50 protein-coding genes and 1 riboswitch (2 of these 51 cut by a window edge) are annotated in these 57,035 nt (G+C 61.1%); of the genes, 30 read left to right on the plus strand and 20 right to left on the minus strand.

What is annotated here, in order from left to right; genetic code table 11:
* A protein-coding gene (locus tag LNV06_RS19755; protein WP_263540001.1) for a hypothetical protein crosses the window boundary here: on the minus strand, positions 1 to 685 show its 5' portion. Its footprint begins 98 nt before the window's first position; the window shows 685 of its 783 coding nt (coding positions 1–685); its start codon is at positions 683 to 685; its stop codon lies beyond the left edge, outside the window.
* A 357-nt stretch (positions 686 to 1,042) separates the two neighbouring features.
* Here LNV06_RS19755 and LNV06_RS19760 point away from each other — a divergent pair, with 357 nt between their 5' ends.
* The 4 genes from LNV06_RS19760 to LNV06_RS19775 all read left to right on the plus strand — a co-directional run bounded on the left by LNV06_RS19760 (position 1,043) and on the right by LNV06_RS19775 (position 5,267).
* The gene (locus LNV06_RS19760; RefSeq protein WP_263540002.1) at positions 1,043 to 1,405 is read left to right on the plus strand and encodes a hypothetical protein; all 363 of its coding nucleotides are present in this window, start codon (positions 1,043 to 1,045) and stop codon (positions 1,403 to 1,405) included.
* A gap of 472 nt (positions 1,406 to 1,877) precedes the next feature.
* The gene (locus LNV06_RS19765) at positions 1,878 to 3,590 is read left to right on the plus strand and encodes an ORC-CDC6 family AAA ATPase (protein ID WP_263540003.1); all 1,713 of its coding nucleotides are present in this window, start codon (positions 1,878 to 1,880) and stop codon (positions 3,588 to 3,590) included.
* A 732-nt stretch (positions 3,591 to 4,322) separates the two neighbouring features.
* Complete coding sequence (locus LNV06_RS19770; RefSeq protein WP_263540004.1) at positions 4,323 to 4,934, plus strand: hypothetical protein; 612 nt, start codon at positions 4,323 to 4,325, stop codon at positions 4,932 to 4,934.
* Between the two features lie 24 nt (positions 4,935 to 4,958).
* Complete coding sequence (locus LNV06_RS19775; protein WP_263540005.1) at positions 4,959 to 5,267, plus strand: hypothetical protein; 309 nt, start codon at positions 4,959 to 4,961, stop codon at positions 5,265 to 5,267.
* Positions 5,268 to 5,610: 343 nt separating this feature from the next.
* Here the strand turns inward: LNV06_RS19775 and LNV06_RS19780 are convergent, their stop codons facing one another.
* Positions 5,611 to 6,852: a tyrosine-type recombinase/integrase gene (locus LNV06_RS19780; RefSeq protein WP_263540006.1), complete on the minus strand. Its 1,242-nt coding sequence runs from the start codon at positions 6,850 to 6,852 to the stop codon at positions 5,611 to 5,613.
* A 302-nt stretch (positions 6,853 to 7,154) separates the two neighbouring features.
* On the opposite strand from LNV06_RS19780, the gene LNV06_RS19785 reads away from it, so the two are divergent.
* The 3 genes from LNV06_RS19785 to LNV06_RS19795 all read left to right on the plus strand — a co-directional run bounded on the left by LNV06_RS19785 (position 7,155) and on the right by LNV06_RS19795 (position 9,604).
* On the plus strand, positions 7,155 to 7,403 hold the full coding sequence (locus LNV06_RS19785) for a hypothetical protein (RefSeq protein WP_263540007.1): 249 nt from the start codon (positions 7,155 to 7,157) through the stop codon (positions 7,401 to 7,403).
* A gap of 101 nt (positions 7,404 to 7,504) precedes the next feature.
* Positions 7,505 to 8,689 carry a sensor histidine kinase gene (locus LNV06_RS19790; RefSeq protein ID WP_263540008.1) on the plus strand — a complete coding sequence of 395 codons (1,185 nt, stop codon included), beginning with the start codon at positions 7,505 to 7,507 and terminating at the stop codon, positions 8,687 to 8,689.
* Positions 8,690 to 8,740: 51 nt separating this feature from the next.
* A complete protein-coding gene (locus LNV06_RS19795; protein ID WP_263540009.1) occupies positions 8,741 to 9,604 on the plus strand; it encodes a LytR/AlgR family response regulator transcription factor in 864 nt (287 codons plus the stop codon).
* A gap of 53 nt (positions 9,605 to 9,657) precedes the next feature.
* Here the strand turns inward: LNV06_RS19795 and LNV06_RS19800 are convergent, their stop codons facing one another.
* The 7 genes from LNV06_RS19800 to kynB all read right to left on the minus strand — a co-directional run bounded on the left by LNV06_RS19800 (position 9,658) and on the right by kynB (position 18,188).
* Positions 9,658 to 9,843, minus strand: coding sequence for a hypothetical protein (locus LNV06_RS19800; protein ID WP_263540010.1), 186 nt, complete (start codon positions 9,841 to 9,843; stop codon positions 9,658 to 9,660).
* A 145-nt stretch (positions 9,844 to 9,988) separates the two neighbouring features.
* Complete coding sequence (locus LNV06_RS19805; protein ID WP_263540011.1) at positions 9,989 to 11,797, minus strand: aminopeptidase P family protein; 1,809 nt, start codon at positions 11,795 to 11,797, stop codon at positions 9,989 to 9,991.
* A gap of 160 nt (positions 11,798 to 11,957) precedes the next feature.
* The gene (locus LNV06_RS19810) at positions 11,958 to 14,480 is read right to left on the minus strand and encodes a sensor histidine kinase (protein ID WP_263540012.1); all 2,523 of its coding nucleotides are present in this window, start codon (positions 14,478 to 14,480) and stop codon (positions 11,958 to 11,960) included.
* Between the two features lie 4 nt (positions 14,481 to 14,484).
* Positions 14,485 to 15,279, minus strand: a complete 795-nt coding sequence (locus LNV06_RS19815; protein ID WP_263540013.1) for an ABC transporter substrate-binding protein — start codon at positions 15,277 to 15,279, stop codon at positions 14,485 to 14,487.
* A gap of 122 nt (positions 15,280 to 15,401) precedes the next feature.
* The gene (gene kynA, locus LNV06_RS19820) at positions 15,402 to 16,250 is read right to left on the minus strand and encodes a tryptophan 2,3-dioxygenase (protein WP_263540014.1); all 849 of its coding nucleotides are present in this window, start codon (positions 16,248 to 16,250) and stop codon (positions 15,402 to 15,404) included.
* Complete coding sequence (kynU, locus tag LNV06_RS19825; RefSeq protein ID WP_263540015.1) at positions 16,247 to 17,545, minus strand: kynureninase; 1,299 nt, start codon at positions 17,543 to 17,545, stop codon at positions 16,247 to 16,249. The genes kynA and kynU overlap by 4 nt, the downstream gene beginning before the upstream one ends.
* Before the next feature lie 19 nt (positions 17,546 to 17,564).
* Entirely contained in the window at positions 17,565 to 18,188 is a 624-nt protein-coding gene (gene kynB / locus LNV06_RS19830; RefSeq protein WP_263540016.1) for an arylformamidase, read from the minus strand.
* Between the two features lie 221 nt (positions 18,189 to 18,409).
* Between kynB and LNV06_RS19835 the strand changes: the two genes are divergently transcribed.
* From LNV06_RS19835 to LNV06_RS19895, 13 genes are all read left to right on the plus strand, one after another.
* A complete protein-coding gene (locus tag LNV06_RS19835; protein WP_263540017.1) occupies positions 18,410 to 20,761 on the plus strand; it encodes a bifunctional salicylyl-CoA 5-hydroxylase/oxidoreductase in 2,352 nt (783 codons plus the stop codon).
* A 3-nt stretch (positions 20,762 to 20,764) separates the two neighbouring features.
* A complete protein-coding gene (locus LNV06_RS19840; RefSeq protein ID WP_263540018.1) occupies positions 20,765 to 21,532 on the plus strand; it encodes an SDR family NAD(P)-dependent oxidoreductase in 768 nt (255 codons plus the stop codon).
* Positions 21,532 to 22,074, plus strand: a complete 543-nt coding sequence (locus tag LNV06_RS19845; RefSeq protein WP_263540019.1) for a MarR family winged helix-turn-helix transcriptional regulator — start codon at positions 21,532 to 21,534, stop codon at positions 22,072 to 22,074. Before LNV06_RS19840 ends, LNV06_RS19845 begins: the two co-directional genes overlap by 1 nt.
* Positions 22,074 to 22,928 (plus strand): enoyl-CoA hydratase family protein, encoded by an 855-nt coding sequence (locus LNV06_RS19850; RefSeq protein ID WP_263540020.1) that lies wholly within the window; start codon positions 22,074 to 22,076, stop codon positions 22,926 to 22,928. The genes LNV06_RS19845 and LNV06_RS19850 overlap by 1 nt, the downstream gene beginning before the upstream one ends.
* Positions 22,929 to 22,930: 2 nt before the next feature.
* Positions 22,931 to 24,085: an acyl-CoA dehydrogenase family protein gene (locus tag LNV06_RS19855; protein WP_263540021.1), complete on the plus strand. Its 1,155-nt coding sequence runs from the start codon at positions 22,931 to 22,933 to the stop codon at positions 24,083 to 24,085.
* Entirely contained in the window at positions 24,082 to 25,698 is a 1,617-nt protein-coding gene (locus tag LNV06_RS19860; protein WP_263540022.1) for an AMP-binding protein, read from the plus strand. Before LNV06_RS19855 ends, LNV06_RS19860 begins: the two co-directional genes overlap by 4 nt.
* On the plus strand, positions 25,695 to 26,159 hold the full coding sequence (locus tag LNV06_RS19865) for an acyl-CoA thioesterase (protein ID WP_263540023.1): 465 nt from the start codon (positions 25,695 to 25,697) through the stop codon (positions 26,157 to 26,159). Before LNV06_RS19860 ends, LNV06_RS19865 begins: the two co-directional genes overlap by 4 nt.
* On the plus strand, positions 26,156 to 26,569 hold the full coding sequence (locus LNV06_RS19870) for a RidA family protein (protein ID WP_263540024.1): 414 nt from the start codon (positions 26,156 to 26,158) through the stop codon (positions 26,567 to 26,569). Before LNV06_RS19865 ends, LNV06_RS19870 begins: the two co-directional genes overlap by 4 nt.
* A 93-nt stretch (positions 26,570 to 26,662) precedes the next feature.
* Positions 26,663 to 27,838, plus strand: a complete 1,176-nt coding sequence (locus LNV06_RS19875) for an acyl-CoA dehydrogenase (protein WP_263540025.1) — start codon at positions 26,663 to 26,665, stop codon at positions 27,836 to 27,838.
* 124 nt (positions 27,839 to 27,962) lie between these two features.
* Positions 27,963 to 28,517 (plus strand): GrpB family protein, encoded by a 555-nt coding sequence (locus LNV06_RS19880; RefSeq protein WP_263540026.1) that lies wholly within the window; start codon positions 27,963 to 27,965, stop codon positions 28,515 to 28,517.
* Between the two features lie 17 nt (positions 28,518 to 28,534).
* On the plus strand, positions 28,535 to 29,107 hold the full coding sequence (locus LNV06_RS19885) for a dihydrofolate reductase family protein (RefSeq protein WP_263540027.1): 573 nt from the start codon (positions 28,535 to 28,537) through the stop codon (positions 29,105 to 29,107).
* A 30-nt stretch (positions 29,108 to 29,137) separates the two neighbouring features.
* Positions 29,138 to 29,488, plus strand: a complete 351-nt coding sequence (locus LNV06_RS19890; RefSeq protein WP_263540028.1) for a DUF2200 domain-containing protein — start codon at positions 29,138 to 29,140, stop codon at positions 29,486 to 29,488.
* A 163-nt stretch (positions 29,489 to 29,651) separates the two neighbouring features.
* On the plus strand, positions 29,652 to 30,065 hold the full coding sequence (locus LNV06_RS19895) for a hypothetical protein (protein ID WP_263540029.1): 414 nt from the start codon (positions 29,652 to 29,654) through the stop codon (positions 30,063 to 30,065).
* Between the two features lie 66 nt (positions 30,066 to 30,131).
* On the opposite strand, the gene LNV06_RS19900 is transcribed toward LNV06_RS19895, so the two are convergent.
* Positions 30,132 to 30,479, minus strand: a complete 348-nt coding sequence (locus LNV06_RS19900) for a DUF6172 family protein (protein ID WP_263540030.1) — start codon at positions 30,477 to 30,479, stop codon at positions 30,132 to 30,134.
* 617 nt (positions 30,480 to 31,096) lie between these two features.
* On the opposite strand from LNV06_RS19900, the gene LNV06_RS19905 reads away from it, so the two are divergent.
* Both LNV06_RS19905 and LNV06_RS19910 read left to right on the plus strand, forming a co-directional pair.
* Complete coding sequence (locus LNV06_RS19905; RefSeq protein WP_263540031.1) at positions 31,097 to 33,076, plus strand: GGDEF domain-containing protein; 1,980 nt, start codon at positions 31,097 to 31,099, stop codon at positions 33,074 to 33,076.
* A 116-nt stretch (positions 33,077 to 33,192) separates the two neighbouring features.
* On the plus strand, positions 33,193 to 35,226 hold the full coding sequence (locus tag LNV06_RS19910) for a GGDEF domain-containing protein (protein WP_263540032.1): 2,034 nt from the start codon (positions 33,193 to 33,195) through the stop codon (positions 35,224 to 35,226).
* A gap of 32 nt (positions 35,227 to 35,258) precedes the next feature.
* Here LNV06_RS19910 and LNV06_RS19915 read toward each other — a convergent pair whose 3' ends face one another.
* Complete coding sequence (locus LNV06_RS19915; RefSeq protein ID WP_263540033.1) at positions 35,259 to 35,804, minus strand: VOC family protein; 546 nt, start codon at positions 35,802 to 35,804, stop codon at positions 35,259 to 35,261.
* A gap of 26 nt (positions 35,805 to 35,830) precedes the next feature.
* Positions 35,831 to 36,874 (minus strand): 4-hydroxyphenylpyruvate dioxygenase, encoded by a 1,044-nt coding sequence (hppD, locus tag LNV06_RS19920; protein ID WP_263540034.1) that lies wholly within the window; start codon positions 36,872 to 36,874, stop codon positions 35,831 to 35,833.
* Between the two features lie 133 nt (positions 36,875 to 37,007).
* Between hppD and LNV06_RS19925 the strand changes: the two genes are divergently transcribed.
* Positions 37,008 to 37,907: a LysR family transcriptional regulator gene (locus LNV06_RS19925; RefSeq protein WP_263540035.1), complete on the plus strand. Its 900-nt coding sequence runs from the start codon at positions 37,008 to 37,010 to the stop codon at positions 37,905 to 37,907.
* A gap of 80 nt (positions 37,908 to 37,987) precedes the next feature.
* A complete protein-coding gene (locus tag LNV06_RS19930) occupies positions 37,988 to 38,380 on the plus strand; it encodes a VOC family protein (RefSeq protein WP_263540036.1) in 393 nt (130 codons plus the stop codon).
* A gap of 13 nt (positions 38,381 to 38,393) precedes the next feature.
* Here the strand turns inward: LNV06_RS19930 and LNV06_RS19935 are convergent, their stop codons facing one another.
* Complete coding sequence (locus LNV06_RS19935; RefSeq protein WP_263540037.1) at positions 38,394 to 38,834, minus strand: GyrI-like domain-containing protein; 441 nt, start codon at positions 38,832 to 38,834, stop codon at positions 38,394 to 38,396.
* A gap of 338 nt (positions 38,835 to 39,172) precedes the next feature.
* Between LNV06_RS19935 and LNV06_RS19940 the strand changes: the two genes are divergently transcribed.
* The 3 genes from LNV06_RS19940 to LNV06_RS19950 all read left to right on the plus strand — a co-directional run bounded on the left by LNV06_RS19940 (position 39,173) and on the right by LNV06_RS19950 (position 42,417).
* Complete coding sequence (locus LNV06_RS19940) at positions 39,173 to 39,451, plus strand: hypothetical protein (protein WP_263540038.1); 279 nt, start codon at positions 39,173 to 39,175, stop codon at positions 39,449 to 39,451.
* 278 nt (positions 39,452 to 39,729) lie between these two features.
* Positions 39,730 to 41,781 carry a M13 family metallopeptidase gene (locus LNV06_RS19945; RefSeq protein WP_263540039.1) on the plus strand — a complete coding sequence of 684 codons (2,052 nt, stop codon included), beginning with the start codon at positions 39,730 to 39,732 and terminating at the stop codon, positions 41,779 to 41,781.
* 141 nt (positions 41,782 to 41,922) lie between these two features.
* The gene (locus LNV06_RS19950; RefSeq protein ID WP_263540040.1) at positions 41,923 to 42,417 is read left to right on the plus strand and encodes a hypothetical protein; all 495 of its coding nucleotides are present in this window, start codon (positions 41,923 to 41,925) and stop codon (positions 42,415 to 42,417) included.
* 80 nt (positions 42,418 to 42,497) lie between these two features.
* Here the strand turns inward: LNV06_RS19950 and LNV06_RS19955 are convergent, their stop codons facing one another.
* Both LNV06_RS19955 and LNV06_RS19960 read right to left on the minus strand, forming a co-directional pair.
* The gene (locus tag LNV06_RS19955) at positions 42,498 to 43,646 is read right to left on the minus strand and encodes an alpha/beta fold hydrolase (RefSeq protein WP_263540041.1); all 1,149 of its coding nucleotides are present in this window, start codon (positions 43,644 to 43,646) and stop codon (positions 42,498 to 42,500) included.
* Positions 43,647 to 43,802: 156 nt separating this feature from the next.
* Positions 43,803 to 45,086: an MFS transporter gene (locus LNV06_RS19960; protein WP_263540042.1), complete on the minus strand. Its 1,284-nt coding sequence runs from the start codon at positions 45,084 to 45,086 to the stop codon at positions 43,803 to 43,805.
* A 301-nt stretch (positions 45,087 to 45,387) separates the two neighbouring features.
* Here LNV06_RS19960 and LNV06_RS19965 point away from each other — a divergent pair, with 301 nt between their 5' ends.
* The gene (locus LNV06_RS19965; RefSeq protein WP_263540043.1) at positions 45,388 to 46,797 is read left to right on the plus strand and encodes an aminotransferase-like domain-containing protein; all 1,410 of its coding nucleotides are present in this window, start codon (positions 45,388 to 45,390) and stop codon (positions 46,795 to 46,797) included.
* 46 nt (positions 46,798 to 46,843) lie between these two features.
* Here the strand turns inward: LNV06_RS19965 and LNV06_RS19970 are convergent, their stop codons facing one another.
* Both LNV06_RS19970 and malZ read right to left on the minus strand, forming a co-directional pair.
* The gene (locus LNV06_RS19970; protein ID WP_263540044.1) at positions 46,844 to 47,587 is read right to left on the minus strand and encodes a substrate-binding periplasmic protein; all 744 of its coding nucleotides are present in this window, start codon (positions 47,585 to 47,587) and stop codon (positions 46,844 to 46,846) included.
* Between the two features lie 110 nt (positions 47,588 to 47,697).
* Complete coding sequence (gene malZ / locus LNV06_RS19975) at positions 47,698 to 49,527, minus strand: maltodextrin glucosidase (protein WP_263540045.1); 1,830 nt, start codon at positions 49,525 to 49,527, stop codon at positions 47,698 to 47,700.
* Positions 49,528 to 49,802: 275 nt separating this feature from the next.
* A riboswitch (cyclic di-GMP riboswitch) is annotated at positions 49,803 to 49,907 on the plus strand.
* A gap of 264 nt (positions 49,908 to 50,171) precedes the next feature.
* Between malZ and LNV06_RS19980 the strand changes: the two genes are divergently transcribed.
* On the plus strand, positions 50,172 to 52,157 hold the full coding sequence (locus LNV06_RS19980) for a methyl-accepting chemotaxis protein (RefSeq protein ID WP_263540046.1): 1,986 nt from the start codon (positions 50,172 to 50,174) through the stop codon (positions 52,155 to 52,157).
* Positions 52,158 to 52,193: 36 nt separating this feature from the next.
* On the opposite strand, the gene LNV06_RS19985 is transcribed toward LNV06_RS19980, so the two are convergent.
* Complete coding sequence (locus LNV06_RS19985) at positions 52,194 to 53,963, minus strand: LuxR family transcriptional regulator (protein WP_263540047.1); 1,770 nt, start codon at positions 53,961 to 53,963, stop codon at positions 52,194 to 52,196.
* Positions 53,964 to 54,157: 194 nt separating this feature from the next.
* On the opposite strand from LNV06_RS19985, the gene LNV06_RS19990 reads away from it, so the two are divergent.
* Complete coding sequence (locus LNV06_RS19990) at positions 54,158 to 55,576, plus strand: MATE family efflux transporter (RefSeq protein ID WP_263540048.1); 1,419 nt, start codon at positions 54,158 to 54,160, stop codon at positions 55,574 to 55,576.
* Position 55,577: 1 nt separating this feature from the next.
* On the opposite strand, the gene LNV06_RS19995 is transcribed toward LNV06_RS19990, so the two are convergent.
* Positions 55,578 to 56,153, minus strand: a complete 576-nt coding sequence (locus LNV06_RS19995) for a GGDEF domain-containing protein (RefSeq protein ID WP_263540049.1) — start codon at positions 56,151 to 56,153, stop codon at positions 55,578 to 55,580.
* 108 nt (positions 56,154 to 56,261) lie between these two features.
* Positions 56,262 to 57,035 carry the 3' portion of a LysR substrate-binding domain-containing protein gene (locus tag LNV06_RS20000; protein WP_263540050.1) on the minus strand. The gene runs 90 nt beyond the window's last position, so only the last 774 of its 864 coding nucleotides appear in the window; its start codon lies off the right edge, out of view; its stop codon occupies positions 56,262 to 56,264.

The raw sequence follows: 57,035 nt of genomic DNA on the forward strand, positions 1-57,035 counted from the left end.
ACGTAACCGGGATCAGCGAGGCGATGAGTTGCTCGCGCACTTCATTTGAGTAGCTGCCGTGGGTACTGCGAGGCAGGTCCTCGTTCAGTGCAAATCCGAATTCCCATTCGCCACGAAAGCCGAAGATGCCGGCCGCGACAATATCGAACTCGCCCACCTTTAGGAGCGTAGTCTCTACCACCTCACCATTCGCAAGTGGAAGCTTGCGTCGGTCACTGGCATCGCACTGGAATGCACCGCGATAGCTAGTCTCTTTCTTGAATTTCTCGGGCAGCGCCGTGTATCGCTCATCTAGCACCCACTTGAAGATGGCGGCTCCCTTCCGTGGCTTGCCCGCTTTGGTCAAGCCCGGGGATGCCTTGCGGCCGACCTCCTTCTTCGCCATAAGCCGCAGCCAGTTGCCATCGGGCAGGAGCACTTCGACTTGGTTTGTCTGTAGCGATTTGACCTCGATGCGAAATTCCTCGCCCTTGTAGGTCACCACTAGGTCGCCCTTTTTCGTCCGATCGTGGTCGTCGTCTTTCCGGTGCGCCTCGGTCCGGTTGTGATGGTCGAAGAGTTCCTTGAGCTTCCGCTCGGCGATGTAGCCCACGATCATTCCGCGCAGGCTAGGGTTTGTGTTTACAAGGTCGGTGAGGTACTCGGCACTTATGCCCCACACGTCCAATATCGTCTTTGTTGTCAATTCCAATCTCCCCTTGCGTAAAAGGGGGAATGGTAAGTGCTCCGAGCCCACGGGACCGCGTGAGTTCCATGCCAGAGCCTAATGATTTGGCTGAAAAGCCTGCAGTGGCATTGCAGGCTCAGCTCTAGCGTCGTCATTCGCTGGAATCTGTTTCGGCGCAGCCAAAGTATTAGTAAACATGACCCGCCTGATCGGTATCGATAAACTGACTTTGCGGCGCCGTTTGCGCGCCGTGCCGCGCCATACCAGGGCGCCACCAACAGCCGATCCCATCAAGAGCCACGACTGCGCAAGCGGCCGTGGCTCTTTGCATGGTCGGTGCCAATGCAGTGCGGCGCAACCATCAAGGAGCCCTCGATGCACACTGACCCCACTCCCGGCATAACTGAAGCTTTGGACAATGCTGCCGACGCCGAGTTCGGGCCACCCCGGTTCGGGCTTGGCCTGATTGTCGCAACCAACGCCGCCTGCAACTTCTTCAACCGCCACGGCATCAACGCGATGGAGTACCTGCGGCTGCACGTGCGCGGCCAGTGGGGTGACGTGCCGCCCGAGGACGCCCGCGCCAACGATGAAGCCATCAAGAACGGCGGGCGCATTCTGTCCAGCTATCGAATGGAGGGGCGCACGGTTTGGATCATCACGGAGGCCGTGACTGAGTCAGAGGCCGCTGACAACCATAGGGAATCAACCTGCTTGCTGTTTCCAAGCGAGTACTAGCCGACCGTCAACAAGTGACCACTTGTTGGCATTCAAGCTAGAACCGTGCTTCTCCCGGAATCGAGCTTTGTTGACGCGAGATCTCTTTATGCGCATCGAGCGACATGTCTCCACTAGCTAGTCAATAAGAGATAGGTGAGAGGGGCGAGTCAATCGGATGTTTTTCGACCAGCCTAAGTTATGGGGCATCAATTGGCTGGGATTATTTGATCCCGCAGAGGCACTTGGCAGAGTCCGCTAGTGGATGGGGATACGGGGGGGAGTCAGGTGCAAGAGCTTCGTAGATACCCTCGGACATTTTTAGTGAAAAACTTGGCAGCTTACTTATTGAATACCTTCTTCGCACCCCTCCCTGTTTACCGCATGTTGCGCAGACGGCACTCAGGCTCGATTTGCCAATGTTTTTGCACTAGACTAAGCAGGCACTAATCATTAGTGCGATTTTTCTTAAATTAAAATCAAGGGGGGTGTAATGAAAATAAATGATAAATCCGTTCGAGGACTTATTGCTCGACTGGCTGATGTTATTCGCGCGGAGAACATTACTGCATCCAATTATTTGGATTTGTATGCTGGTGATGAAGCTCTAGAGTGTATTGATAATGTAAATAATCAAGCAATATACGGCCGCCGAGGATCGGGAAAAACGCATCTGCTTAAGGCGCTTCAAGAAAAAATAAATGCTGACTTTGAAAATGGGCGAAGACTTTGTGTTTACATTGACGCAAGAAACATCCTGCCGCTAATAAATAGTTCAGTGGCTACTTCTGAAGAGTCTGCGCTTCTTATTTTCCAGGGAATCGTGCAGTCAATGATTGACGCATTCTCTATAAACGTTCGATTGATTTTTGGTCGAGACCAAATCATCCCATTGAATGCGGACCCGTTGGATAGTGATGCGGTCAGGCGGATTGAAGATCAACTGAGAAAAATCAACCTTGAATTTTCTGGACGGTCCCTCAGGCGGCTAGGTAGTATTGCGATTACTGAGGAGAGAAACTCGGGGTCGGAGTTTCAGTTGGAAGTGGCGGCCAATCCGAAAATTTCTGCCGGCGGTAAGTCTTCTGGAAAGCAGACAGAGGTGAAGGCAGACATTCGATATGTCAGTATCCAGGAAATATCATCGTCCTTGCAGGCCTTAATTGAGTGGTTAGACTTAAGCCGTGCGATATGCCTCATTGACGAATGGTCGGAGATTCCATCTGATGTTCAAAAACACTTGGCCGAACTGATTAAAAGGGTGTTCATTTCTAGTAAGTTCAGTTTTAAAATTGGAGCCATTCCAAATCGAACTGATTTAGGGCATAGAACGCCTGGGAAATTTTACGGCCTCGAGGATGGTGGTGATATTTTCGGTTATCAACTGGATAATCGATATGTATTCGAAATCGAAAAAAACAAGACTAGAGATTTCTTCAATGACTTGTTGCATAGGCATCTGTACGCTATCGACCCTGTAGTAGTGGAAGGCATCTTAAAAACAAATAATAAAACAGAGTCTACGTTCATAAATGCTTTTCTGACAAATAAGGCGTTGGGAGAGTTGTGTATTGCGAGCGCCGGCATACCTAGAGATTTTATTAATCTATTTATACACTCTTATGATCAGTTTAAATCCTCTTCATTGCGGCATATTTCTGTAAAGAATGTCCGAATGGCAACCTCGGGTTGGTATGAGACTGACAAGAAGAAGCAAATAGACGAGCACATGTCAGATAAGGTGCTCCTTCAAGCGATTGTTGAAGAAATTGTTATGAAGAAAAAGTCTAGTCACTTCATGCTTAGTGAAAAGCACTCTTCGAATCCTCACATTTTGAGCCTTATTGACTTCCGAGTATTGCATCTGCGGAAAAAAGGATACTCTCATCAAGATATTCCTGGTGAGTCGTTCAATGTTTACTTCATTGACTATGGATGCTACAATCATTTGAATATAACTAGGGCGAATTTGAATCATGCATCTTTGGATAATATATCTGTGCAGGATGATATGCGGCAAATAAGGCGCATAGTTATCTCGGATTCATTTTTGCAGAAATTCCAAATGCACATTGGTGAGGCATTTTCATGTCCGGTTTGCAAGAAACCTGTCGATACTATGCATCCGGCCTATGTTAAGCAGCAACTCTGTAACAATTGCTTCGAGCCTGCCGGTCTTTCTGGTCAATCTCGGTCGACTGTTTAGTTTTCTGTTTTACAAAGTCCCATGCCTGCGGCAGCGAAGTTGCCAATGAAGGCCGCAGAGTAGTCTTGCGAGGGGGGGGGCGAGCGAGGACCGCACGACCTACACGTATCCACAGCCGGAACTCAAAAACCGGCAAGCTTGTATGTGCAGTATTCAGTCGGAACGGTGGATCAGAGTCTGGCTTGCGCAAACATGGTTGAGACGCAGAGCGGGGGGGGCGCGATGCATGAACCCCGTGGATGTCCTCAGACATTTTGGTGCAAAAGTTGGCCCACCCCTCGATTGCGCATTCGGCCCCCAAGCTCGACAGTACTGTTTCGGATGGTCAATAAAAACTAGCTGAGCGCCCCGAGGTTGCCAAATGCCCAAGCCTGACATTTGAGGTCGAGCGTGGCATTAATTCGATTGGTGCAGATTCGGCCGAGCTATAGTCGTTGCCCAGCATTGCACTAAATGGTGACTATCTCTCGCTGCAGGTTGAGTAGAAAGAGCATAAGATTGGTTCAATCTTTTTCGTAATGGTGGAGGGCAAATGCGAGTTAACCTTTAGGGCTCTTTCCTCAAAGATGTAGCTGCTTTTCTGACTTATTTTCATCGTACTATCTCTAGATCTATGCTAGGACCATTTTATGGTCAAGCAAGGTCTATCCTATTTTTTCTAAAAATTAGGGTGGCAATTTTTGACTACTGCCGATAAAACTATTTCTGGATGTGGATTTTAACTTTGTAAACATGACCGCCACTGAATTTTTTTACCGCGATATTTTTCAAGAGTTTCGATTTTTTCTTCTTCTGGAAAATCCGAAATCGACTCGCGAAATTACGGTTTCGATTAAAGAATTTTTCAAAAAACAGTATTCTGATAAATATACCGTCTTATGTAGCCATGACAGTGGAAGTGAATTCTTGCTCGACATTATGGTTGCAGCGTTTGATCCAAAGTCGATCATTGAGAAAAATACGCTCAATGTTTCGTCAGCTGAATTCAGTGTCTTTGTCGGAGTTGAATCTGAGCTTGGCGGCGTTGGCGCATCGTCACCCTATGGTGTAATGAAAAATGTGGTCGAAGATTATCTGAAATTGCTTCTGGTTAACGTTCGTCATCGAGTTATGGTCTTTACCTCTCTTCCTTATCAGGGGGAGGATAATCATGTCGAATCAAGAGTGGAAACCCTCCGGCTGATCTATGAAAGAACCGCCGTAGCTTCTGGAGGGGTGCTCCTTATCCATCTGGTCGGCTCTCAACCAAGATCAACTCAAGTTCAAGCCCAAGTTTCTGCAGCATCAATCCGCGGATTTATTATTTCGCAGGACGGGAAGTCAGTGGTAGAGTTAAGTTCATAAATTTATTGAAGGTAACAAAAGGCCGTGAAGAAGATATCACTCTTAGTTGTTGTTGCTTTATTACTCTCCGCTTGTGGGGGAGTTGAGTCTGAAGCGAAGAAAGCAGTTCTAGGTCGGCTTAAAGACCCTGACTCTGCGAAGTTTGGGAAATTCACCCAAGTCAATGAAAAGACCGCTTGCTTGACTGTGAATGCTCGCAACTCTATGGGGGGCTACACTGGCGATCAGCAGGCGCATCTAATGAAATTTGAGGATAAATGGGATGTCATGACTATTGGCGAAGTGAGTCACGATGAGTGCATTGGCATTATGAAGAAGGCCTCAGAGAAATAATGCGGAATTGCTCAGTCGGGCCGTGCAAAAGGGTGTCGCGTGATAGAACTTTGTGGTGCCGGTAAGTAGTACCTTGTGTCGCTGGAAACTGGCCGCGCCTCGAGCACTTGATATGGTAATTGCAGCGTCATCGACTACCTGAGTTGGGTCGGAATCGAGGTCGGAAAGGGTACAAGCCTGCTGTTGGGAGGTCTGCCGAACTTGTACTAAGTGCATCGCATTCGGCTTACCAGCGCGAATCGGATTGGACGCCTTGGTTGGTCCTGGATATTCAACTGGAAGGCGGTTCGGATTGAGTGGAGCAAAAGTACCTGGGGATGCCCCCAAATGCTTTTGTAGGGATCTAGTCCGGATACCGCACCTTCTCTAGAGCATCCCGTTTGGCCTGTATGCTGCTTCCACCCGAGTACAGGCCATAGGTCATAGTCTTCTTCTCGTGGCCCAGGATGTCAGCGGCGACACCCTCAGGAACTCCAGCCTGCTCCAGTAGTGTGGCGACAGTCTTGCGAATGGAGTGGAAGGAATGGGCCTTGCCAAACTCCAGGGATTCCTTGAGCTTGCCGAACCGCTTTGACAAGGGGTCAGACCTGATGCCGTACTTGCCTGCTGCGGAGGACGGGACCAAATATGTGTCGGTTGCTGCTTCCCCCATCGATGCCACCAAGGGCTTGATCAGGGAATGAATCGGCACCTGTCGAACCCCGGCTCCTGTCTTGGATGCCTTGATGGTGAGCATGCCTCCAGCGCAGTCCGAGACGGTCAGGCTGCAAAGCTCCTCAATGCGGGCACCAGTGTAAGCACCCAGCAGGATCAGGTTGGCGAGGTCTTGATCTCCAGCCTGGGCAGCCGCTTGGATTAGCTTGGAGACCTCTGCAGCGGTGAACGGCTGCCTGCCCACCGTATTGCTGGGGGCGACCTTTCGGGCCAGCTTGAAGGAGCCGGCGAAGGGGTCAGGGGCATCCACCGGGACAGTCTCGGAGTCTCGCAGATATCGCCAGAGGGACCGGCAGCTGCCCGCGATACGCTCCAGGCTTGACTCAGTGGAGCCGCTCTCTAGCAGCTTCTTGGTCCATGCCTTCACGGCTTGTGGCTGGAGGTCTTCAAGGTTGTGGAACTGCTCCAGCATCCCGAGGACATCCCTGTGTTGCTGGTCGATTGTCTTGGGAGCCAATCGGAGGTGTTCCTTCCAGGTCTTCACTAGAGGGGCCAGGGGGGTGGCTTGGTTGGTGGCGACCCGGTACAAAACGCTAGCTTTCTCCCGGTCAGCTAGCTTGGCGCTTGCCTTCTTTGCTTCATCCTGAATAGCAAACTGCACGCCATCATCGCCAGCCTCTTGGGCCTGGATGTAGTTCTTGCGGAGGGCTGACCAGTAGTCATCCTTGGCGTTGGGGAGGGTGCCTCGGGCCTTCTTGATTTCCTCTTTCCAGCCAGCTACCAAGATGGCGGCGCGGAGCTTTGCCGTTGCCCTGTTGCTGGTCTGGGTGGACTGGACAAAGCGGAGCTTTCCAAGGGCCGGCCGGACATCCTTGGGGATGGTTAACACGGCCAGAAAGTTGGTCCCGCGCTTCTCAAGGTGGTCTGACATGCTGTCTTGGTTGTGGCTTGCTGGAGGAGTAACTTTACCACCAAGATTTACCACTTAAACAACGATCTAAGTCGTTGTTTACTATGGAGTAAGTGACTTTTTTAATAAAAAATCGAGAGTCCCCCCCTCTCCTCCAAATCGCAAAGCCCGCTGAGCAAATGCTTAGCGGGCTTTGTCGTTTTTGCGGTGACTCTCGCGTATTGTCTGTCGCAGGGGCCCCATTTGGAGGGGGTATCGCGTCTCTTGCAACTGTTGGACAGTGCTTCTGGCGCGGCGATTTGCCCGCTGCGCGGGAGCAGATCATGTACTTCGACGAGGCCGACACTGGGGACTACCGCATTTATGCGGGCGCCATGGACCGCTTGAATAGCTACGGCTATGTGGCGGCCGTTGTGGTGGTGCGCATCCGGGGCGGCCTGCCGCGCCAGGAAGCATTTCGTGATGAGAGTCTGGCCGGTGGCTTTTGCTGGTCGTCGCCCAAGGAAGCCTTGCAATTTGCCTTGAATGCCGGGCGCGATGTCGTGATGTGTCGCATAGGCGCGCGCGCTTGAAGGCCATGGGGATGCGCTTCAGCCGGGCCAGCAATTGAATCCTGGGGTCGCGAAACTTTGAGCAAGGCTGAGGAAGTGCCGCTTTCTATAGCCAATAAACCGTGACTCGTCGCGCCATTGGCGCCCAAACCTTGCGAGTGCCTGTGCCGGGCGGCTACGCTGCGCACATGCTCAAAGTCACGACTGAAACTTTTACACCGGCTCCGGCATCGCATGTGCCCGTCATCAGCCATGTGCAAGCTTGGCAGGGCTTTATTGCCTATCTGACGCCGCTGCGCTTGATGCTCGCCTTGGGCTTGGCGTCTTTGGGCGCCTTGCTGTTGAGCCCGATTTTTGCAACACCGCTGCCGGTGCTCTTAGGTCGCACTTTATTTGTTGGCCTGCTGGGGTTGTTGGCGTTCTCGGCGGCTGGCCAATGGCCGAGGCGCTTGCCTCAGTGGATGGCGCGTTGGCTGTTGCAGGTGCTGGTGGTGGTGGTGGCCGTGCCGGGCGCGACCTTGGTGGTCTATTTGATCGCGGTGGGCGGTGATATCGAGTCCTTGCTGCGCAGTCCGAATCGCTTGATGGGCTTTATGTGGATCGCGGGTTCGGGTCTGCTGGTGGCGCCCTTGCTGGCCATGGGAGCTTTGTATCGTCAGAGGGATGCCGAGGCTCGCAGCGAGGCTCTGCGTTTTGAGCTGGAGCGCAGTGAGTTGGAACGCCAAGCCTTGGACGGCCGACTGCGTTTGTTGCAGGCGCAGATTGAGCCGCATTTCTTGTTCAACACCTTGGCAAATATCCGCGCCCTCGTTGAAACGGGCTCCCCGCAGGCGGCGCCGGTGTTGCGCAGCTTGATTGCCTATCTGCGGGCGGCCATGCCGCGCTTGCAAGATGAGACGGCCAGTGTTGGTGATGAATTGGCCTTGGTTCGCGCCTACTTGGAGTTGATGCACCTGCGCATGCCGGACCGACTGGAGTTTCGCATCGAGGTGCCCGCCGACTTGCAGGTCTTGAGGTGTCCGCCGATGGCCTTGTTGACCTTGGTCGAGAACGCGGTTCGCCATGGCATCGACCCCAGTGAAGAGGGCGGCTGCATTGTGGTTGCCGGGGCACTGAGCGAGGGCGATCGGGTAGCAAGTCTGTGGGTCAGTGACAGTGGTGTGGGCTTGGCTCAGAGCTCGGGCGCAGGCACGGGCCTGCGCAATCTGCGCGAACGTTTGAAAGTGTTTTACGGGCCCTCGGCGCGCTTGGACTTGACCGAAAATTCCCCTTCCGGGCTTCGCGCCGAAATTCGTTTTGACGTCTAAAACATCGGCTTGATCGCTTTACATGCGTGGGGCCTTGAGCCCCTGGAATTTATGGATTTGATGAACGCCAACCCTGGACGGACTGCTGCGGCGCCCACCGCTCTGATCGCAGATGACGAGCCTTTGCTGCGCGAAAGCCTGGCGCGTGCCTTGGCTGTGGTTTGGCCTGAGCTGAAGCTGCTGGCTCAGGCCAGGAACGGCCGTGAAGCACTGGAGATGTTCGAGCAGTTGCAACCGGATATTGTTTTCTTAGACATTCACATGCCCGGGCTGAGTGGCATCGAAGTCGGGCGTCAGCTGTCGCGGCGGGCTCAAATCGTCTTTGTGACGGCCTATGAGCAATACGCGGTGCAGGCCTTTGAGCAAGGGGCTTTGGATTACTTGATCAAGCCGCTCGAAGATACGCGTCTCAGCGACACGGTGGAGCGCCTGAAAGCCCGCCTGTCAGAGCGGCGCCAACAAGGGACAGGGCCCGCGGACGAGGCAATGGAGGCGGTGCTCAGCAAGTTGCTGGAGCGAATGGGTCAGGTTCAGCTTCAATCCTCACCTCAGGCGCCGCAGGCGATATCAAATACCACGCCTACCAAGCCCTATCTGCAGTGGATTCGAGCCTCGGTGGGAGCCTCTCTCAAGCTGATTCCGGTGGAGGAAATTCTCTATCTGCGCTCCGACGAAAAGTACACCCTGGTCGCTTGGACCGAAGGCGAGGCCTTGATTCGAACGCCGATACGTGAACTTTTGGAGCAGATGGATCCGGCTTTTTTTGTGCAAGTCCATCGCTCGGTGGTGGTGAATCTGCGGGCGATCAGCCATGTCACTCGAGGCCCCAATGAGACGGCAGATGTGCATCTCAAAGGCCGTAGCGAGGTGCTGCCCGTCAGTCGCAGCTATTTGCATTTGTTCCGCCAGATGTGACTTGGCCGCGCACCGCGCGGCCAAGTCTTGGGCTCCTGGTGATGCCTGGGGTTTCAGTGGCTGGGTTGAGCCTGCCCTGTCACCACCACCGGTTCTAGGCGCCACATCACGGGCGTGGCGCCTTCCGGGGTAAAGAACAGGGAATCGAGCAAGCCGACCAGCAGGATCAGCAAGAGTGCGATCAGCAGGGCCGAATGCAGCCCAGTCTCCGAGAAGGTATGGATCTTTTGGCTTGACATGATGGGAGCTCCTGAGAAGGCGCAGCAGAGGTCTGCAGAGAAACTCTATGCGTCGGTGCCGCAATCTTCCAGGTGCATTAGAAAAGAAAAAAGCGCGGATCGACCGCGCTTTTTTTGTTGTGTGGCTTGAACCTTGCCGCCAGGCTCAGATCGGCTGCGTACGTGCTTCCAGCCAAGCCAAGGCATCGCCGCTCAACAGCGGCGCGAGTTTGGTTCGCACCAGCGCGTGGTAGCGGTTCAGCCAGGCGATGTTGTCGGCGCCCAGCAACTCGACGTCGATGCAACGGGTGTCAATCGGGCACAAGGTCAAGGTCTCAAAGGCCAGCATGTCGCCGAACTGCCCTTTCTCGGGCGTTTCGAGCGGCACATTGAGGACCAGGTTCTCGATCCGCACACCCCATTTGCCTGGGCGATAAATGCCGGGCTCAATCGAGGTGATCATGCCGATTTCCATGGCCATATTGGCATCGGGCACGCCCTTGGAGATGTTTTGCGGGCCTTCGTGCACATTCATGAAGTAGCCCACACCATGGCCGGTGCCATGTCCGAAGTCGAGGCCATGCTCCCACATCGGTGCGCGCGCCAGCGCATCCAGCATCGGCCCCAAGGTGCCGCGCGGATAGCAGGCGCGCGACAGGGCCAGCGTGCCTTTCAGCACCAAGGTGTAATCGCGCTTTTGCTCGGCCGAGACTTCGCCAATGGGCCAGACGCGGGTGATGTCGGTAGTGCCGCCCAGGTACTGCGCGCCCGAGTCGATCAGCAGCAGACCGTTGCCTTCGATGACCGCGTGAGATTCCGCCGTGGCCCGGTAGTGCGGCATGGCGCCATTGGCGTTAAATCCAGCAATAGTGGGGAAGCTCAGGCCGACAAAGCCGGGGCGGCGCGCGCGCGCTGCGCTCAAATGCTCATCCACACTCAGTTCGGTCAGGCGCTGTTTGCCCTGGGCTTGCTCAAACCAAGCGTAGAACTCGCACATGGCAGCGCCGTCTTGCGCCATGGCTTCGCGCACAAAGGCGGCTTCCGCCGCGGTCTTGCGGCTCTTGGCCAAGGTGCTGGGGTTGATCGCTTCGATAACGCTGGCATGTGCGGGCACCGCTTCACGCAAGCCGAGCGTGACCCGGCGAGGATCCATCAGCACGCAGGCCTTGGCCGGCAAGGCGGCCAGGGCGGCTGCAGCTTCGCTGTATTTGGCGATCTGCACGCCATCGGCTGCCAAGCGAGCGCTCAACGCGGCGTCAATCTTGCCTTCGGCGACAAAGAGCGTGGCGCTGTCCTGGCTGAGCAGGGTGTGGGCCATGAAAACTGGGTTGTAGCTCACATCGGCGCCGCGCAGATTCAGCAACCAGGCGCTGTCGTCCACGCTCGAGATGAAGTGATGGCTGGCGCCATGGCGGGCCATGGCGGCGCGCACGCCGGCCAGCTTCTCGGCACGCGACACGGTGGCTTGTGGCGGCAAATGCTCGTATATCTTGTCGCTGGGCAGTCCGGGGCGTGTCGGCCAAATCAGCTCGATCAGGTCGATATCGGTGCGCATCGCAATGCCAAAGCGCTGCATGGCCGCACGCAACTGCTGGGCCAGGCCCAAGCCGAGCACTTGGCCATCAATGGCCAAGGTTTGACCAGCTTGCAACTGTGCACCGATCCAGTCGATGTAGTGAGTGGCAGCGGCAGTCGGGATTTTCTCCAGCGCGATGCCGGTGCCGGTGAGCTCGGCCTCGGCTTGCGTCCAATAGCGGCTGTCGGCAAAAACTGCAGCACGGTCCAGCGTCACCACCAAAGTGCCCACTGAACCAGTGAAGCCCGACAGCCATTGCCGCGCTTGCCAGCGTTCGGGCAGGTACTCGGACAAGTGCGGGTCGGCGGAAGGCACCAAGCAGGCGTGCACGCCTTGGGCTTTCATCGTGTCACGCAGTTGTTCAATTCGTAGCGTGATGGTGGAGGTGCGGGAATCCATGGCTTGTCTCCAGCGATCCGGGCTGCGCCGGGTGGGCGCGGTGGTCGCTTGTTTAGGTTGCGTGGGTGGCTTGAATTGCGGTGAGATATCGCCCCGAATTGTAGGGGAGGGGTCTCGATGTGAACGCCGCGCTTGGCCGATCTGCGCCCACACAAGGGCTTCAAGCGGCCGGCAGGCGCAATTCGAACAAGGCGCCACCTTGCGCGTGGTTGTGAGCTGTGACGCTTCCGCCATGCGCAATCATGATGTTGCGGCACACCGCAAGCCCTAGCCCCGTGGCTTCCTTGCCGCTGACAAAGCCCGGCCGGGGCATCGCTGGCGATGTGCCTGAATGAGCACTTCTTGTGGGGGCCGCGGCCTGATGGAAGGGCTCAAAGATTTGATCCAAGTCGGCCACGGGGATGCCGGGGCCTTGGTCATGCACATTGATGCAAAGATCGTCGGCATCCCGAAACAGTTGAATCTTGATGGCGCTGTTGGCTGGCGCGAAGCGAAGTGCGTTGTCCAAGACATTGCGCAGCGCCTGCTGCAGCCGGCTGCCGTCTATTTCGGCCACTAGGTTTGGGGCCTTCACTTGCAAGTCCAACTGGATGTTTTGTCGGTCGGCCGTGGTTTGCAAGTCTTCGACCAGGGTCTTGACCCAAGGCACCAAGTCTTGGCGGCTCAGCTGAAGGCTGCCAACGGTACTTTCCAATTTGGACAAGTCCAGCAAATTGTTGACCAACTCCAGCATGCGCTGGCCAGATGCGTGAATGCGCGCAAACATATCCTGCAAGCGAGACTGTTCGCCGCTGCGGCCAATGCCCAGCTCTGAAAAACCAATGATGCTTTGCAGCGGCGTGCGCAGCTCGTGGCTCATATTGGCGACAAACTCAGTCTTGACCCGGTTGGCATGTTCAGCGGCGTCGCGGGCTTCGGCGATTTGGCGCTCGGCCTCTACGAAACGGCTGATGTCAATGGCGCTGCCCAGCACGCCAGCGGGCTTGCCGCTGGTGTCCAGATAGACCGCCCGATGGGTCAAGAAGTTACGGCCGCGCTCCTGCACCTCGAGGTGCTCGCTGCCACCGCGGCTGAGTAGCAATTCGTCTCGAGCTTCCACCGGCTCGGCCTGGGCGGCCGGGCGGAGCTCGCTGAGCTTGCGTCCCAGGGCGAGGTTCTTTTCCACCCCGGTCATATCGGTCCAGGCTTGATTGACCATGACGAAGCGCAGCGCCAAGTCCTTGGCAAAAATGGGGATGGGACAGACGTCGATCAAACGCGCAGTGAACTCGAGTTGTGCCTGCAAGCGCAGCCTGGCGTCTTCGCGCTCGGTGACGTCGAGCGCGAAGCCGACAAAACCCTGCAGCAGATCATCCTCTCGTTTGACGGGGGTGACGCTGACCTCCAGCACTCGCTTGCGTCCGTTAACAGGGGCCAGACGCAGCGTCACCGGTAGGTTCAAAAAACCTGCCGTGCTGCGGTACAAACCGCGCGCCCGAGCCTGATCCGCGGGGTCCACCAGGCTTTCAAATGGCAGACCGATCAAGGCCTCGGCGTTGCTGTTTCCCAGAAACTCTGGGTGATTGATGAACTGCAGCACGCCCTGAGCATCGGTATGGAACATCAGTTCCTGCACATTGGCAATCAGCAGTCGCTGTTCGCGCTCCTTGGTGGCCAGTTCATTCAAGGCGGCCTCCAGGTCAACGCGCGCCGTGTCGTAGGCGCTCAGCGCTCGCCAAGCCATGGCTCCCAGCGCTCCCATCAAGGCCAGGCCGGCAATCAAGGCAAAGACGACCGCCTGGGCACTTTCATGCATATGACTCCACACGGAGCTTTGCGGCAGTTCGATGATCAGAGCCAGCGCATGGTCGCGTGTCAGCCGGAAGCTGCCCAGGCTGGGCTGTTGGTCCAGACCCATGGCGCGGTAATTGCCGCGCTCATGGGCCGGCAAGAACTGTTTGAAGACGATGTGCTCAAGGGCTCGGCTGCCCGGCCGCAAGGCGAGTGCTTCATTGGCGGTGACCAACTCGCCATTCAAGCTGTACAGTGCCGCGCGGTGCTCGTTGTCGCCCAGTTGCAAGGTGAAGACGTTGGCGAAATAGTCAGGGTTCAGCGTGGCCACCCAATAGCGCGGGCCTTGCGGCGTCGATTCAGCCAAGGTCAGCGGCAGCAAGAATTGTTGAATGGCGCGCTCCAACGCAGGTTTGCCGCGGTTTTGCTGAGTGAGGTCGCTCAACTCACGCCCAGCCAATAAATGGCCTAAGCCATCGGGCAATACGTCCTCCCGGCTTTGTAGCAATTTCAATGGCAGGCGGCGACCAATATTGCTGGCGCTGCTACTGGCCAGGATCTGGCCTTTGCTGTCCAGCAAGGAAAAGCTGCGCACATAGGGCATGGCCGCCAGCGACTGGCTCAGCAGGCTGTTCATGGCCTCGCTGCCCGGGGCCAGTTGTCCGCCCTCCATCGAACGGGGCAGGCTTTGCAAAGTCATGCTGACGGTGGTCAGGGTCAGGCTGAGGTGGCCTTCCAGTGTGCGTGCGTAAAGCTCGTTATGTTCTACTTCTGTGGACAGGCGCTGGCGATATTCAATCCACACAAAGGTGGTTGCCAGCAAGAGCAGCGCTAAGCTCAAGAGGCCCGAACCCCACAGCGCCATGCGGCGATTGATCCAGCCGGGCAGATGGTGAGGGTTGATGGGCGGCATGGCCTCAGTCGCGAATCAAGATGTCGCTCAAGCCGTGGCGCTGCGCGAAGCGAGCCAGTCGGCCATCTTTCTTGGTGCTGGCGACAAAGTTGTTGATGCGCTGCAACCAAGCCTCATCGCCGGGTTTGACGGCGTAGGCATAGGGCAGGATGTGAAACGGCGAAGGGGGTGGCACCAAGCGCGCCCAGTCGGTGTTCTCCAGCAGGCGATGGCTGTAGGGGTAGTCGGTCATGAAGATATCGACGCGCCCCGACTCCAGCTCCTGCTCCCGGGTGGCGGGCGGCTTGATCACCACCATCTCTGCCTGCTTGAGCCAAGCACCGACCACGGGCTCGATAAAGGTGGCCGCTTGCACGGCCACTTTGATGCCAGGCTTGTCGATATCCGACCATGTCTTGATGCTGCGATTCGATCGGGTCGTGATGCCGTAGACGTCACTTTGCAAATAGGGCGAAGAAAAGCGCAACTGCTTTTGCCTCTCGGCGGTGATGCCGATGGCGAACATCGAGACATCGCAGCGGTCTTGCTTCAAGTCTTCCACCAGTTTGGGGAAGCTGGATTCCACATAAACCAGTTTCAAGCCCAGGTCCTTGGCCAAAGCAGCGGACATATCGATGTCAATGCCGCTGAGTTCCTGGGTGCGCGGGCTGCGGTAGCTGACGCCGTAATAGGCGGGCCAAATGCACACCCGCAGGGTTTGGCTGGTCTGAACACGCTGCGAAACCTCTCCGGCAAGACCTGACCCCGCGAACATCCACAAGAACAATACCGAAAGCGGACAGCGCAGCGAACATGGCATGACAAGAATCCCTGAGTTTCTCGGTCCATAGGCTTGGCTCTGCGGCCAAGCTCTGCTGCACCGACTCTATCGCAAAGACCTCCTCAGGCGCAGATTGTTGAGGGACGCTTTCAAAGGGCTTTTTAGAGTTCGGTGCGCAGGGCCCACAGTTCGGGGAAGAGCACCACATCCAACATCTTGCGCAGATAGCCCACGCCCGAGGTGCCGCCGGTGCCGCGCTTGAACCCGATCACCCGCTCCACGGTGGTGACATGGCGGAAGCGCCAGAGGCGGAAGGCATCCTCCAGGTCAACCAGTTCCTCGCCCATTTGATAGAGGTCCCAGTGCTTGCTCGGGTCGCGGTAGACCTCCAGCCAGGCAGCCTTGACGCCTTCATCGGCGTTGCGCGCCTGGGTCCAGTCGCGCTCCAAAGCCTCAGCGGGCACCGCAATGCCGCGCCGAGCCAGCAAGCGCAAGACCTCGTCGTAGAGCGAGGGCGCGCGCCAGGCGGCCTCGACATCGGCCAACAGGTCCGGCCGGTGTGCATGGGGCTTGAGCATGGCCGCATTCTTATTGCCCAGCATGAACTCGATGCGGCGGTACTGCGCGCTCTGGAAGCCACTGCTGTTGGACAGATAGGGGCGGATGGCGGTGTACTCGGGCGGCGTCATCGTGGCCAGCACATCCCAGGCATGTACCAGCTGCTCCATGATGCGCGAGACCCGCGCCAGCATCTTGAAGGCCTCGGGCAGCCGGTCCGCCGCCACGCAGGCCACGGCCGCCTGCATCTCATGCAGCATCAGCTTCATCCACAGCTCCGAGGTCTGGTGCTGCACGATGAAGAGCATCTCGTTGTGCTCGGGCGAGAGCGGATGCTGGGCGCTGAGGATCTGGTCCAGATGCAGATAGTCGCCGTAGCTCATGTCTTTGGAGAAGTCGAGCTGGGCCTTCTCCTCGCGAACGATGGCCTCGGTGTTGTGCGGGCAACTCATGTCACGGCTCCTTGCTTTTGAAACTCAGGGCGCTGCCATTCCTTCAGACTCAGCACCTGATGCAGATGTTCGACGGCATCGAAGACATCGGCGAAACCGATGTAGAGCGGCGTGAAGCCAAAGCGCAGGATGTGCGGCACCTCGGCGAGGCGGCTGGGGTCGCCCGCGCGGAAGTCACCGATCACGCCGCGCGTAATCAAGGCCTGAATGACGGCATAGCCGGCTTCGTGCAGCGGCGCATCCAGACTCAGACAGACCTGGCTGCCGCGCTTGGCCTCGTCGCGTGGCGAGGCCAGGCGCACGCCCAGCTGGGCGCAGCGGGCCTCGGCCAGTTCGATGAAGAGCTCGGTCAGAGCGATCGATTTTTTACGCAGTGCGGCCATGCCGCCGAATGGCTCTGCCGCCAAGACCGTGTCCACGCCGCATTCCAGCGCGGCCAGCGAAAGCATGGCCGGTGTACCGCAGATGTAGCGCTTGATGCCCGCCGCCGGTTGGTAATCGGTGGTGAACTGGAAGGGCGCCGCATGGCCCAGCCAGCCCGAGAGCGGCTGCCAAAAACGTTCGGCATGGCGCGGGTGCGCCCACACAAAGGCCGGCGCGCCGGGGCCGCCATTGAGGTATTTGTAGCCGCAACCGATGGCGAAGTCGGCATTCGCGCCTTTCAGGTCCACCGGCACCGCGCCGGCCGAGTGCGCCAAGTCCCAGATCACCAGGGCGCCGGCCGCGTGGGCGGCGGCGGTCAGCGCCTGCATATCGTGGCGATAGCCGGTGCGGTAGTTCACCTCGGTGAGCATCAGCACGCCCAGCTCGGCGTTCAAGGTCGCGGGGATCTCGTCCACATGGTCGACCAGCTTCAGCGTCCAGCCATGCTGGCGGGCCAAGCTCTCGGCGATGTAGAGATCGGTCGGGAAGTTGCTGCGCTCGGAGACGATCAGCTTGCGCTCAGGTGCCAGCTGCTGGCTGATGCCGATGGCGGCGGACAGCACCTTGTACAAATTCAGCGAGGTGGAATCGGCCACGATCAACTCGCCGGGCGCCGCACCCACCAGTCGCGCAATCTTGTCGCCGATGCGGCTGGGCAGGGCTATCCAGCCGGCGGTGTTCCAGCTCTTGATGAGGTCGTGGCCCCATTCTTTCTGAATCACTTCTTGCACCCGGCCCAGCGTGGCGCGTGGCAGCACGCCTAGCGAATTGCCGTCCAGATAAATCGTGCCGGTCGGCAGATCATATTGATGCTTCAGTTCGCGCAGCGGATCTTCTTGGTCCAGCACATCGCAGTCTTGTCTTGTGGTCATGGGGGGCTCCTGTAGGAATTCAAAGCTCGCGCAGCACGGCGCGAACGGGGGATGCGCAAGCGCCGGCCAGCTTCAGCGGCAGCGCAATCAATTCATAGTCGCCTTCGGCCACCTCGTCCAAAACGAGGTTCTCCAGCACCCGCAAATCCAGGCGCATCAGTTGCTGGTGGCTGTCCAGGCTCTTGCTGCTGCTCGGGTCGACGGAGGGAGTGTCCAGGCCGATGAGCTTCACGCCATTTGAGGCCAGCCAGGCCACGGTTTCGGGGGCGAAGGCGCTGAAGTCGGGGTTCCAAGTGGTGTCGGCGCGCTCGCAGCAGCGCACCAAGATGCGCGCCGGCAGATTGGCGGCGGCGTGGCGCAGATGTTCGATCTGGATCAAGGGGCCGCAGTCGATGGCATGGATCACCCGGCAGTGCCCCAGATAGGGGTCTAACTCCACCTCGGCGCTGCTGGGCGCGCCGTTGGCGTAATGCAGCGGCGCATCGGCATGCGCGCCCACATGGGGCGACATGGTGATAGCACTCAGATTGACCGGGCAGTTCGGCGAGAGCGTGGCCGTCCAGTTCAGGCGGTAGGGTTCGTCGCCCGGAAAGATCGGCGCCTCAGCGCTGACCAGCGGGGAAATATCCCAGAGTTTTTTCATCGGTGTAAGCCTTTCTTGGGCTTGCGTTTGGGCAGCGGGCGAGACCATAACAACGCTTGTGCCTGCGTGGTGTCGGTTAATTCCAACATCGCACAGGCGGCTTGGCAAGCGCTTGTTTTTTGAATTTCGGTTCGGGAATTTCCCGGGGGTGAGTCCTTGGTAATTTGATTGACACCTAAACTATCAAGACCTAAAGTGGCTGCAAACGAGGAGACTCCAGCATGCGCATCACCTGCATTGGCGGCGGCCCGGCCGGCCTGTATTTCGCGCTCTTGATGAAGCAGCAAAACCCTGCGCATCAAGTGACGGTGCTAGAGCGCAACAAGTCCGGCGACACCTTTGGCTGGGGCGTGGTGTTCTCAGACCAGACCCTGGGCGCCATGCGCGAGGCCGATGCGAAGACGGCCGACGCCATCCTCAATGCCTTCAACCATTGGGACGATATCGAGGTCCATATGCAAGGGCGCACGCTGCGCTCGGGCGGCCATGGTTTCTGCGGCATTGGCCGTATGAAGCTCCTGAACATTTTGCAGGCGCGCTGTGTCGAGCTGGGCGTGGACCTGCGCTATGAATGCGATGTGGCGGATGACGAAGGCCTGGACGCCGACATCATCATCGCCTGCGACGGCTTGAACAGCCGCATCCGCAACAAGTACGCGGCGACCTACCAGCCCGACATCGATCTGCGCCAATGCCGCTTTGTCTGGCTGGGCACGACCAAGCTCTTCGACGCCTTTACTTTTGATTTTCAAAAGACCGAGCAGGGCTGGTTCCAAGCCCATGCCTACAAGTTCGACGACACCCATTCCACCTTTATCGTGGAGACGCCCGAGTCGGTGTGGCGGGCCGCCGGCCTGGAGGCCATGAGCAAGGAAGAGGGCATCGCTTTTTGTGAGCACCTCTTCGCCAAGGTTTTGGATGGGCACAAGCTCATCAGCAATGCCGCGCATTTGCGCGGTTCGGCGCAGTGGATTCGCTTCCCGCGCGTGGTCTGCAAAAACTGGGTGCATCACAACGGTCGTGCGCCGGTGGTCTTGATGGGTGACGCTGCCCACACCGCGCATTTCTCCATCGGCTCCGGCACCAAGCTGGCCTTGGAGGACGCCATCGCCCTGGCGCGTGATATCGAGCAGGCCGGCGGCGACTTGGAAGCGGCTCTGGCGGCCTATCAGGCCAGCCGCTCGGTGGAGGTCTTGCGCATTCAGAACGCGGCGCGCAATTCGACTGAATGGTTCGAGAACGTGGAGCGCCATGCACGTCTGGCGCCCGAGCAGTTCGCCTATTCGCTCTTGACCCGCTCGCAGCGCATCTCGCATGAGAACCTGCGCCTGCGCGATTCGGCCTATATGGATCAGTTCGAGACCTGGCTGGCGGCTCGCTCGGGCCTGCCCGCGCAATCCGGCGTGCCGCCGATGTTCACGCCCTTCAAGCTGCGCGAACTGACGCTTAAGAACCGCGTGGTGGTCTCGCCGATGGCTCAGTATTCTTGCGTGGACGGCCTGCCGGGCGACTATCACCTGATGCACCTTGGCGCGCGCGCCGCCGGTGGCGCCAGCCTAGTTTTTGCCGAAATGACTGCGCCCTCGGCCGAGGGGCGCATCACCCCGGGCTGCCCGGGGCTCTACACCGATGAACAAGGCGAGGCCTGGGGCCGCATCGTGGATTTTGTTCACCACCACAGCAGCGCCAAGATCGCCATGCAACTGGGCCATTCCGGCGCCAAGGGTTCAACCCGGCTGGGCTGGGAGGGCATCGATCAGCCGCTGCCCGAGGGCAACTGGCCGCTGATCTCTGCTTCGGCTCAGCAATATCTGGACGGCGTGAGCCAGACCTCGCGGGCCATGAGCCGCGCCGAGATGGACCAGGTGCTGGCGGACTTTTGCGCCGCCACCGAGCGCGCTGCGCGTGCAGGATTCGACTGGTTGGAGCTGCATTGCGCCCACGGCTATTTGCTCTCCAGCTTTCTCTCGCCCTTGACCAATCGGCGCGAGGATGAGTACGGCGGTTCGCTGGAAAACCGCCTGCGCTTCCCTCTAGAGGTCTTCAAGGCCATGCGCGCGCTGTGGCCACAGGAACGGCCGATGTCGGTGCGCATCTCGGCGCATGACTGGGTGGAGGGCGGCAACACGCCCGAGGATGCGGTGCAGATGGCGGCGGCCTTCAAGGCGGCCGGGGCCGATTTGATCGATGTGTCCTCCGGCCAGGTCAGCAAGCAAGAAAGGCCGCGCTATGGCCGCATGTGGCAAACCCCTTTCTCTGAGAGCATTCGCAACCGGGTCGGCATTGCCACCATGGCGGTGGGTGCTATTTCCGAGGCTGACCATGTCAACAGCATCATTGCCGCCGGCCGCGCCGATCTCTGCGCGATTGCCCGCCCGCATCTGGCCAACCCGGCCTGGACGCTGAGCGAGGCCGCGCGCATCGGCTACACCGGGCGGGTGGGGCTGGACTGGCCCAAGCCCTATCTCTCGGGCAAGTCGCAGCTGGAGAAAGAGTTTGAGCGTCAGCGCGCGGCAGCGGCGGCAGCGGCGGGTGCAAGTCAGGATGAGGCCAACAAGGCCTTGGGAGTTTGAGCTGTGAAATCTCTGAATCTGCAAGGCCTGCATGCGGTGGTGACCGGTGGCGGCAGCGGCATTGGCGCTGCGGTGGCCAGCGCGCTCTTGGAGGCCGGTGCTTCGGTGACGGTGATGGGTCGCAATCTGGACCGCTTGCAGGGCCAGGTGGCGGCTTTGATGCCGCTCGGTGTGATCGATTGTTGTGAATTGGATGTGAGCGACGAGGCCAGCGTGAAGGCCGCGTTTGCGGCGCAGGCAAAGGTGGACATCCTGGTCAACAACGCCGGCCAGGCCGAGACGGCGCCGCTCGCCAAAACCTCGCTGGACCTGTGGCAGCGCATGTTGAACGTCAATCTGACCGGTACCTTTTTGTGCTCCCGCGAGGTGCTGGCCGGCATGAGCGAGCGCGGCTTTGGCCGCATCATCAATGTGGCCAGTACCGCGGGCCTGACCGGTTATGCCTATGTGGCCGCTTATTGCGCGGCCAAGCATGGGGTGGTGGGCATGACCCGGGCGTTGGCCCAAGAGGTGGCCAAGAAGGGCATCACGGCCAATGCCGTTTGCCCCGGCTACACCGAGACCGAGATTGTGGACCGTGCGATTGCCAACATCATGGCCAAGACCGGCCGCAGCGCCGAGCAGGCCCGCGCCGAGTTGGCCGCCAGCAACCCGCAGGGGCGCTTGGTGCAGCCCCAGGAAGTGGCCGACGCCGTGCTCTGGTTGGCGCGGCCCGACAGCGCGGCCATGAATGGACAGGCGATCTCGGTCTGCGGCGGGGAGCTCGGCTGATGGGCCTGGACCTGGAGTCCCGCGCCCTGGCGGAGGATCATCAGGCCTTGCGCCTGTGGCTGCGCTTGCTGGCCTGCACCAACCGGGTGGAAGGCGTGATTCGCAAGCGCTTGAGCCAGGACTTCGCCACCACCTTGCCGCGCTTTGATTTGCTGGCCCAGTTGGAGCGCGCGCCGCAGGGTTTGAGCATGCGCGAGCTGTCCAAACGCTTGATGGTGACCGGCGGCAATATCACCGGCATCACCGATCAGTTGGAGGCCGAAGGCCTGGTGCTGCGCGAAGCCCATCCCAGCGACCGGCGTTCTTACACCGTCAAGCTCACCGCGGCCGGCAAGCGCCTGTTCAAGCGCATGGCAGCCACCCATGAGCAATGGGTGATCGAGCTGCTGGAGGGCTGGAGCCCGGACGAGAAGACCCAGGTCTACGGTCTGCTCGCCGGCTTGAAAACTCATTTGAGCGGACTGGAATCCGATCCGCCGGTCAACAAAAAAACGGTCAGGCCGCTTCGCGCGGCCCGCGCATTGAAAAAGGAGCCTCTGTGATGAATCCCCAAGGCATCAGCCCCCATCTGCTGGAGGGCAACCGGCAGAGCCTGCAAGGCTTCGCCCCGCAGCATTTTGGCTGGCAGGTGGACGGGCAGGTCGGCGTCATCACGCTGAACCGCCCGGAGCGCAAGAACCCCTTGACCTTTGAATCCTATGCCGAGCTTCGCGATCTGTTCCGGCGCCTGAGCTATGTGGACGAGGTACGCGCCATCGTGCTGCAGGGCGCCGGCGGCAATTTCTGCTCGGGCGGCGATGTGCATGAAATCATCGGGCCGCTGACGCAGATGTCCATGCCCGATCTCTTGGCCTTCACCCGCATGACGGGCGATCTGGTCAAGGCGATGCGGGCCTGCCCGCAGCCTTTGATTGCGGCGGTAGACGGCGTATGCGCCGGGGCGGGCGCCATCATGGCCATGGCCTCTGATTTGCGTGTGGGCACGGCGCGCTCCAAGACGGCGTTTTTGTTCACCCGCGTCGGCCTGGCCGGTTGCGATATGGGCGCTTGCTCCATCTTGCCGCGCATCATCGGTCAAGGCCGAGCTTCGGATCTGCTCTACAGCGGCCGCAGCCTGGGTGGCGAGGAGGGCCTGAGCTGGGGCTTCTTCAACCGCTTGGCCGAACCCGAGGCGCTGCTCAGCGAGGCGGTGACCTGGGCGCAGCAAATCGCCAGCGGCCCCAGCTTCGCTCATGCGATGACCAAGAAGATGCTGCATCAGGAATGGGCCATGGGCGTGGACGAGGCCATCGAGGCCGAGGCCCAGGCGCAGGCCATTTGCATGATGACGCAGGACTTTCACCGGTCCTACCAGGCCTTTGTGGCCAAGCAGCGCCCCGAGTTCAAGGGAGATTGAACATGAACCCGCTGAAGCATTTGGAATGGCCGTTCTTCGAAGACCGCCACCGTGAGCTGGCGCTGCAGCTGGAGGGCTGGTGCAGCGAGTATCTGCACAGTGGCCATGGCGCCGATGTGGATGCGGACTGCAAGTCCCTGGTCAAGGCCTTGGGGCAGGGCGGCTGGCTGAAGCATGCGATTGCTGGCACGGCCTTGGGCGGCACGGCCGAGGTGATAGACACCCGCGCCATTTGCCTCCTGCGTGAAACACTGGCGCGCTACAACGGGCTGGCGGACTTTGCCTTTGCCATGCAAGGCCTGGGCTCCGGCGCCATCTCTTTGGCCGGCACTGACGCCCAACGTCAGCGTTATCTGCCCCGGGTGGCGCGCGGCGAGGCTCTGGCGGCATTTGCCCTGTCTGAGCCCCAGGCCGGCTCGGATGTGGCGGCCATGCAGTGCAGCGCGGTGCAAGACGGCGACAGCTATGTCTTGAACGGCGTAAAGACCTGGATCTCCAACGGCGGCATTGCCGACTTCTACATCGTCTTTGCGCGCACAGGCGAGGCTCCGGGTTCACGCGGCATTTCGGCCTTCATCGTGGACGCGGATCTGCCCGGCTTTGAAATTGCTGAGCGTATTCATGTCATCGCCCCGCATCCACTGGCCCGGCTGCGCTTCAATAGCTGCCGTGTGCCCAAGAGCCAGATGATTGGCGTGCCCGGAGAGGGCTTCAAGCTGGCGATGCGTACGCTGGACATCTTCCGCACCTCGGTGGCGGCAGCCGCGCTGGGTTTTGCGCGCCGTGCGCTGCAAGAAGGCTTGCAGCAGGCCAAAAGCCGGGCCATGTTTGGCGGCACCTTGGCCGAGCTGCCGCTGACCCAAGCCAAGCTGGCCGATATGGCCTGCAGCGTGGATTCATCGGCCTTGCTGGTCTACCGCGCTGCCTGGCAGCGCGACCAAGGCCAGAACGTGACCCGCGAGGCCGCCATGGCCAAGCTGATGGCGACCGAGGGCGCGCAGCGGGTGATTGACTCGGCGGTGCAGCTTTTCGGCGGCCGTGGCGTGCAAAGCGGCGAGGTGGTGGAGTCGCTCTACCGCGAGATCCGCGCCTTGCGCATCTACGAAGGTGCGAGCGAGGTGCAGCAACTGATCATCGGAAGGGATTTGTTGAAATGATTGCCTCCGCTCATGTCGACACTTTCACCCGCGACCATCTGCCCGCGCCCGAGCTGTGGCCCGAGCTGATCTTTGAGTTGCCGGAGCTGCAGTTCCCCGAGCGGCTCAACTGCGCTACCGAGCTGCTGGACCGCTGGGTCGAGCAAGGGCAGGGCGAGCGCCTTTGCCTACAAGGCGCAGATGGTTTGCGTTGGACTTATGCCGAGCTGCAGCGCCAGGCCAATCGCATCGCCCATGTGCTGGTGCAGGACCTGGGCCTGGTCAGCGGCAACCGCGTCTTGCTGCGCGGCGCCAACACGGCGGAGATGGCCGCCTGCTGGTTTGCGGTGCAAAAAGTCGGGGCGGTGGCGGTGGCCACCATGCCGCTCTTGCGCGCCAAGGAACTGCAACAAGTCATAGCCAAAGCGCAGATCAGCCATGCGCTGTGTGATCAGCGTTTGGCGGAAGAGCTGCAGCTGGCGCAGGCGCAATGCCCGCAGCTGCGCAGCCTTAGCTACTTTCACTCCGAGGCCGAAGACGGCTTGGAGGCGCGTGCGGCGCGTCACAGCGAGGTCTTCGTCAATGCCGACACCGCCGCCGATGACTGCTGCCTGATCGCCTTCACCTCCGGCACCACCGGTGCGCCCAAGGGCACCATGCACTTTCACCGCGATGTGATGGCCATCTGCCGCTGCTGGCCGCCGCAGATGCTGCGCGCGCAGCCCGACGATGTCTTCATTGGCAGCCCGCCGCTGGCCTTCACTTTTGGTTTGGGCGGCTTGCTGCTGTTCCCGATGACTGTGGGCGCCTCCACCGTCTTGTTGGAGAAGGCCTCGCCCGAGGCTTTGTTGCCAGCAATTGCACACTATCGCGCCAGCGTGATGTTCACCGCTCCCACCTCCTACCGGGCCATGGCGCCGCAGGTGGGGGCGCATGATTTGAGCAGCTTGCGCAAATGCGTCAGCGCCGGTGAGGCTTTGCCGGCCGCCACCCGCCAGCTCTGGAAAGAAGCCACCGGCATCGAGTTGATCGACGGCATTGGCGCCACCGAGCTTTTGCACATCTTCATCTCGCACGATGAGGCCCATGCCAAGCCGGGCGCCACCGGCGTGCCGGTGCGCGGCTACCGCGCTTGTGTGCTGGACGAGCAGGGTCAGGTCTTGCCTGCGGGCCAGGTGGGTCGGTTGGCCGTCAAAGGGCCGACCGGCTGCCGCTATCTGGCCGATGAGCGTCAGCGCAACTATGTGCTGAACGGCTGGAACCTGACCGGCGACGCCTATCTGGTCGATGAGCAAGGCTATTTTGTCTACCAGGCCCGCACTGACGACATGATCATCTCCGGCGGCTACAACATCGCCGGGCCCGAGGTCGAGGCGGCGCTGCTGCTCCACCCGGCGGTGGCGGAGTGCGGCGTGATCGGCCAGCCCGATGAGGAGCGTGGCCAGATCGTCAAGGCGGTGGTGGTTTTGCGCGCGGGCTTTGCGGCCGGGCCTGAGCTGCAGCGAGAGCTGCAAGACTTCGTCAAGGCGACGATTGCGCCTTACAAATACCCGCGCGCCATTGAATTCCGCTTCAGTCTGCCGCGCACCGAGACCGGCAAGCTGCAGCGCTTTCGCTTGCGGAGCCCGGCATGAGCGCTGAAGCCGTGAACATGCCCCAGTGGGTCTATCAGCGCGAGGAGTTGGTGCGCTTCGGCCATTGCGACCCAGCCGGCATCGTGTTCTACCCGCGCTACTTTGAGATGCTCAATGCCGTGGTGGAGGACTGGTTCACCCACAGCCTGGGCGTGGACTATGCGCAGCTGCTCGGGCCACGCCGTGTCGGCATGCCGACGGTGCACTTGAGCAGCGAGTTCAAACGCGTCAGCCGCATGGGCGAGCGCCTGAGCCAGCGCGTGGCGATCCGAAAGCTGGGGCGAACTTCTCTGACGCTGACAATTCATTTCGACGGACCGGCGCACAGCGCAGCATTCGATGACGGCCGCGTGGCCTTCGAGCAGATCTTGGTTTGCACCAACCTGGACAGCCACAAAGCCCAGCCTTTTCCGCCCGATTTACGCGCCGCCCTGGAGCGAGCCCAAGGAGTATCCGCATGACGAGCCCCAGCCTCAAACAAGTGTTGCAACCGGCCGACTGGGCCAAGCCCAAGGGCTATGCCAACGGCGTGGCCGCGCAGGGCCGACTGGTGTTTGTGGCCGGCCAAATCGGCTGGAACGGGCAGTGCCAGTTCGAGAGCGATGACTTCATCGACCAAGTGCGGCAGACCTTGCTGAACGTTCGCGCGGTTCTGGCCGAAGCCGGCGCCACGCCCGCCCATATGACCCGCATGACCTGGTATTTGCTGGACAAGCAGGAGTACCAAGCGCGGGGCCGCGAGGTCGGCCAGGTCTACCGCGAGGTGATGGGCGCCGAGTACGGTGTCGCCATGGCGGCGGTGGTGGTGGCCGGTTTGATGGAAGATAGAGCCAAAGTTGAGATTGAAGTGACGGCTGTTGTGCCGCATTGATTGACTCATTCATCCTTTCATCCATTCATTCATCGATGAGGCTTGGCATCCTCATGATTTTTTAGTTGCAAGAGAAGTAATCGAGACACCACCATGAGCAAAGCCAAATTCCACTGGGACGACCCGCTGCTGCTGAACGAGCAACTCAGCGAAGACGAGCGCATGATTCGCGACGCCGCCCAGGCCTATTGCCAGGAGCGCTTGGCGCCACGGGTGCGCGAGGCCTTCAGGCATGAGCGCACCGACCTTGAAATCTTCCGCGAGATGGGCGCCATCGGCCTGCTCGGCCCCACCATTGCGCCGGAGTACGGCGGCCCGGGCCTGAGCTATGTGGCTTATGGCTTGATCGCCCGCGAGGTGGAGCGCATCGACTCGGGCTATCGCTCGATGATGAGCGTGCAAAGCTCGCTGGTGATGGTGCCCATCAATGAATTCGGCAACGAGGCCACCAAGCGCAAGTATTTGCCCAAGCTGGCCAGCGGCGAATGGATCGGCTGCTTCGGCCTGACCGAACCCAACCACGGTTCAGACCCCGGCAGCATGATCACCCGCGCCAAAAAGGTAGACGGCGGCTACAGCCTGAGCGGCGCCAAGATGTGGATCACCAACTCCCCGGTGGCCGATGTGTTTGTGGTCTGGGCCAAGGACGACGGCGGGCAGATCCGCGGCTTTGTGCTGGAAAAGGGCTGGAAGGGCCTGTCGGCCCCGGCCATCCATGGCAAGGTGGGCCTGCGTGCGTCCATCACCGGCGAGATCGTCATGGATGAAGTCTTCTGCCCGGAGGAAAACGCCTTCCCCGAGGTGCGCGGTCTCAAGGGCCCGTTCACCTGCCTGAACAGTGCGCGCTACGGCATTGCTTGGGGCGCCTTGGGCGCGGCCGAAGATTGCTGGCACACCGCGCGCCAGTACACCCTGGACCGCAAGCAGTTCGGCAAGCCCTTGGCTGCCAACCAGTTGGTGCAAAAGAAGCTGGCCGATATGCAGACCGAGATCACCTTGGGCCTGCAAGGCTGCTTGCGCCTGGGTCGCATGAAGGACGAGGGCACAGCCGCCGTGGAAATCACCTCCATCATGAAGCGCAACAGCTGCGGCAAGAGCCTGGAAATTGCTCGCATGGCCCGCGACATGCTGGGCGGCAACGGCATCTCGGACGAATACGGCGTGGCCCGCCATTTGGTCAACCTGGAGGTGGTCAACACCTATGAGGGCACGCACGACATCCACGCCCTGATCTTGGGCCGCGCGATGACGGGGATTGCGGCATTCTGAGCTGAAGGCTTGGGCGGCTAAGGCCGCCTCTTCTACGCTGTGACGCATTGCTGCTCGATCAGCAGCATTGTTGAGTGCCGCTGATCTCAAACCTTAGCTCCTATCAAGCATGCCTCCCAGAACCGTGGCAATCGTCGAATACCAGACCAGTTGGTGCGCTGAGTTTGAAGGCATTGCTGCTCGGCTGAGAGAAGCACTCGGAAGCCAAGCGCTTCGTATCGACCACATCGGCTCCACCGCCGTGCCAGGGCTTGCGGCCAAGGACATCATTGATGTTCAAGTGACGGTAGACCCACTGAACGACGAAATCTCGAGGCAGTTTCTTGCTGCAGGATTCACGGTCCATACAGAGATCACTCGGCGCGACCATCTGCCACCCGGCTTCGAGGCCAGAGATCAAGATTGGACCAAGTTCTTCTTTATGCAGCGCTCTGGAGAGCGTCGGTGCAATATTCATGTGAGGCAGTTGGGTAAACCAAACCAACGGTACGCACTGCTGGTCCGAGACTTTCTTCGAGCCGATGAGCGGGTCGCTGCGGCCTATTGCGAACTGAAGAAGCGGCTCGCTTTGGCGCTTGCCGATGCGGACGCTTATCCTGATGTCAAAGACCCGGTGGCAGACATCATCTACCTTGCAGCCGAGCGATGGGCGCAGGCAAGTGACTGGCGCCAGGCCTAACTCGGAGAATCATCGCCATGGGTCTCTTGACCTTCAGCCTCAATCTCACCCTCGATGCTTGCGTCGACCACCAGGAGGGAATTGCCGACGACGAGACGCATGCCTTCTTTACCCGACTCATGGACGATGCCGGGGCCATGCTGTGGGGCCGGCTTAGCTACGAAATGATGGAGAACTATTGGCCGGCGGTCGCGTGTGGCGATGCCCAGGCGCCATCGGCGATGCGCGAGTGGGCCGTCAAGTTGGAAGCGAAGCCGAAGTTCGTGGTGTCTTCGACGCGAACGGTTTTCCCATGGGCCAACAGCCACCATCTCGCCGGAGACCTGCGCACGAGTGTGCTCAAGCTCAAGGAGTCCACTCCCGCTGGCGTACTCCTCGGAAGCGGCATGCTTGCGAACGAGTTGGACCGCTTGGATCTGATCGACGAATACAAGTTTCTCATTCACCCCAGGATTGCCGGTCATGGCCCGAACTTGTATGAACGTGGGCTGCCCAATACCCGGCGTCTTGACTTGCTGTCAGCGACACCGCTTCGCAACGGCGCTGTGGCGATGCACTATCGGCGCGCGCGTGGCGAATGTGGCCGATAGCCCTCGATACCAACAACAGGAATCAAGCTTGTGGCTAGTCATCCAATCTTTGCGACCCCGTTTTCGAAGGTTTACCCCTTGTATCTGCAGAAGGCGATGCGCAAGGGGCGCAGCAAGGAAGAAGTCGATCGCGTCATCTGCTGGCTCACAGGCTACGAGCTTGTGGATTTGGAGCGGCAAATCGCGTTGCAAGTCGACTTTGAGCAATTCTTCAATCACGCGCCGCAGTTGAATTCGAGCAGTTCGCTCGTCACTGGGGTGGTTTGTGGAGTCAGGGTTGAGGAGCTGGCGGACCCCTTGATGAAGAAGATCCGCATCTTGGACAAGCTCATCGATGAGCTTGCCAAGGGCAAGACGATGGGAAAAGTACTCAGGCAATGAGCGCGATGGGCTGCTACTCTTGCGCCGTCCTTTGAAAGCTCTGTAGCAAAGCTCGCTTTGCCGAAAGACGTTAACGCGGTTCCCCAGCGGAGTCGCCCGTGGATCAAGTCAAATCGCCCAGGCGGCCTTGCGACCGCAATTCAAACCCAAGCTTAGGCCTCAGATGTTCAGCATTCCTACCCTTCGCGGCACCGTGTTCTTCATGGCGGCCTGGAGTGCTTTTTTTGCACTAGCGATTGCGACCGCAGGAATCAATGTCGCAGCAATTGTTTGCGGAGGCTTGCTCGGAGCCTTCGCCGGCGCAATGGAGTCACAGGCGCTTCGAGGCTTGCCGACAGAACTCTCGAATGCATCGGCTGATTTCCAACTGCGCCGCAAGGCCTTCCTGGCGACATGGCCGGGGAAACTGTTTCTCGGGGCTGAGGTGCTGTGTGGCTTGTTGATGCTGGCCGTTGCTTTTCAACAGCAGACTGCCGCTTGGCTGGCACTCTTGGCGGCTTTTGGCTTGGCCCGCCATAGCTTGCTTTTGATGACCCATGTGCTGCCCAGCCAAACGGCTGGGAGCAAGCTTGCCTAAAAAGGTCGTACCTTGAAGGGGCGCCTCTTGATCACCGGGCGGGATCGCTGATCTGAACAGGTCGGATTAAGCGTCGCTCATGCGGTCCGCCTCTGAAGCGCCGCCGTCATCGGGGCCTGCATCGCCGGGCGCACGTGGTTTGCGGATCCCCGGCTTGGCCAGCAATTCCAAATAGAAAGAGTCGGCGTTCTCGGCGGCATAGGCATTGATACGCGCTGTGATGGCGCTGAACTCGATCACCTCGGCGGTGGCCGGGCTGCTGCCAAAGCGACAGTCAAAGTCCCAAAAGTCCACGCCTGCGGGCTTGGCCTTGTTTTGCTCGCGTTTGATGTATTTGCGGATTTCGTGCTTGGTGGCTTCCAGCAGGCGGTCCGGGTGCTTGCCTTCGATCTTGAGTGGGAATGTTTTTTTCATGGATGGCAGACCTTGTTCGGCACGGGTGAAAGAGTCATGGCCGTGCTCAGTGAGGCGCGGCCTTTGCGAGAAGATGAAACGAAAAATAGGCTGCCGGCGGAGGTAGAGGTGGACCTAGCGTCAAGCCTGATTGCGCCAGCGCTCAACTGGGGATTATCGGGTGTTTAGCGCCTCTCAGTTTCAAGGATCAAGAGGGCTTGGCCGTCTGCATATGCGGCGATACTGTGTTGCAATGATTCAGAGGTCTTGGGTCATGGTGCGCTTGAGGGCGCGCCGACCGTGCAGCTGTTCATGGCAGGTCGGGTGGGGGTTCGGGGTTTGTTTTTGGAGTTGGGTCGCGGGATGCGCTGCCCAAGATTGATGCAGACATGAAGCGAATGCCGAGGGCCACTGTCGCGAGTTCCTACGCCAGGTTTGCGCTTGGCGAGTGGCGCAGCGCTTTGTTCCTGCCGCTGCACCTGTTACTGCTGCCGCTGGCCTTGTTGCTGAGCGGATGCAAACCGCAAACCGATAGCGAAACAGCCGCGGCGCCTTCGCCAAGCTCATCCAGCAGCGCGGCAAGCTCCTTTGACACGACTCCAAGGCCTGATGCTTCTGGCGCCACTGAAGATGGCCCTATGTGGCCTCAGTTGGAGCAGATCGAGCGCAGCGCGCACAGCCGGCCGCGTGAAAGCGATGAGGCCTTGCAGGCCTTGGCGAGCCAAGTCAAGCCCGGCAGCGCCGAGTGGGTCGAGTTGCTGTCCTTGCGCGGCAATGCCAATGCTGAATTACGCATCTCGGCGCAAACCAATGCCTTGATTGCCAGCTTGCAGGTGCAAGACACTCTGGCACCGCCGCCCGGCGCTGCGCCCATGTCATCGTCGCAGGCTGAGGCTTCAGCGATGTCTGCCCGTTTGGCGGTGGCTTTGATGCAGGCGCAGGTCTTGCAGCGCGATGGCAAGAACGACCTGGCGGTTCAACGCCTGGAACTCTTGCGCAGCCTGCCTGAGTCTCAAACCAGCTGGCGTTTGCGCCTGCGCAGCTACGGCTTGTTGGCCTCGATGCTGGCCGACTCCGGCAATGTGGAAGCGGCGATTGATGCCGGCTTGCAAAGCCTCAAGCTGGCTCAGCAGAGCCAGCGGACTTGGCGCCAAGCGCACAGTCTGGCGACACTGGCCTATGTTTATCTGCGCGCTCAGCAGCCGGAATTGGCACTCAAATCCAGCGAGGAGGCGATGGTGAAGGCTTTGTTGGACCCCGACCCCATGCTGATGTACCGGGTCTGCAATGCTCGCGCCATTGTGTTGGCCGAGTTGGGACAGGCAAAACAGGCTGAGGCGGCCAGCCAGCAAACGCTGAACTACGCCCGTGAGACCGGTTCGGGCACCTTGCTGGCCTTGGCGCTGGGCAACCATGCGGACTATTTGATGCGCCAGGGCAAGTACAACCAGTCGATGCGTTTGTCTCAAGAGGGGCTGGTGCTCGCGCAGGAGTCCGGCGATCAGCTCAGCGAGGCCTTGGCGCGGTTGAACATCGGCTTGTCCAAGATTGCGCTCAAGCAGGTAGACGAAGGCCGCCGTGAGGTGATCAAGGCCATTGCCATGGACGAGGCCCAAGGGCAAAAGGCGGCGGTGGCCGAAGATTGGCATGAGCTGGGGGTTTACCTTGAGCGTGCCGGTGAATGGGCCGATGCGGTGGATGCCTACCACCGCCACCGGGTGCTCAGCGACCAGCAGCTGCGTGAAGACAGCCGCAAAGCGGTGTTGGAATTGCAGGCGCGTTTTGACGATGAACGCCAGGCCAAGGAGATCACCTTGCTGGACCGCAGCAACAAGCTCAAGGCCGAGCAACTGCTGGCGCGCGATTTGCAACTGCGCTTGTGGCTGGCGGTGGCGGCCTGCGTGGTCTTGCTCGGCGTCTTGTTGACCCTGGCCTATCAACGCATTCGCGTCAGCAACCAAGCCTTGGCTCGCAGCAATGCCGATTTGCGCCGCCAAGGCGAGCGCGACCCTTTGACGGGCCTGGCCAACCGGCGCCACTTTCAGACCGCCATCAAGCGCTTGGCTGAACAGGGCAAGCTGCAGGGCACGGTGTTTCTGATCGACATCGACCATTTCAAACGCATCAATGATGTGCATGGGCACGCCGCCGGCGATGCGGTTTTGGTCGAGGTGGCCCAGCGCCTGGGCGCCACCCTGCGAGAAGAAGACTTGGTGGTGCGCTGGGGCGGTGAAGAATTTTTGATCGTGGTGGATGACCGTCAGGTTGCCACGGCCACCGCCTTGGCGCAGCGCTTGCTGGACCAGATCGCGCTGATGCCGGTCAGCTACGGGGCGCAGCAAATTCATGTCAGCGCCTCCATCGGTTTTGCCAGCTTTCCGCTGGCGCCCCATGCCTTGTCGGTGAACTGGGAGCGCGCCATCGATCTGGTGGACACGGTGATGTATATGGCCAAAGCGCATGGTCGAAACCGGGCCTTCGGCATCGAGGCCATGGCGGTCGAAGACGAGGCCGGCTTGGCCGCAATGGCCGGCCGCATGGAGTCGGCCTGGCATGAGGGCACAGTGAAGTTGCAGGCCTTGCATGGGCCGCATCGCTTCGAGGAGGGCAAGGCATGAGATGGGGCAGGTATGAGGCCAAAGCGGCGGCGGGGCTGGCCTGTTTTTTCAGCTTGTCCGCGTGGTCCCGTTGGTGCCGTTTTCCCCGTTTGTGCGCACGGCTTGTTCTGCTCAGCTTGATCAGTCTGCTCGGGGGCGCGCAGCTGGCACTCGCTCAAGCCCCAAGCGCCGAGCCGCGGCCGGCTTTGAATCTGGCATTGGACGCCGAGCTGAGCCGCTTGTTGCGCATCGGTTTTGACAAGCCAGAAAAAGCCATGCAGGGCTTGCAGGAGTTGCGCCGGGCAGCAATTACGGCCCGTCAAGAAGGGCAGTTGCGCTTGGCTGAAGCTCGCTTGCAAGTGCTGGCCGGCGATTTGGACGGGGCAAAGGCGACCGCCGCGTTGCTGGAGCGGGATGCCGCGGTGCCCATCGAAGCGGTCAAGCTTTTGCATGCGGAGATCATGGAGCGTGCCGGCCAAACCGGCGATGCCGCTGAACTGGCGCACCAGGCCCTGCAGGGCTTGGAGTCCACCTGCCCAACTCCGGCTAGCAGTGGCAGTAGCGGCAGCCCGCCGCCGCGCTCAATCGAGGGCTGTGACTTCCGTTTGGCCTGGTCGGCGCTGCGCGTGCTGGGCCGCAGCCAGCTCAAGGAAGGGCGTCTGCCGGTGGCGCTGGCCACGGCGCAGCGCGGCTTGGAGCTGGCCGAAGCCGGCGGTGACAGCTTGTTGAGTGCTTTGAGCCTGGGCCAAATGGCCTTGCTGGAAATGCGCCAACAGCAAGCCGAGCGAGCCACGGCCAATTTGGCGCTGGCCGTCAAGAAGGCGCAAGGCGACAGCTTGACCCTGGCCCAGCTGAAAAACTTTGAAGCCAATCTGGCGGCGTCCCGCGGTGACAGTCGAGGCCAGTTGAAAGCCTTGGAAGACGGACTGCGTCTGGCTATGGACTTAGGGGCCGGGCGCTTATCGGCCCAGCTGCTGTCGAACACGGCCGACGCTTATCTGCAGCTGCAGCAGCCGGCCAAGGCGCTGGCCCTGGGGCGCCAGGCTTTGGCGGAGTTGCTGCGCTTCAAAGATGTGCGGGTGGAGCGCAGCACCCGCCTGAACATTGCCCTGGCCCTGATTCAGCTGGGGCAGTTTGATGAAGCGCGGCGCGAGCTGGCGCGCGGCAGTGTCTTGCGCGGCGAGCAGCCGGACCAAGGCCTGCGCGCGCAAGAGCTGCAGGAACTGGGCGAGGCCTGGGCCAAGGCCGGCCAAGCCAAGGAAGCGATTGCGCTCTATCACGAGGAACGCAAGCTCAGTGCCGATCTGACGGCACGCAACCGCGAAGCGGCGCTGCAGCTGCTCAAAATCAAGTACGACAGCGACCGCAAGCAGCGCGATTTGGAGCTCTTGCAGCGCGAACGCAGCTTGGTGGACAGCCAACTGCTGAACCGCAAGCTGGCGCAGCAGGTGGGCATTGCTTTGGCGCTGCTGCTGGGCCTGAGTTTGGTCTTGGTGGCGGTGATGGTCAAACGGGTGCGTGCGGCTCAAAAACGGCTGAAGGCCAATGAGCTGCTGCTGCGTGCACAAAGCGAGCGCGACCCACTCACCGACCTGGCCAATCGACGCCACTTGTTGGCGGTGATGGCCATGCAGCCCAAGGCCCAGTTCAGCGGCGCCTTGTTGATGGTGGACATCGACCACTTCAAGCATGTCAACGACGAGTACGGGCACGGGGTTGGCGACCTGGTGATCTGCGAAGTGGCGCGGCGCATCAGCCATGCGGTGCGTAGTGTGGACCTGGTGGTGCGTTGGGGTGGTGAAGAGTTCTTGGTCTTCGCGCCCGATGTGTCGCAAGAGCAGTTGATGCAATTGGCGCAGCGCATATTGGATGAGGTGGCCTATCTGCCGGTGCAGACCGAAACCGGGCCACTGCGGGTGACGGTGTCGATCGGCTTTGCGCATTTCCCCTTGCCGCCGGCCATGCTAGACCTGCATTGGGAGCAAGCCGTCAACTGGGCCGATATGGCCCTTTACACCGCCAAGTCGCGCGGGCGCAATCGTGCCATGGGCATCGCCACCGTGGCGGCCGGCGACGCCGATGCCTTGATGCAAATCGAGGCGGATTTTGATGCCGCCTGCTCCTCCGAACGGGTCAGCTTGGTGGAAGTGATGGGGCCTTCGGCGCTTTGAGAGCCTAGTCCCGTCTCTTTCAGTTCAAGCGCTTATTTGCTCACTTGGGCGAACTCTTTCTCATGCAGCCAAGCCGCATGCTTTACCGTGCGGCGGGTCTGGCTCCATTCCTCGATCATGGCGGGCGCCAACTCGCGCAGCTTTTCTAACTGACCGGGCTTGACCGTATTGGCTGCTAACTCGATGCGGTGGCCGTTCGGGTCGTGCAAGTAAATGGACTGGAAGATCTCGTGGTTGGTTGGCCCGACGACCTCGATGCCCATGCCCAGCAGCTTGGCGCGGGTGCGCTCCAGCGTGGCTACGTCTTCGACCTGAAAGGCTAGGTGTTGCACCCAGGCGGGGGTGTTCTCATCCCGCCCTTGCGGCGGCGAGTCCGGCAGCTCGAAGAAGGCCAGCACATTGCCTCGACCGGCGTCGAGAAAGATGTGCATATAAGGGTTGGGCTCCTTGGTCGAGGGCACATGGTCCTCGGAGATGGCCAGCAAGAGGTCCATGTCCAGCGCGTCTTTGTAGAACTGGATGGTTTCTTTGACGTCGCGGCAGCGGTAGGCGACGTGGTGAATGCCTTGGGTCAACATGATGGTGGCTCCGTTCTGGTCAAGAGTTAGAGAACGCCGCGGCGCTCTTGGTCTTTTTCCAGCGAGCGAAACAAGGCACCGAAATTGCCTTCGCCAAAGCCCAGGTTGTTGCTGCGCTGGATGATCTCAATAAAGATCGGGCCGATGATGTTTTTGGTGAAGATCTGCAGCAGATAGCCCTGTTCATCGCCATCAACCAGCACTTGGTGGTCTTGGATGCGTTGCTTGTCTTCACGCACGCCGGCGACACGGTCAAACACTTCGGCGTAGTAGTCGTCGTCGATCTCCAAAGTCTCGATGCCGGTGCCTTGCAACTGGTCCAGCGAGCCGAGGATGTCGTTTGTCAAGAAAGCCAGATGCTGCACGCCGGGGCCTTTGTATTCGCGCAGGTACTCGGCGATCTGGTCCTTGTCATCCTTGGGCTGGTTGATCGGGATGCAGAAGCTGCCGTCTGGGGAGCGCAGCGCAAAGCTGGTCAGGCCGGTCTTGGCGCCTTGGATGTCGAAGTAGCGCACTTCCGTGAAGCCGAAGATGCCTTTGTAAAAGGCGGCCCATTGGTCTTGCTCGCCGGGCGGCACATTGTTGGTCAGATGGTCCACCGTCAAGAAGCCCTTGTCCGGCTGGATCAGCGGGGCGTCCAGCGCCACAAAGTCGCGCTCGTAGATGGAGCTGCCGCTGGCACTGGGCTCGATGAAGTAAATGATGCTTTCGCCAATGCCCCAGACGGCCGGGTAGGGGTGGTCTTTCATCGCCTCGTCCACGGCCACCGCACCGCGCGCCACGGCGGCGGCCAGCGCGGCTTGGGCGTTCTCCACCCGCCAGCCCATGGCGCAGATGGAGGGGCCATGCTTGCGGGCGAACTGGGCCGAGTGGCCTTCGCGCTCGCCATTGAGCAGGAAGTGAATGTCGTTTTGGCGGTAGTAGCTGATGGCCTTGCTGGGGTGGCGGCGCAGCTTGGAAAAGCCAAAGTTCCAAAACAAGGCATCCAACTGCTCCAGCGTCGGGCCGCAGAACTCGGTGAACTCAATGCCGGTCAGGCCGATGGGGTTGCTGGCGCTTTGCTGGGTCATGGAAGTGTCTCCGTTGCTGTTGTGTGTGTGTGCGATGCGGTGCCCCGCTGGCACCGAATGAGCCGGATTCTTCTCGTGCTTCAAAATCAATAAAAGCAAAATTCTTTGCTCATCTTGATCAATAATTTTGTTCATGAAATTGGATCTTGAGTCTTTGGCTGCCTTGGACGCCGTCATCCGTCACGGCAGCTTTGCGCGCGCCGCCGAGTCTTTGCACAAGGTGACTTCGGCGGTCAGCTATCAAGTCAAGAAGTTGGAAGAACAACTGGGCCTGACCCTGGTGGACCGCAGCGCCTACCGCGTGCGCCTGACGCCGGCGGGTGAAGCGGTGCTGGCCGAAGGGCGGCGGCTCTTGCGCCAGGCCCACCAGGTAGAAGCCTTGGCGCAGCAGCTGGCTTCGGGCTGGGAGGCCAAGCTCTTGGTGGTGGTGGACGGCATCTTGCCGCTGGCCGATACGCTCAAGGCCCTCAAACAACTGGCCGATGAGGGCGTGCCCACCCGAGTGCAGCTGAAGATCGAATTCCTCGGCGGTGTGCAGTACCGCTTTGAGAAGGAAGAGGCCGATCTGATGCTGGTCAAGGCTTACCAGCCGTCCAGCCAATTGCTGGCGCAGGCGCAAAGCGAGATCGAGTGCGTCTTGTGCGTGGCGCCTGAACATGCGCTGGCAAGCCTGGGCAGGCCTGTGAGCCTGGATGACTTGCAAGCGCATGTGGAACTGAGCGTGCAAGACAGCAGCGACCGCAGTGCCAGCCTGGCCCAGGCTGGCGGGGACCACCATCTGTTCGGCGGCGAGCGGGTGTTTTATTTGTCCGGCTTTGTCGCCAAGCGCCAGGCCTTGCTGATGGGCATGGGCTTTGGCTGGATGCCGCGCTATCTGGTCGATGAGGCCCTGGCTGCGGGGCAGTTGGTCGAGCTGGCTTTTGAGGGCGGCTCACGGTTTCGATTCACGCCCTGGCTGGTGCAGCGGCTGGATCGCCCGCCGGGCCGGGCGGGGCGCCGCTTGATTGAGCTGCTGACCGATGCCCCGGCTTGAGCCATCAAGGCGCTGCAGCGCGGCATCAGCGAAGATCGCTGGGCGATGCTGGGTCCACCGATTTGCCAGGAGTGCCTGACTTGATCTCACATATTCACTTGGGTGTGGGCGACTTTGAGCGAGCCTTCGCTTTTTATTCGGACCTGATGGACGCTTTGGGCCATGTGCTGCGCTTTCGCGAGGATGCCAAGCCCTGGGCCGGCTGGCAGTCGCCGGGGGTGGCACGGCCGCTCTTTTTGATCGGCCATCCCTTCGACGGCGCGCCGGCGGTCGCTGGCAACGGAGCCATGGTGGCGCTATTGGCTACCAGTCGTGCGCAGGTGGACCGCAGCTATGCGCGGGCCATGGCCGCAGGCGCCCATTGCGAGGGCGCACCCGGACTGCGCCCGCACTATCACCCGGACTACTACGGCGCCTACTTCCGCGACCCTGATGGCAACAAGATCTGCGTCTGTTGTCATCAAGCGGAGTGATGAGTGCCTGCGCTCAAGCCTGGATGCCGATGCAGATCTGCGCGTGGGTCAGGCTGAGATAACGTTCAAAATCATGGTCATAGGCTCGGGCCGGCGCATCAGCTTGTGAGAAATAGGCCCAGACCTGGCCCCAGCCGGCGATCAGGGCCGCAGGCATAGCGCCTTGGCAATCAAAGACCAAATAGTCACCGGCGGGCACCTGCACCAGCTCATGCGAGGGCGTCTGGGCCTGATCCAGCTTGACGCCGGCCAGCAGCGAATACTCGGCCAGATGCTGATTCGCATAGTCGTGATAGACGCCAAAGACCTGCGCCTGGGGGCTCAGTAGACCGCTGCTGGCAAAACTCTGCCAGAGAGGGGCGATGCGGGCCGTCAAGGGATTGAACTCATCCGCATTGCTGGTGCGGCAGCTCAGGCCTTGGACTTGAAAAGCTTCGATAGATTCGCGTTGCATGGCTGCTGATGTGTTGTGAAGTTAGGACTGTTTGGGATTCAAGCGTTGCTGGACCGCTGCGCATCATCCAGCAAAGCGCTTGGCTCGCGCTAGCGCGGTGGGTCGCCATTCGCCCACTTTGTTGAGTGCATTGAGTGCATTGAGCCCAATGAACGCCACTTTGTCTGGATTTCCTCACAGGACAATCAGATTTGGAGCCGGCCTAGGGTTGACTCGCTTGTTCGGCGGTCGATAGCGCAGGTACAAGCGAGCCAGGGAGTAAGAAGAAAGCAAACGCGCCCAAGGGCCGCGCCATAGTGCGCAGGCCCGGGATGAAAAGAAGATCGAGGAGACTGGCTTTGAGCGAATTTCAACTGCATCAGCAGCATGCCCAAGCTGCGGTGGCGCGCGCCGTGTCGCGAGCGCTGTTCCTGGTGCCACATTTAGAGCGGGCCGTGGTGGTCACCGAGGCGGACGGTTCGGTGCATGTGCGCGGCGACAGTCGCAAGCTCGAGGCCTCGATTGGCGTGGACTTGCAACCGCAACACATCGGCGCTTTGTGCCAGCGGCTTCAGCAGCTCGGCGTTCGGGTGTTCGCCTCGGAGTCCGAATACGCGCAGGCCTTGGCTCAGATCTAGCGAGATATTGGCCTTGAACCGGCGGCGGCTGCGGCTCGCGTCGGATGAGATGTGATCTCTCAGCCACAGGAAATAGCTGCAGGCCATAACTGCAGCTTGTGTGCCGCATCGCGTGGCCAGCGACAGGGCCCGGCTGAAGCTCGCGTTTGAGAGTTTGGTTTGCGCGAGAAAATTCCAGAGTCCGGCGCGAAACCATAGTCCAAACCATGGAAACTCCCCGGCCAGAAGCGGGCAGCGCGCCCTCAAAAACAAATCTCACCGCCAAAGCTAGGTCCGCCATGCAGTTGAATACAGCCTTTCGATCCTCCACACGCCGCCTGACGGTTTTGCTGCAAGCGGGTCTGCTGGCGACTGCCGCCCAGGCTCAGCTGGCCTCGGGCTTGGATGCCACAGGCTTCGATCCCGCCGTGCGTGCCCAGGATGACTTGTTTCGCGCCGTCAATGGCACGTGGTTGAAGCGTTATGAATTGCCGGCCGACAAGGCCCGCTTCGGCAGCTTCATCCAGCTGCGTGACTTGTCTGACGAACGCGTGCGCGCCATCGTCGAGGACTTGGCCTCGCGCCCGGACAACAAGCGCCCGGTGATTGGCAGCTTGGAGCAAAAAGTGGCCGATTATTACGCGGCCTTTTTGGACACCGCCGCGATCGACCGCGCGGGCTTCGATCCCATCAAACCGGCTTTGGCCCGCATTGAGGCCATCAGCACGCGGGCTGAGCTGGCGCAGTGGCAGGGCGGTGTGCAGGGGCACTTCTCGCTGCCGATCAATCTGAATGTGTCGCCGGATGTGCTGCGGCCTACCGTCAACCGCGTGTCCGCGAATCAAGGTGGCCTGGGCCTGCCTGACCGCGACTACTACTTGAAGAAGGACGATGCGCGCCTGGCCAAGGCGCTGAAGGCCTATGAGCAATACCTGGAGACCTTGGCGCGATTGAGCGGCGAGGCGGAGCCCGCACAGGCGGCTCGCCGCGTCTTGGCTTTGGAAACAGCCATCGCTCACGCGCACTGGGAGCGGGTGTTGCTGCGCAATCCGACCAAACGTAACAACCCCATGAGCGTGGCGGAGCTGCAAGAAAAAGCGCCTGGCTTTGACTGGGCCTTGCTGATGCAGTCCGCCGGCCTGGGCGGGCAGGGGCGCTTGAATGTAGGTCAGCCCAGCACGGCCACGGCGGTGGCGCGTCTGTACGCCGACTTGCCGCTGGCCGATTGGAAGCTCTACTTCAAGCTGCGCACGCTGGACGACGCGGCCCTGAGCCTGCCGCAAGCCTTCCGCGAGGCGCGCTTTGCGCTGCGCGATCAAACGTTGACGGGCATCCAGGTGGAAATGCCGCGCTGGCAGCGCAGCATTGCCGAGCTGAACGGCGCTCTGGGCGAGGGCGTGGGCCAGCTCTATGTGGGCAAGCATTTTTCGCCGGCGCACAAGGCGCGCATGCAAGCGCTGGTCGACAACCTTCTGCTGGCCTACCGCGAATCGATCGAGGGCCTGGACTGGATGAGCCCGGCCACCAAGGCCGAGGCGCAGCTCAAGCTCTCCAAATTCATCAGCAAGATCGGCTACCCCGAGGTCTGGCGTGACTACAGCGAGCTGAAAGTTCTGCGCGCCGACCCTATCGGCAATGCCGAGCGTGCGGCGGCTTTCCGTTGGCAGCGGCAGCTCGTCCGTGTCGGCAAGCCGGTGGACCGCAAGGAATGGAGCATGACGCCGCAAACGGTCAATGCTTCCTACAGTCCGACACTGAATGCCATCACCTTCCCGGCCGCCATTTTGCAACCGCCCTTCTTTGATATGGCAGCGGATGATGCGGTCAATTACGGCGCCATCGGTGCCGTCATCGGCCATGAGATCAGCCATGGCTTTGACGACAGCGGCAGCCAATACGACGGTGACGGTGCCTTGCGCAACTGGTGGGGCGAGGCGGACCGCAAGGCGTTTGAAGGCATCGCTGACAAACTGGTGGCGCAGTACAACGGCTATTCGCCGATTGCTGGCAAAACGGTCAATGGCCGCTTGACGCTGGGCGAGAACATCGCTGATCTGTCTGGCCTGCAAATCGCCTACAAGGCCTATCGCCGCTCTTTGCAGGGCAAGCCTGCAGCCAAGATCGACGGTTTCACCGGGGAGCAGCGCTTCTACTACGGCTTCGCCCAAGTCTGGCGCGGCAAGGCCCGCGATGAATGGGTGCTTCAGCAGCTCTTGTCCGACCCGCATTCACCGTCCGAGTTCCGTGCCAATGGTACGCCGATCAACCACGACGGCTTCCACGAGGCCTTTGGCACCCAGCCGGGCGACAAGATGTTCAAGCCGGCGGCGGAGCGGATTCGGATTTGGTGAGGTGAGGTGAGGTGAGGTGAAACAGGCTGCGGACTTTTGCCCGCCTCCGCGTGCATGGTGCGCGAGGGCTCTAGCCTGTTCGCCAACGCACAGACGCTTGCGGGGGTAGCGCTGAGCATGGCCTTTTAAGGAGCTCAAACCATGATCAGCAATGCCCAAACGCATCCGTCCTTCAATCCGCCTGTTCAAGCACCGTTGCCCGATAGCGATAGCTTGATCGGCCAGTCGGGTTTGATCCGCGGCGCTGACGCTGAGGCATTGGAAACCTCCTTCGGGGTCTTCAATCCGGTCGGCCATGTGATGACCGGTGCTCAGACGCAGGACCAGATCGATGCCTTGATTCAGGCCTTGCATCGCGCCGGTTGGTCGCCTTCGGCGCTGCGGCAATTCTCCCCTCATGAAAGCAGGGCGGAGTTCCAAGCCATGGTCGACAAGGCTGGCCCTCTGGCGGGTTTCGGCTACGAGATCACGCTCTTGCGGCGCTATCTGGCGATGACGGAAGAGGGCTACCGTTGGCTGTTGGTGAAGGCCAAGAATATCGAACATGCAGCCGAGGCGGCCAAGGTCGCCGGTGCTTGTGGCGCCAGCTTGGCGATTTACTACCGCCTGTTCACCGTTGAGGAGCTGGTGCTGTAAACGCTCCGGCCTTGACGCAAAGGCTTGGCTTGGAGGAGGCGCTGAGCAAGCGCCTCACCCCGAAGCCTAAACTTGATGCCTCACACGCGCAGGAAAGTCAGCAGGGCCTCGTTGAAGGCCTGCGCATGCGACACATTGAATCCATGCGGCGCCCCCTGAATCGTCAGCAACTGGCTGTGCGCGATGGCGTGGTGGGTGCGCAAGCCCGAACCTTGAATCGGCACGATGGTGTCTGCATCGCCGTGGATCACCAAGGTGGGCACGGTGACCTTCTTCAGATCTTCGCGAAAGTCTGTGTTGTGAAAGGCATCCATGCAAGCCAGGGCTGCATGTGGCGCTGACTGCTCGCAGAGCGAGACGGCCTTGCGGCGCTCTTGCTCACTGACCTGCAAGACGCCCTTGGCCGAGAAGAAGTCTCGAGTGAAGAGTTCAAAGAAAGACGTGCGGTCCTCCTGCAGCGCCTTTTTCGACTGCTGCGCCTGTGTGGGGGTCAGCGGGCCTTCGGGGTTATCGGCCGACTTCATGAGACAAGGCGGTACCGCCGCGGCGAACACCACGCTGTGCAGCCGAGCTTCGCCGTGGCGAGCGATGTAGCGCGCCACCTCACCCCCGCCCATGGAGAAGCCCACCAGCGTCACGTCTTGCAGATTGCATTGCTGCAGCACCGAGTGCAGGTCATCGGCCAGTGTGTCGTAGCTGTAGCCTGAGGCTGGCTTCTCCGAGCGCCCAAAGCCTCGGCGGTCATAGCTGACGACTCGATATCCCCCGGCGCGCAGCACGGAGACTTGAGCTTCCCAAGCTTGGGCAGACAGAGGCCAGCCATGAATCAGCAGGACCGGCCTGCCGCTGCCTTGCTCGTCTTCAATGTGCAGATGTATGGGCTGCCCCTCAGCGCTTGCGTCGGTGCTGCTCGAGCTCTCTGGACTCATCAAACTCCCAGCCGCCGCACCGCCCAAGGCACCTGCTGCAGCACCCAAGGACGCGCCCAGCAAGACCCCGACTGGGCCACCCACCGCGACGCCAATGGCCGCGCCGGTCGCCGCGCCCGCCACCATGCCGCCGCCCATCAACACCGACTTGCCTTCGCGTTCGGCATCCTCAGGCGTCAGCAGAACCTGCGCCTGGGGATCCGGGTCTTGAGAGGGGACGCCATGACCGGGGACGGCTTGCTCGGCCAGATCTTGGTCTGCGACGGCCGTATTCAGGGGAGGTACGGTGGGAAAGTTCATGGCGCTTGACTCCTCAGTTGGGTATCGGTGCCGGCATAGGCATTGGCCTTGTGGCCAAGGCTTCTTGCCCTTGGGCGAACTTATGCCCGTGCGCCGGATTGCGTCTGTGCGGCGGCGTACATCGGCCTCACCTGCCGGTCTGCCATGCCCAGGGGCTCAGCGCCTCGCAGCAAAGGCCTGGGGATAGTGGCGCCCATACCAATTCTTCACTTGCTCATACTCCAGGCGCAGGAATGGGCGCAGTTCGGGCACGGCCAGCAAGAGCAGGCCGCTAGTCAAAAAACCTGCTGCCATCAGCAGATAGACCGACGCCACGGCACCGTATTGCATCAACACGCCAGCCAAGGTGGGCGCCAAGGCTCCAGCTATATGGGCCACGGCGAGGTGGACTGCGCTCATGCGTGAGCGGAAGTTCTCCGGCATGGCCAATATGCGGTGCGTCTGCCCCACCAGTTGAGTGACCGAGATGCACAAGCCCATCAGGGCGAACAGCAGGACCAAGCCTGGCGCCCAGTCGCACAAGCCAATCGCCGCAAGGGCCAGTCCGCAAACGGCAATCGCGCCAAAGATGGCCCGCACCCGATCCAGGCGATGAATCAGGCGATCGGCCAGGCCCGCGACCCCGAGCAGCAGTCCCAGAGACAGCGCTGCGCTACAAGCGCCGAACCACAGTGCAGAGAGCTGCAGCGATTGCAGGCGCAAGGGCAGCAGCATGCCCGTGGCGGGCAGATAAAACACCATCATCAAGGCGCCCGTGAGCGTCCACCAACGGTCGAGCGGCACGCCCCATTTGGCGCGCAGGCCGGCCATGATGTCCTGGCACCAGCTGGAGCCGGTCCTCGCTGTCACTTGGAAGCGCGGCTGATCGAGACGAAACGCGGCGAGCACCGCGATGCCGAATAGCAGCGTGACCAGGGCCAGTGCCCAGGTCACACCCCCGAGCGCGAGGGCGGCGCCACCCAGGCCGGGCCCCAGCAAGCCGCCGAGTGCCTGCGCGCCACGGCGCAGCCGTATCGCCTCTGGCAGGGACTCGGTCTCGACCAATTCCGGCAAGATGCTGGCCTGTGCCGGCAAAACGATGGCATTGGCCAGCACCGAGAGCAAGCTGCAGGCGCAGATCAGCGCCAAGTGATACACGCCGCTCAAAGAGAGCAGACAAAGCACCAGCGCCTCCAACAACAAGCAGGTTTTGCCCAGCCGAATCAGCCCTCGCTTGGGCCAGCGGTCGCCCAGCGGCGACATCAGCGGCATGGCCACCAGAGAACCGAGGGCTATTGCGCTGCCATAGAGCGTGAGATCGACGGCGCCGCCGCTTTTTGAAATCCACCAGAGCACGCTGGTTTGGGCTGCGGCAGCAGCCAGCAAGCCGAGTAACTCACTCAGCAATAAGAAACGCAGGGATGGCGTACAGGCCTGGATGCGGCGAGAGAACTGCAACATGAAGGGTCTTTGCTTTTGGGGACTAAGGGACTAAGGGCCTAGGTGCACAGGGGCATAGGGGCATAGGGGCATAGGGGCATAGGGGCAGCGCAGTCTAGGAAGGCTGTCTCTTGGCGTTAAGACGCAGCAAGGGCTCAAAGGAATGGATACAGATCGCTGCTGTAGCCATGAGAAATGGCTGGCCTGTATCGATTCACGGACGACGAAGCGGTTATCGTGTCGAGCTTGCGATGCTTGAGGCTCGAAGGAAATTCGGCGCTTTGATCGCTGGCACTTTGACTTTCTGATCTTTTGAGCTTTTGTGAACTCCCGCGCTTATCGCTATCGATCGCTGGCCGCGAAGCTGGCCGAGGACCTCCGGGCCGGGGTCTATCCATCGGGTACTCGGTTGCCCTCGGTGCGTCAGCTGTGCGTCGACCATGGCGCCAGCCTGGCCACCATCGTCCATGCTTTGCATGATCTAGAGGATGCCGGCCTGATCGAGGCCAGGCCACGGCAAGGCTTTTTCGCGAGCAAGGCGAAAAAGGCCGCGACCGCGCCGGCGAGCCGCGTTTCGATGGAGTTGGCCGGGCGGCGCAAACGCTTGATGGCCTTGGCGGCGTCGCAGCCGGACTGTGTTTCGCTCGGGCATTTGGCTTTGCCGGCGTCTTTGCTTCCTATCGCAACACTCAGGCGTTTGATGACACGCGAGTTGCGCGTCGACCCCGCAGCCTTGTCTGGCGGCACGGTCTATGGGACGGAGCAGTTGCGCCAGCAATTGGCCTTGCGCGCGCCGCGAATGGGCTGCCAGTTCAATGCGGAGGACATCGTCGTCACTCAGGGCGAGGGCGAGTCCTTGCAGCTGTGTTTGCGTCTTTTGTCCAAGCCTGGGGATTTGATTGCCGTGAGCAGCCCCGCGCCGCTGCGGGCCCTGGAGCTGATTGCGAGCCTGGGTTTGCGCGCGCTTGAGATTCCTGCAGCGAGTGAGGGGGGCCTGTCCATTCCTGCGCTCAGCCGTGCTTTGGCCGAGCACAAGATCGCCGCATGTCTGATGGAGCCGAGCTTTTACCGCGCCAGCGGTGGCTTGATGAGCGAGGCCCAGAAGCAGTCCTTGATGGACTTGTTGACGCAGCATCACTTGCCGATGATTGAGTGCGACATGATGGGCGAGCTCTACCGTGGGGCGCAGCGCCCGCGGCCCTTGAAGTCACTGGACCGGGAGGATTGGGTGCTGTACTGCGGCAGCTTTGCTTGCATCACCGGCACGGGCTTCAGCTTAGGCTATGTGGTCAGCGGACGCTGGCGCTTGCCCCTGCGAGCAGCGCGCGCGGTGCATGGCGAGTTGATTCCTCGGCTCAGCGATCAAGTTTTGGCCGCCTTCCTCGCCAGCGACGCCTTCGATCTGCATTTGCGCCGCTTGCGTCTGCGTTTAGCGAAGCAGGTCCAAGCCCATGAGGAGGCGGTGTTGGCCCAGTTCCCCGCCGGTACGCGCGTCAGCAGTGGCGAGGGCGGCTATGCGCTGTGGGTGGAGTTGCCGGGCCACCTGGATGCCTGCACCCTGCTGGAGCGCGCGCGGCAGCAGGGCTACAACTTTGTGCCTGGTGCGGTGTTCAGTTTGGGCACTCAGTTTGACCACTGCCTGCGGCTGACGGCGGCCCATCCGCTGGACGCGGCACGCATGCAAGGACTTCGAACGCTGGGACAGTTGGCGCGGGAGCTTGCCGCGACTTGAACGAAGTGCCTTGCTGGTACTTGGCATCAGGCAATTGCAGCTGAATTTACTGATAGCTGCGCAAGATGCGATCAATCTGCCCGGACTTTTGCAGCGCATCCATGCCACGCTGCAGGCGACGCAAGACCTCGGCGCTCAGGTCTTTGCGGGCGTAAATTACATAACTTTTTTCGTTGACGGCAAAGGGCGTGTCGAATTGGCTGTTGTCCAGACCCGGTTGCTTGAGCGCATAGGCCAGCAGATAGTCGGAAGAAATCACCGCATCGAGACGGTCCAGGGCCAGCATGCGCACCCCTTGGAAGGGGTCGGCCATGCCGTACTTGCGGATGCTGTCGTCGTTGTTGATGCTTTCGTCATAGAAGGCGCCGCGGGCCACCCCCAGCAGCTTGCCTTTGAGCTGGGCCACACTGCGGATCTCAGTGGACTTCTTGGCGATAACCACAAACTTGAAGCTATGCATGGGTCGAACCCGCGTGGCCAGGGTCTCCAACTCCGGCCCTTCAATGCCCACGACCAAGTCGGTGCTGCCGTCCTTCAGCCCCAGGGCCAGGCGTACATACAAGGCCGAGCTGAAGTCCATGGGCAGCTCGGCCTGGCGCGCCAAGGTTTGCATGATCTCGTGATGCATGCCCGGGCGCTGCTGTGGGTCGCCGTGCAAGGTGTAGGGGGCCACATCGTTGAGCAGCACGCGCAAGGGCGGGTTCTGCGCAGCTGAGATCGGCTGGGCTTGGGCCTCAAGTGATTGAAGACCGGCCAGTGTCAGCACCGCCAGGCTACAAAGCTGGCGCAAGCTTGGAAAGCGTCGAGGCGGTAGTGCTGACAGAGAAGTAACACTCGGCATGGTGCCAGTTTAACGAGCGCTTTAACCCCTATCGACGCGAGGCCGAGGCGCGAGTCCAACTACACGCTGAGCAAGACTGCGCTGCTTCGGGCCGGCAGTTCTAGCTGCACATGGCCATCGCTGAGGCTGAATTCCTGGCCCCAGGCCGCTTGCCATTGCTTGACCGGCACCGGCAGCTTCCATACCGGCAAACGCAGCGAAACAGGCGCAGCGCCGCGGTTCACCACGATGAGGCTGGCCTCCCAATCGCTGTGGCGGGCGTAGGCGATGCAGTCGCCTTCGGCGAACAGGGTTTGCACCGCGCCGTGGCGCCATTCGCCGCGGCTTTGGCGCAGGCGGATCAGGGCTTGGTAATGGGCAAACAGCGGCTGGTTCCATTGCTCGCGGTCCCAGATGAAGGGGCGACGGCAGTCCGGGTCCGGCCCGCCGGCCAGGCCGATTTCGTCACCGTAATAGATGCAAGGCGTGCCGGGGCGGCTGAACAGCAGGGTGGCGGCCAGCTTCATGGCGGCCGTGTCTTCGTTCAGCAGCGTAAAGAAGCGGGTGGTGTCGTGGCTGTCCAGCAGGTTCAGCTGGGCTAACTGGTTATCAAAAGGAATGCAGGCTTGGGCGCGGTCCAGCCAAGCAGTGAAGGCCGTGGTCGAGAGCTTGATCGGCTGGTAGGCCACATCCTGGCCGGCCAGCCAGGATCGCACCGGATGGGCGAAGCCGTAGTAGTTCATCGCGCCGTCTTCCTGATCACCCTGCAGCCAGCGGGTGGCCTCGGAGAAATGCTCGCCCAGCACATAGGCTTGCGCGTTCTCGGACTTGATGGCTTGGCGGAATTCTTTGAGATAGAAGCTGTTGTTCGTGGCGCCCGAGCCTTCGCCCAACATATGGATGACGTCGAGCCGCCAACCGTCGATGTTGTAGGGCGCTTGCAGCCAGCGGCGCAGCACTGAGTCAGGCGCGGCATAGACGGCGTCTTGCACGCCTTGGGTCGCGAAGTTCAGCACCGGCAGCGAGTCAAAACCCTTCCAGCCAAAGTGATAGCCCTGCGCATCAAAGAGGTAGAAGCTGCGGTAGGGCGAGTCCTTTGAGGCCTTGGCTTCTTTGAACCAGCGGTGGTTGACGCCGGTGTGGTTGACCACGCCGTCCAGCAGCAAACGCATGCCGCGTTGGTGCAGGGCGGCGCTGAGTTCCTCCAGCGCCGCATTGCCGCCCAGGTGCTCGTCGACCACGGTGTAATCGTCGCTGTCGTACTTGTGATTGCTGCCGGAGGCAAAGATGGGGTTCAGGTATACCGCGCTGACGCCCAAGTCATTTTGCAAATAGTCGAGCTTGGCAGTGACGCCGGCCAAGTCACCCCCATAAAAGCTGTTGGCTGCATTGTTCAAATCCACCGGGGCCTGCTGCTGCGGCCATTCGGGCTGCACCACCACGCGACCCGCTTGGCCGGGCAAGGCTTGGCCCGCGCGATCGGCGGCCGGCTTGCCTGCATAAAAGCGATCCGGAAAGATTTGGTAGAAGACTTGATCGCGCACCCAGGCTGGCGGCATTTGGCTGGGGTGAATGCGAAAGTGCCGATCCTCCGGCGGCAGGTGTTCATGGGCACCGTCGGCGGCCAGCCAGTACTGCGTGCCGTCGGCCAGCACCTTGAAGGCATAGAGGGTCAAGGGGTTGCCGCTGTCCCAGGGCAAAAATGCCTCCCAGCGATGCAACTCGGCGCAGCGGCCGGCGTAGTGCATGAGGATCAACTGCTCCTCATTGTCTGGCTGGCTGCGCAGATAGACGCTGTCGAACTGCTCGCGCTCGCTCAGCAGGCTGAGCCGGCAACCACCGGCCTCGAGTTGCAGCCAGGGCGCAATCGGGGGATGCAAGAGCAGGGGAGCGGCAGCAAGAACAGACATGGGAGCGGGCATGAGAGCAGACATGGTTGCTTCGTCTCTGGAGGAGCCGGAAGGACTCTGTAGGAATGCGGCGGATTGTCCGGAGCATAGGGCCTCTTCAGCGTCAGCCCCGGGGGTGGATTGCGCTGGTGTAGCCCAGGCTTGCCTGTCCTTGGGCGTGTTTGAACCCGTGAGGGAATTCACACTTGCTCGTCAAAACTAGGGTTTTCCCTTGACTGATTGATACCAGTCAAAGACACTTCAATACCAGTTGCGAACCAGTCAATGGAAGCGCAAGGGTTTATCGGCACACCCGCTTGAAAGACGGGGTCGCAAAGCTTCCGGTCTACCGTGCCGGCGAATCTCAAATTCGCAGGCACCAAGATAGCGGGGTTGCCAAGCCAGTCCACAGTCACCGCAGCTCTTGTTTGCGGGATAGTCAGGACAGGTTTGTCTGGCAGAACTGTGTTGGCGCGATGCCGCCACCGACCTCGCTGCTGCGGCTCTCTTCTCGTTTTTCATTTCTCGGGGCGTGCCTTTGGGTCCACGTTAATTGGCCACTTGTCGGTCTCACCCTGCACGCCCGGCGGCTTTTTATTGGCCGCGGCTTGCCCATGTCTGCGCGCTTGTCGCAAGACATGCTTTGCCAGAGAAATGTCTTGAAGATGAATGATTTGTTCGCCGCCCATTCCACCCCTATCGCAGCTCCTTTGAGCTCACCGGTGCCTGCCAGCCTTGCGCGTCGCGTTGCCTTGGCCGGTGGCTTCGGTGTGGCCGCCTTGATTGGCTTGAGCTGCCTGGGCCTGAGCCTACAAAGCACCCAGGTGGAGCGCGAACGTGCCGCGCAACTGGCCGCCAGCGAGGCCGTCGCCGTGGCCCGCATGGCCGACTCCTTTGACAGCAGCGCCCGCCTGATGGTGGATCGCTTCTACAACACCTTCGCCACCGACTTCAAAGGCAGCTTCAGCCTGCAAGATGGTGGCGCAGAGCTGCTGTTCGAGGGTCAAAAAATGGCCGGCAACTTCGAGGCTGTGGACCGCTTCAGCCGCAACACCGGCGGCGCCGCCACGCTCTTCATGCGCAAGGGCGATGACTTTTTGCGCATCAGCACCTCGCTGAAAAAAGAGAACGGCGAACGCGCCGTCGGTACGCTCTTGGGCACCGCCCACCCGGCCTACCGCAAGATGATGGAAGGCCAGCCCTATGTGGGCAAGGCGGTGCTGTTTGGCAAGCCTTTCATGAACCATTACCAACCGATCAAGGACCCCAGCGGTGCGGTCATTGGCATCTTGTTTGTCGGCTTTGACACCAGCGAGTTCCAGCAGTCGCTGAGCAAGCTGAGCGAAAGCGTCAAGCTCTTTGATACCGGTGGCGTCTATGTGGTGGACCCGACCGGCGCCAAGGGCCGCCCCTTGTTCAAGCTGCACCCCAGCCAGGCCGGCAAGCCGGTGGCCGAGGTGGACGCCGCCGCCGAGACCTTCTTGAGCGAACTGTTTCAGCGTGTGGAAAAGGGCGATCAGGCCGCGGCCACTCGCGCGCCGGCGTTGCTGAACAAGGCCAATGACGACGCCTGGGTGGTGGCGCGCCGCAGTGAGGCGACTGGTTTGTGGGTGGTGGCCGAGGTGTCCGATCGTCAGGCCCTGCGTCAGCATTGGCATGAGCTGCGCAAGCTCTGGTTGACCCTGGGCCTGGCCAGCTTGGCCCTGGCAATCGGCTTGTGGATGCTGCTGCGCCGCTGGGTCGCGGCTCCCTTGGCGGTCTTGAATGCGGCGGTGACGCGCGTGGCGGGTGGCGATTTGTCGGCCCCGGTGCAAGCCTTGCGCCAGGATGATTTGGGCGCTTTGGCCGGCAATGTGGAGCGCATGCGCCAACAGTTGGCGCAGACCATTGGTTCGGTGCGCATGGCCACCGACGGCATCTCCACCGCCAGCTCGCAAGTGGCGGCCGGCAGCCAGGACTTGTCGGGTCGCACCGAGAGCGGCGCCAGCAGCTTGCAGCAGATCGCCAGCTCCATCGAGCAGTTGACCGGTGCGGTCAGCCAAACCGCTGAGGCGGCCCGTTCGGCCACCGAATTGGCGGTGACGGCCAATCAAGCGGCCGAGCAGGGCGGTGAAGTGATGCAGCAAATGATGATGAAGATGGACGACATCAATACCGCCAGCCGCAAGATCGGCGAGGTCATCGGCACCATCGATGCCATCGCTTTCCAGACCAATATCCTGGCCCTGAATGCCGCCGTGGAAGCGGCGCGCGCCGGTGAGCAGGGCCGCGGCTTTGCGGTGGTGGCTAAAGAAGTGCGCAGCTTGGCCCAACATTGCGCCGAGTCAGCGCGTGAGATCAAGGGGCTGATCGGCGGCAGCGTCGATTGCGTGGACTCGGGCCTGAAGCTGGTGCAAACCGCCGGCCGCTCGATGCAAGACATCCTCAGCAGCATTGCCCGCGTCAACACGGTGGTGATGGAAATCAACGATGCCACCCGCGAGCAGCGCAGCGGCATCGGCCAGGTCAATGCCGCCATCAGCGACTTGGACAACAGCACCCAGCAAAACGCGGCCTTGGTGGAGGAGAGCACTGCCGCCGCCGAGAGCCTGCGCGCTCAGGCGCAGGGCTTGGCCGAGATGGTCAGCGGCTTTCGTTTGCAAAAGGCCTGAAGGCTAGTCCCTGTTCGGCTCTTTTCGGCCTTGGCTTCAGCGCTGACGCCGCACCAGCTGCACCGCCTCGGCACGCGAGCCCAGGCCTAACTTGCTGTACGCACGGTTGATGTGGGTCTTGACGGTGGCGACCGAGACAAAGAGCTGAGCGGCGATCTGCTCATTGCTGAGCGGCTCGCCAATCAGGCGCAGCACCTGCCATTCCCGCAGCGTCAGGCCCAGCGGCGGGGCCTCGCCGCTCGCTGTTGCATCAGCGCTGGCCTCGGCTGGCGAGTCAGCGGCACTCGTCTCCGGCGCCTCCACCTGCAGCCGGTTCAGCAGGTCTTTGGCATGCTCGCGGGCGCGCCGGTGGTGGACGATGGCGGGCGTGGCCAGCAAGGCATTCAAGGGCCCGATCAGCTTGGGCGCCAGCCACAGCAGGTCCATCTCCGAGGGCTCTTCGGCGTCCAGCCATTGGCGCAGGGCCAGCAGGTCTGGCGTCGGGGAACCCAGGGCCTGAATCAGCTGCAAGCGGCGCGAGAGCAGCGGCAAGGGCCGCGCCTGCAGCTCTGCGTTCAAGGCCTGCAGCCGCTCCGCCGGCCAGGGCCGGGCGCCCAGCAGCGCGGCGCCGGCCTGCAGCACCCAGCGTTCCAGTTCGTACAAGCTGGCCGAGTCCTTGATGCTTGCCGCTGAGCTATCGGCCAAGCTCAACAGGGTGGGCAGCTCATGGCGCTGCGCGGCCAACCAGATCTGCGCATGCAAAAGTCGGTTGCGCCATTTGAAGCAGTAAAAGGTCTTGCGTTCGCGCCCCTCTAACTCTTGCAGCCCGTTGGCGGCGGCGTCCAAGCGATCCTCGGCCAAGCATTGCACGGCTTGATCCAGCAGCTGCGGGAAGGCCATGTAGTCCTGCTCGGGCCAGGGCGCTTCCAGCGGCCGCAAGCCATGCGCCTGGCGCAGGCGCTGTGCTTCCTGGGCATAGAGCTGGGCCGGGGCGGGCAGGTCTTGCTGCACATGCAGTTCGGCCAAAGCTTGTAGGGCGTCGATCTGCAGCAGCGTGGCCTTGTCTCGCGCGGCGCCTTTGAGTGCTGCGCTGAGAGGGGCAATGGCTTCTTGTGGCCGGCCCGATTCCAGCAAGGCCAGGCCCAGGGTGTAGCGGGCCAGCAGGGCGGGCGGGTTCAGGTCATTCGGAAAAGCGTCGATGGCGACCTTGGCCTGCTGGCAAGCGCGCGGTGCTTGGTCGAACATCTGCGCGATGCGGGCTTGCAGCGTGGCGCGCAGGGCCGGGCTCAAACCTGGAGCGCTTTGCAGCACGCGCTCCACCGAGTGCGGTTCGCCGGCAACCTCGATGGTCCAGATAAAGCGCAGGCCCAGCAACTCGCCCTCTTGCAGCCCTGGGTGCAATTGATTCAGGGTCAAAAACTTGCCCACCAAGGGGCGGGCCGGGCTGTAGAACAGCCACCAGCCGGCGCTCTCCAGCAGGTCCAGCTGCATATCCGGCCGACCATGGCTGAGCAGCAACTCGGCCGCGCGGACGGTCTGGCCAGAGTTCAAAAACAGCCGCACCGCGCGGGTCAGCAAGTCTTCGTCGACAGGCGTGCTCGCGGGCATCTGCGCTTCGGCGGCTTCGCCCTGCTGAGCCAGCGCGGCTTCGATATCGCGTGGGGTTTGCGTCAGTAGGGCGGCCAGGGTCAGGGTGTCCAGCGGGCCCAGCAATTGCAGCGCGGCGAGTACGCGCGCAGGCAGGGCTCGAGCTTGTGGCGCATCAGCTGGGGTGTCAGCGTGGATGTCAGCGTCGGCAATCAGGGGAGCGGGCAAACTGGAGCTCATGCGGGGAGTGGATGAATAAGCCATGGCCGAATCCACCACCGGGGTGGACGCTGGCGTGCATCGCGCTTGTAACAATAGCGCGACTGCAGTCTAAGGGCTCGCTGTGGCTTATCGCCCACGGGTGCGGGGCTGTGGGCCGGTCAGCAGATGCCGTGCTGGCTTTTTGCTTTTCTTCGTTCCTGCGTTTTTTGTTGATGCCCAAGTCTGCCTCGCCCCGCGCCTCAGTCGCCAACGCGCCAGCGCCAGCGCCCAAGCTGCTGGCCCTGGCCTGGCCCTTGTTCATGGAGTTGTGGCTGGCGATTGCGCTGGGCTTGGTCGGCACCGCCCTGGCCGCGCGCATCTCAGACGCCTCCGCCGGCGGCTTTGCGCTGGCGAACCAGTTGGCGGGCACGCTGTTCATTTTGTTTCGGGTGATTGGTGCCGGCGTGAGCGTGGTGCTGACCCAAAGCCTGGGCGCGGGACGGCGCGACGCGGCCGACGCGGTGGCTCGGGCGGTGCTGGGCGCCAGCACTTGGATCGGCGCCTTCACCGCGGTGGCGGCCTTGTTTGCCGCCGGGCCGCTGCTGCGGCTCTTGAACGCGCCGGCCGAGGTGCTGCCCTTGGCCCTGCCTTTCTTGCAAGCGCTGGCGCCGGCCTTGTTGCTGGATGCCTGGAACGCCTCGATGTCGGCCGTCATGCGCGCGCATCTGCGCAGCCGCGAGGCCTTGATGGTGGTGGTGGTGATGCAACTCACCCATCTGGGTCTGGCTTTGCCCTTGATGCTGGGTTGGGGGCCGCTGCAAGCGCTGGGCATTCCGCCCTTGGGCCTGCCCGGCTATGCGGTGGCGCTGACTTTGAGCCGCGCCCTCGGCCTGAGTCTGCATCTGCTGCTGTGGCGCAGCCGCTTGGGTCTGCGGCCGCTGGCCAGCGATTGGTGGCGGCTGCCGCGCGCTGAGTTGGGCGCGGTGCTGCACATCGGCCTGCCCGGTGCGGCCGAGAACATTGCCTATCGACTGGCCTTTATGGTCAGCGTGGGCGTGGCGGGTTTGCTGGGCGCCACCGCGTTGGCGACGCAGGCCTACGCCTTGCAGCTGATGGGCTTTGTGATGATGTTTGGCATCGCCACCGGCTTTGCCGTGGAGATTGTGGTCGGCCACATGATTGGTGCCGGCCGCCTGCATGCGGCGCATCAGCTGGTGAGGCGGGCGCTGGGGTGGGGCTTGGTGGTCAGCGTGTTGGTGGCGCTAGCAGCGGCCCTGGCCGGGCCGTATTTGATGGCGCTCTTTACCGAAGATCCGGCCATCATCCGGGCGGGCTGCCAGCTGCTCTGGCTGACCGTCTTGCTGGAGCCGGGCCGCACCTTCAATCTGGTGGTGATCAATGCCTTGCGTGCCGCTGGAGATGCACGTTATCCGGTGATGGCCGGGGCGGCGTCGATGTTGCTGGTTTTGGCGGGCGGCAGCTGGCTCTTGGCCATCCACTTCGATTTGGGCGTGCAGGGCTTGTGGATTGCCTATGCCTTGGATGAGTGGATTCGCGGCCTCTTGATGTGGCGACGCTGGGCCAGCCATGCTTGGGTGCCGCATGCGAGGGCAGCGGGCCGTCGCTTGCGGCAACGGCCCGTTTCAGCATGAGTCAGTCTTGGCTGGGCCAAACGCCCGGCTGCACATCAAAGCGCGGATACCAGTCGGAGGGCAGACTGCCGGCCCAAACGCGGTTGTGGTGCGGCTGCAAGCGCTTCTTGCCGAAGGTCATGCGGGCATCGGCCAGCGAGAGCAGACTGGTGGCGCTCCAGTCGCTGCCGGGCGGGCTGGCGGCCGCACCCAGGGTGACGGTGATGGGGCTGGGGCCCTCCAAGCTGGCGAACTCGGTGGCGACTTCGCCGCGCAGCGCTTCGGCCTTGTCGACCGCGGCTTGCAAATCGGCGCCGGGCAGCAGCATGACGAATTCATCGCCGCCCAGGTGAGCGAGGCTGGCGCCTGCGGGCAGGCGCTCTGTCAGCAGCTTGGCCACGCGCATCAAGACGGCCTTGGCCTTGTCCGAACCTTGGTCGTCCAGATAGCTCTTGAAGTGATCGAGGTCAAAGGTCAGCGCGGCCAGCGGGGTGCCGGCGGCGCGGGCCGCGTTGGCGGCGGATTCCATCTGGCGCTGCAGAGCTGGGCGATCCAGCAGGCCGTCGAGCTCAAGTTTGTCGGCAATCAGATTGGGCATTGAGCACTCCTATGAGGGACACGCCACCATAGTATGCAGGCCGGCGCGCCCTGGCACGCTCCAAATCCCCTAGTTTTTGAACTTGGTGCCTTTGGTCGGTCAAACCGGTCAAGCCGGCCGCTGACAGGCAACCAAAAAAGTGTCGATCAGACGTGAGTCGCGCCGGTCCTTCAGGCAGTAGAGGTATTCACGCACCTGCGGCACCTCGCCGTCAAAAGGCAGGACTTTCAGCTCCGGGTGCTCGCAGACTTCGTTGGCGGCAAAGATGCTGACGCCCATCTGCCGGATCACCGCCTCGCGCAGCGCCTCGCGGCTGGCGATCTCCATGCTGCTGAGGGGCTGGACCTGGGCCTCGGCCAGCATTTGTTCGGTCAGCTGCCGAGTCATCGAACCACGCTCGCGCATCAGCAAAACACAGCCGCTCAGATCGCTCAAGGCGACCGTCTTGCGTCTTGCCAGCGGGTGGTCGCGGTGCACCACCAGGGCCAAGGGGTCGGCGCCCAGCTCGATGTGGTGCAGGCGGGCGTCGGTCTCCAGATGCGAAGAGGTGGCGATATCGACCCGGTACTCTTGCAAGGCGTCAATCATCTGGCGCGAATTGCCGGCGCCTATGCTGATTTCCACCTGCGGATACTGCTGGCGGTAGCGCTTCACGATGTCCAGCACATAGTAGGGCGCGGTCGCGCCAATGCGCAAGCTGCCTCTTTGCAGCTCACCGGCATTGCGCAGCGCAAATTCGAGGTCAATCTCTTGCTGCAGCAGCTGGTGCACCCGCGGCATCAGCTGCACGCCGGCGTCACTGATCAAAAGGCGGCCGCCTTCGCGGCGGAACAGCTCGACGCCGTAATGCTCCTCCAGGGCGCGAATCTGCGTGGTCACCGT

Origin of the sequence: Paucibacter sp. Y2R2-4 (assembly GCF_025717535.1) — a bacterium.
Lineage (GTDB): Bacteria > Pseudomonadota > Gammaproteobacteria > Burkholderiales > Burkholderiaceae_C > Paucibacter_A.

Coding starts and splice junctions, on each gene's coding strand:
- LNV06_RS19760 (WP_263540002.1), top strand. CDS start 1,043: ATGCACACTGACCCCACTCCCGGCATAACTGAAGCTTTGGACAATGCT.
- LNV06_RS19765 (WP_263540003.1), top strand. CDS start 1,878: ATGAAAATAAATGATAAATCCGTTCGAGGACTTATTGCTCGACTGGCT.
- LNV06_RS19770 (WP_263540004.1), top strand. CDS start 4,323: ATGACCGCCACTGAATTTTTTTACCGCGATATTTTTCAAGAGTTTCGA.
- LNV06_RS19780 (WP_263540006.1), bottom strand. CDS start 6,852: ATGTCAGACCACCTTGAGAAGCGCGGGACCAACTTTCTGGCCGTGTTA.
- LNV06_RS19785 (WP_263540007.1), top strand. CDS start 7,155: ATGTACTTCGACGAGGCCGACACTGGGGACTACCGCATTTATGCGGGC.
- LNV06_RS19795 (WP_263540009.1), top strand. CDS start 8,741: ATGGATTTGATGAACGCCAACCCTGGACGGACTGCTGCGGCGCCCACC.
- LNV06_RS19800 (WP_263540010.1), bottom strand. CDS start 9,843: ATGTCAAGCCAAAAGATCCATACCTTCTCGGAGACTGGGCTGCATTCG.
- LNV06_RS19805 (WP_263540011.1), bottom strand. CDS start 11,797: ATGGATTCCCGCACCTCCACCATCACGCTACGAATTGAACAACTGCGT.
- LNV06_RS19810 (WP_263540012.1), bottom strand. CDS start 14,480: ATGCCGCCCATCAACCCTCACCATCTGCCCGGCTGGATCAATCGCCGC.
- LNV06_RS19815 (WP_263540013.1), bottom strand. CDS start 15,279: ATGCCATGTTCGCTGCGCTGTCCGCTTTCGGTATTGTTCTTGTGGATG.
- kynA (WP_263540014.1), bottom strand. CDS start 16,250: ATGAGTTGCCCGCACAACACCGAGGCCATCGTTCGCGAGGAGAAGGCC.
- kynU (WP_263540015.1), bottom strand. CDS start 17,545: ATGACCACAAGACAAGACTGCGATGTGCTGGACCAAGAAGATCCGCTG.
- kynB (WP_263540016.1), bottom strand. CDS start 18,188: ATGAAAAAACTCTGGGATATTTCCCCGCTGGTCAGCGCTGAGGCGCCG.
- LNV06_RS19835 (WP_263540017.1), top strand. CDS start 18,410: ATGCGCATCACCTGCATTGGCGGCGGCCCGGCCGGCCTGTATTTCGCG.
- LNV06_RS19845 (WP_263540019.1), top strand. CDS start 21,532: ATGGGCCTGGACCTGGAGTCCCGCGCCCTGGCGGAGGATCATCAGGCC.
- LNV06_RS19850 (WP_263540020.1), top strand. CDS start 22,074: ATGAATCCCCAAGGCATCAGCCCCCATCTGCTGGAGGGCAACCGGCAG.
- LNV06_RS19855 (WP_263540021.1), top strand. CDS start 22,931: ATGAACCCGCTGAAGCATTTGGAATGGCCGTTCTTCGAAGACCGCCAC.
- LNV06_RS19860 (WP_263540022.1), top strand. CDS start 24,082: ATGATTGCCTCCGCTCATGTCGACACTTTCACCCGCGACCATCTGCCC.
- LNV06_RS19865 (WP_263540023.1), top strand. CDS start 25,695: ATGAGCGCTGAAGCCGTGAACATGCCCCAGTGGGTCTATCAGCGCGAG.
- LNV06_RS19870 (WP_263540024.1), top strand. CDS start 26,156: ATGACGAGCCCCAGCCTCAAACAAGTGTTGCAACCGGCCGACTGGGCC.
- LNV06_RS19875 (WP_263540025.1), top strand. CDS start 26,663: ATGAGCAAAGCCAAATTCCACTGGGACGACCCGCTGCTGCTGAACGAG.
- LNV06_RS19885 (WP_263540027.1), top strand. CDS start 28,535: ATGGGTCTCTTGACCTTCAGCCTCAATCTCACCCTCGATGCTTGCGTC.
- LNV06_RS19895 (WP_263540029.1), top strand. CDS start 29,652: ATGTTCAGCATTCCTACCCTTCGCGGCACCGTGTTCTTCATGGCGGCC.
- LNV06_RS19900 (WP_263540030.1), bottom strand. CDS start 30,479: ATGAAAAAAACATTCCCACTCAAGATCGAAGGCAAGCACCCGGACCGC.
- LNV06_RS19905 (WP_263540031.1), top strand. CDS start 31,097: ATGTGGCCTCAGTTGGAGCAGATCGAGCGCAGCGCGCACAGCCGGCCG.
- LNV06_RS19915 (WP_263540033.1), bottom strand. CDS start 35,804: ATGTTGACCCAAGGCATTCACCACGTCGCCTACCGCTGCCGCGACGTC.
- hppD (WP_263540034.1), bottom strand. CDS start 36,874: ATGACCCAGCAAAGCGCCAGCAACCCCATCGGCCTGACCGGCATTGAG.
- LNV06_RS19925 (WP_263540035.1), top strand. CDS start 37,008: ATGAAATTGGATCTTGAGTCTTTGGCTGCCTTGGACGCCGTCATCCGT.
- LNV06_RS19935 (WP_263540037.1), bottom strand. CDS start 38,834: ATGCAACGCGAATCTATCGAAGCTTTTCAAGTCCAAGGCCTGAGCTGC.
- LNV06_RS19945 (WP_263540039.1), top strand. CDS start 39,730: ATGCAGTTGAATACAGCCTTTCGATCCTCCACACGCCGCCTGACGGTT.
- LNV06_RS19950 (WP_263540040.1), top strand. CDS start 41,923: ATGATCAGCAATGCCCAAACGCATCCGTCCTTCAATCCGCCTGTTCAA.
- LNV06_RS19955 (WP_263540041.1), bottom strand. CDS start 43,646: ATGAACTTTCCCACCGTACCTCCCCTGAATACGGCCGTCGCAGACCAA.
- LNV06_RS19960 (WP_263540042.1), bottom strand. CDS start 45,086: ATGTTGCAGTTCTCTCGCCGCATCCAGGCCTGTACGCCATCCCTGCGT.
- malZ (WP_263540045.1), bottom strand. CDS start 49,527: ATGTCTGTTCTTGCTGCCGCTCCCCTGCTCTTGCATCCCCCGATTGCG.
- LNV06_RS19980 (WP_263540046.1), top strand. CDS start 50,172: ATGAATGATTTGTTCGCCGCCCATTCCACCCCTATCGCAGCTCCTTTG.
- LNV06_RS19985 (WP_263540047.1), bottom strand. CDS start 53,963: ATGAGCTCCAGTTTGCCCGCTCCCCTGATTGCCGACGCTGACATCCAC.
- LNV06_RS19990 (WP_263540048.1), top strand. CDS start 54,158: ATGCCCAAGTCTGCCTCGCCCCGCGCCTCAGTCGCCAACGCGCCAGCG.
- LNV06_RS19995 (WP_263540049.1), bottom strand. CDS start 56,153: ATGCCCAATCTGATTGCCGACAAACTTGAGCTCGACGGCCTGCTGGAT.